The 56,092-nt window shown below is 70.7% G+C and carries 46 protein-coding genes, 2 tRNA genes and 1 riboswitch (1 of these 49 only partly in view); of the genes, 22 read left to right on the plus strand and 26 right to left on the minus strand.

Annotation, left to right across the window (positions count from 1 at the left end; translation table 11 throughout):
• Nucleotides 1-187 carry the 3' portion of a 30S ribosomal protein S4 gene (rpsD, locus tag ACFY3D_RS24285; RefSeq protein ID WP_389982886.1) on the plus strand. 428 nt of this gene lie to the left of the window's left edge, so only the last 187 of its 615 coding nucleotides appear in the window; its start codon lies off the left edge, out of view; it ends in the stop codon at nucleotides 185-187.
• 8 nt (nucleotides 188-195) lie between these two features.
• Here rpsD and ACFY3D_RS24290 read toward each other — a convergent pair whose 3' ends face one another.
• From ACFY3D_RS24290 to ACFY3D_RS24300, 3 genes are all read right to left on the minus strand, one after another.
• Complete coding sequence (locus tag ACFY3D_RS24290) at nucleotides 196-1,149, minus strand: ion transporter (RefSeq protein WP_389982889.1); 954 nt, start codon at nucleotides 1,147-1,149, stop codon at nucleotides 196-198.
• A 236-nt stretch (nucleotides 1,150-1,385) separates the two neighbouring features.
• Nucleotides 1,386-1,616 carry a hypothetical protein gene (locus ACFY3D_RS24295; protein WP_389982892.1) on the minus strand — a complete coding sequence of 77 codons (231 nt, stop codon included), beginning with the start codon at nucleotides 1,614-1,616 and terminating at the stop codon, nucleotides 1,386-1,388.
• A 4-nt stretch (nucleotides 1,617-1,620) separates the two neighbouring features.
• Entirely contained in the window at nucleotides 1,621-2,979 is a 1,359-nt protein-coding gene (locus tag ACFY3D_RS24300) for a S8 family serine peptidase (RefSeq protein WP_389983134.1), read from the minus strand.
• A 171-nt stretch (nucleotides 2,980-3,150) separates the two neighbouring features.
• Here ACFY3D_RS24300 and ACFY3D_RS24305 point away from each other — a divergent pair, with 171 nt between their 5' ends.
• Nucleotides 3,151-5,214: a spermidine synthase gene (locus tag ACFY3D_RS24305; RefSeq protein ID WP_389982895.1), complete on the plus strand. Its 2,064-nt coding sequence runs from the start codon at nucleotides 3,151-3,153 to the stop codon at nucleotides 5,212-5,214.
• Between the two features lie 103 nt (nucleotides 5,215-5,317).
• Here the strand turns inward: ACFY3D_RS24305 and ACFY3D_RS24310 are convergent, their stop codons facing one another.
• Together ACFY3D_RS24310 and ACFY3D_RS24315 are read right to left on the minus strand one after the other, a co-directional pair.
• Nucleotides 5,318-6,784, minus strand: a complete 1,467-nt coding sequence (locus tag ACFY3D_RS24310; protein WP_362903044.1) for an LCP family protein — start codon at nucleotides 6,782-6,784, stop codon at nucleotides 5,318-5,320.
• 843 nt (nucleotides 6,785-7,627) lie between these two features.
• Entirely contained in the window at nucleotides 7,628-8,881 is a 1,254-nt protein-coding gene (locus ACFY3D_RS24315) for a neutral zinc metallopeptidase (protein ID WP_389982900.1), read from the minus strand.
• Between the two features lie 735 nt (nucleotides 8,882-9,616).
• Between ACFY3D_RS24315 and ACFY3D_RS24320 the strand changes: the two genes are divergently transcribed.
• Entirely contained in the window at nucleotides 9,617-10,486 is an 870-nt protein-coding gene (locus tag ACFY3D_RS24320) for a LysR family transcriptional regulator (RefSeq protein ID WP_362903048.1), read from the plus strand.
• 97 nt (nucleotides 10,487-10,583) lie between these two features.
• The gene (folP, locus tag ACFY3D_RS24325) at nucleotides 10,584-11,417 is read left to right on the plus strand and encodes a dihydropteroate synthase (RefSeq protein ID WP_350949203.1); all 834 of its coding nucleotides are present in this window, start codon (nucleotides 10,584-10,586) and stop codon (nucleotides 11,415-11,417) included.
• 10 nt (nucleotides 11,418-11,427) lie between these two features.
• Here the strand turns inward: folP and ACFY3D_RS24330 are convergent, their stop codons facing one another.
• The 3 genes from ACFY3D_RS24330 to ACFY3D_RS24340 all read right to left on the minus strand — a co-directional run bounded on the left by ACFY3D_RS24330 (nucleotide 11,428) and on the right by ACFY3D_RS24340 (nucleotide 15,291).
• Nucleotides 11,428-12,888, minus strand: coding sequence for a pyridoxal phosphate-dependent decarboxylase family protein (locus tag ACFY3D_RS24330; RefSeq protein ID WP_389982903.1), 1,461 nt, complete (start codon nucleotides 12,886-12,888; stop codon nucleotides 11,428-11,430).
• A 149-nt stretch (nucleotides 12,889-13,037) separates the two neighbouring features.
• Complete coding sequence (locus ACFY3D_RS24335; protein WP_389982906.1) at nucleotides 13,038-14,627, minus strand: sensor histidine kinase; 1,590 nt, start codon at nucleotides 14,625-14,627, stop codon at nucleotides 13,038-13,040.
• The gene (locus ACFY3D_RS24340; protein WP_350949200.1) at nucleotides 14,617-15,291 is read right to left on the minus strand and encodes a response regulator transcription factor; all 675 of its coding nucleotides are present in this window, start codon (nucleotides 15,289-15,291) and stop codon (nucleotides 14,617-14,619) included. The genes ACFY3D_RS24335 and ACFY3D_RS24340 overlap by 11 nt, the downstream gene beginning before the upstream one ends.
• Before the next feature lie 161 nt (nucleotides 15,292-15,452).
• On the opposite strand from ACFY3D_RS24340, the gene ACFY3D_RS24345 reads away from it, so the two are divergent.
• The 3 genes from ACFY3D_RS24345 (at nucleotide 15,453) to ACFY3D_RS24355 (ending at nucleotide 18,817) form a co-directional block, all read left to right on the plus strand.
• Nucleotides 15,453-16,649, plus strand: a complete 1,197-nt coding sequence (locus ACFY3D_RS24345) for an outer membrane lipoprotein carrier protein LolA (protein WP_389982909.1) — start codon at nucleotides 15,453-15,455, stop codon at nucleotides 16,647-16,649.
• A gap of 214 nt (nucleotides 16,650-16,863) precedes the next feature.
• Complete coding sequence (locus tag ACFY3D_RS24350) at nucleotides 16,864-17,949, plus strand: ATP-binding cassette domain-containing protein (protein ID WP_389982912.1); 1,086 nt, start codon at nucleotides 16,864-16,866, stop codon at nucleotides 17,947-17,949.
• On the plus strand, nucleotides 17,936-18,817 hold the full coding sequence (locus ACFY3D_RS24355) for an ABC transporter permease (RefSeq protein ID WP_389982915.1): 882 nt from the start codon (nucleotides 17,936-17,938) through the stop codon (nucleotides 18,815-18,817). The genes ACFY3D_RS24350 and ACFY3D_RS24355 overlap by 14 nt, the downstream gene beginning before the upstream one ends.
• A 226-nt stretch (nucleotides 18,818-19,043) precedes the next feature.
• Here the strand turns inward: ACFY3D_RS24355 and ACFY3D_RS24360 are convergent, their stop codons facing one another.
• Both ACFY3D_RS24360 and ACFY3D_RS24365 read right to left on the minus strand, forming a co-directional pair.
• Nucleotides 19,044-19,784: a YcnI family protein gene (locus tag ACFY3D_RS24360; protein ID WP_389982918.1), complete on the minus strand. Its 741-nt coding sequence runs from the start codon at nucleotides 19,782-19,784 to the stop codon at nucleotides 19,044-19,046.
• 51 nt (nucleotides 19,785-19,835) lie between these two features.
• Nucleotides 19,836-20,360, minus strand: a complete 525-nt coding sequence (locus ACFY3D_RS24365; RefSeq protein ID WP_389982921.1) for an MFS transporter — start codon at nucleotides 20,358-20,360, stop codon at nucleotides 19,836-19,838.
• Between the two features lie 130 nt (nucleotides 20,361-20,490).
• On the opposite strand from ACFY3D_RS24365, the gene ACFY3D_RS24370 reads away from it, so the two are divergent.
• The gene (locus tag ACFY3D_RS24370) at nucleotides 20,491-20,964 is read left to right on the plus strand and encodes a hypothetical protein (protein ID WP_350949110.1); all 474 of its coding nucleotides are present in this window, start codon (nucleotides 20,491-20,493) and stop codon (nucleotides 20,962-20,964) included.
• 12 nt (nucleotides 20,965-20,976) lie between these two features.
• Here the strand turns inward: ACFY3D_RS24370 and ACFY3D_RS24375 are convergent, their stop codons facing one another.
• On the minus strand, nucleotides 20,977-22,425 hold the full coding sequence (locus tag ACFY3D_RS24375; RefSeq protein WP_389982924.1) for an ATP-binding protein: 1,449 nt from the start codon (nucleotides 22,423-22,425) through the stop codon (nucleotides 20,977-20,979).
• 59 nt (nucleotides 22,426-22,484) lie between these two features.
• Nucleotides 22,485-23,315: a helix-turn-helix transcriptional regulator gene (locus ACFY3D_RS24380; protein ID WP_389982927.1), complete on the minus strand. Its 831-nt coding sequence runs from the start codon at nucleotides 23,313-23,315 to the stop codon at nucleotides 22,485-22,487.
• A 729-nt stretch (nucleotides 23,316-24,044) separates the two neighbouring features.
• Here ACFY3D_RS24380 and ACFY3D_RS24385 point away from each other — a divergent pair.
• From ACFY3D_RS24385 to ACFY3D_RS24405, 5 genes are all read left to right on the plus strand, one after another.
• On the plus strand, nucleotides 24,045-25,193 hold the full coding sequence (locus ACFY3D_RS24385; RefSeq protein WP_389982930.1) for an alpha/beta hydrolase: 1,149 nt from the start codon (nucleotides 24,045-24,047) through the stop codon (nucleotides 25,191-25,193).
• Between the two features lie 243 nt (nucleotides 25,194-25,436).
• Nucleotides 25,437-27,092, plus strand: a complete 1,656-nt coding sequence (locus ACFY3D_RS24390; RefSeq protein WP_389982933.1) for a protein kinase — start codon at nucleotides 25,437-25,439, stop codon at nucleotides 27,090-27,092.
• An 84-nt stretch (nucleotides 27,093-27,176) separates the two neighbouring features.
• Nucleotides 27,177-28,007 (plus strand): ABC transporter ATP-binding protein, encoded by an 831-nt coding sequence (locus ACFY3D_RS24395; RefSeq protein WP_389982936.1) that lies wholly within the window; start codon nucleotides 27,177-27,179, stop codon nucleotides 28,005-28,007.
• Between the two features lie 51 nt (nucleotides 28,008-28,058).
• The gene (locus ACFY3D_RS24400) at nucleotides 28,059-28,793 is read left to right on the plus strand and encodes a hypothetical protein (RefSeq protein WP_350949102.1); all 735 of its coding nucleotides are present in this window, start codon (nucleotides 28,059-28,061) and stop codon (nucleotides 28,791-28,793) included.
• A 124-nt stretch (nucleotides 28,794-28,917) separates the two neighbouring features.
• A tRNA-OTHER gene (locus ACFY3D_RS24405) sits at nucleotides 28,918-29,050 on the plus strand.
• Nucleotides 29,051-29,279: 229 nt separating this feature from the next.
• Here ACFY3D_RS24405 and ACFY3D_RS24410 read toward each other — a convergent pair.
• The gene (locus ACFY3D_RS24410; RefSeq protein WP_030909250.1) at nucleotides 29,280-29,567 is read right to left on the minus strand and encodes an HU family DNA-binding protein; all 288 of its coding nucleotides are present in this window, start codon (nucleotides 29,565-29,567) and stop codon (nucleotides 29,280-29,282) included.
• A 395-nt stretch (nucleotides 29,568-29,962) separates the two neighbouring features.
• A complete protein-coding gene (locus ACFY3D_RS24415; protein WP_350949100.1) occupies nucleotides 29,963-30,136 on the minus strand; it encodes a hypothetical protein in 174 nt (57 codons plus the stop codon).
• A 163-nt stretch (nucleotides 30,137-30,299) separates the two neighbouring features.
• Between ACFY3D_RS24415 and mihF the strand changes: the two genes are divergently transcribed.
• Nucleotides 30,300-30,608: an integration host factor, actinobacterial type gene (mihF, locus tag ACFY3D_RS24420; RefSeq protein ID WP_329083125.1), complete on the plus strand. Its 309-nt coding sequence runs from the start codon at nucleotides 30,300-30,302 to the stop codon at nucleotides 30,606-30,608.
• A gap of 244 nt (nucleotides 30,609-30,852) precedes the next feature.
• Here mihF and aceA read toward each other — a convergent pair whose 3' ends face one another.
• Nucleotides 30,853-32,145 carry an isocitrate lyase gene (aceA, locus tag ACFY3D_RS24425; RefSeq protein ID WP_389982939.1) on the minus strand — a complete coding sequence of 431 codons (1,293 nt, stop codon included), beginning with the start codon at nucleotides 32,143-32,145 and terminating at the stop codon, nucleotides 30,853-30,855.
• A gap of 408 nt (nucleotides 32,146-32,553) precedes the next feature.
• On the opposite strand from aceA, the gene ACFY3D_RS24430 reads away from it, so the two are divergent.
• Nucleotides 32,554-34,023: a helix-turn-helix domain-containing protein gene (locus ACFY3D_RS24430; protein WP_389778032.1), complete on the plus strand. Its 1,470-nt coding sequence runs from the start codon at nucleotides 32,554-32,556 to the stop codon at nucleotides 34,021-34,023.
• Between the two features lie 71 nt (nucleotides 34,024-34,094).
• On the opposite strand, the gene ACFY3D_RS24435 is transcribed toward ACFY3D_RS24430, so the two are convergent.
• Entirely contained in the window at nucleotides 34,095-36,101 is a 2,007-nt protein-coding gene (locus ACFY3D_RS24435) for a hypothetical protein (RefSeq protein ID WP_389982943.1), read from the minus strand.
• Between the two features lie 131 nt (nucleotides 36,102-36,232).
• On the opposite strand from ACFY3D_RS24435, the gene ACFY3D_RS24440 reads away from it, so the two are divergent.
• A complete protein-coding gene (locus tag ACFY3D_RS24440) occupies nucleotides 36,233-37,183 on the plus strand; it encodes a glucosyl-3-phosphoglycerate synthase (protein ID WP_389982946.1) in 951 nt (316 codons plus the stop codon).
• A 151-nt stretch (nucleotides 37,184-37,334) separates the two neighbouring features.
• Here ACFY3D_RS24440 and ACFY3D_RS24445 read toward each other — a convergent pair whose 3' ends face one another.
• The gene (locus tag ACFY3D_RS24445) at nucleotides 37,335-38,300 is read right to left on the minus strand and encodes a threo-3-hydroxy-L-aspartate ammonia-lyase (RefSeq protein ID WP_389982949.1); all 966 of its coding nucleotides are present in this window, start codon (nucleotides 38,298-38,300) and stop codon (nucleotides 37,335-37,337) included.
• Between the two features lie 346 nt (nucleotides 38,301-38,646).
• Here ACFY3D_RS24445 and ACFY3D_RS24450 point away from each other — a divergent pair, with 346 nt between their 5' ends.
• The 4 genes from ACFY3D_RS24450 to ACFY3D_RS24465 all read left to right on the plus strand — a co-directional run bounded on the left by ACFY3D_RS24450 (nucleotide 38,647) and on the right by ACFY3D_RS24465 (nucleotide 42,167).
• Complete coding sequence (locus ACFY3D_RS24450) at nucleotides 38,647-39,078, plus strand: cold shock domain-containing protein (RefSeq protein ID WP_350949095.1); 432 nt, start codon at nucleotides 38,647-38,649, stop codon at nucleotides 39,076-39,078.
• Between the two features lie 420 nt (nucleotides 39,079-39,498).
• Entirely contained in the window at nucleotides 39,499-40,338 is an 840-nt protein-coding gene (locus ACFY3D_RS24455) for a copper resistance protein CopC (protein ID WP_389982952.1), read from the plus strand.
• Nucleotides 40,339-40,472: 134 nt separating this feature from the next.
• Nucleotides 40,473-40,841: a hypothetical protein gene (locus ACFY3D_RS24460; protein ID WP_389982955.1), complete on the plus strand. Its 369-nt coding sequence runs from the start codon at nucleotides 40,473-40,475 to the stop codon at nucleotides 40,839-40,841.
• 9 nt (nucleotides 40,842-40,850) lie between these two features.
• The gene (locus ACFY3D_RS24465) at nucleotides 40,851-42,167 is read left to right on the plus strand and encodes a hypothetical protein (protein ID WP_389982958.1); all 1,317 of its coding nucleotides are present in this window, start codon (nucleotides 40,851-40,853) and stop codon (nucleotides 42,165-42,167) included.
• A 129-nt stretch (nucleotides 42,168-42,296) separates the two neighbouring features.
• Here ACFY3D_RS24465 and ACFY3D_RS24470 read toward each other — a convergent pair whose 3' ends face one another.
• From ACFY3D_RS24470 to ACFY3D_RS24510, 9 genes are all read right to left on the minus strand, one after another.
• Entirely contained in the window at nucleotides 42,297-43,064 is a 768-nt protein-coding gene (locus ACFY3D_RS24470) for a S1 family peptidase (RefSeq protein WP_389982961.1), read from the minus strand.
• Nucleotides 43,065-43,238: 174 nt separating this feature from the next.
• A complete protein-coding gene (locus ACFY3D_RS24475) occupies nucleotides 43,239-44,513 on the minus strand; it encodes a cytochrome P450 (RefSeq protein ID WP_389982964.1) in 1,275 nt (424 codons plus the stop codon).
• Nucleotides 44,500-44,715: a ferredoxin gene (locus ACFY3D_RS24480; RefSeq protein WP_389982967.1), complete on the minus strand. Its 216-nt coding sequence runs from the start codon at nucleotides 44,713-44,715 to the stop codon at nucleotides 44,500-44,502. The genes ACFY3D_RS24475 and ACFY3D_RS24480 overlap by 14 nt, the downstream gene beginning before the upstream one ends.
• The gene (locus tag ACFY3D_RS24485) at nucleotides 44,712-45,362 is read right to left on the minus strand and encodes a TetR/AcrR family transcriptional regulator (RefSeq protein ID WP_389982970.1); all 651 of its coding nucleotides are present in this window, start codon (nucleotides 45,360-45,362) and stop codon (nucleotides 44,712-44,714) included. The genes ACFY3D_RS24480 and ACFY3D_RS24485 overlap by 4 nt, the downstream gene beginning before the upstream one ends.
• 230 nt (nucleotides 45,363-45,592) lie before the next feature.
• Nucleotides 45,593-45,792: riboswitch (cobalamin riboswitch) on the plus strand.
• A 164-nt stretch (nucleotides 45,793-45,956) separates the two neighbouring features.
• A complete protein-coding gene (locus ACFY3D_RS24490; RefSeq protein ID WP_389982973.1) occupies nucleotides 45,957-46,379 on the minus strand; it encodes a rhodanese-like domain-containing protein in 423 nt (140 codons plus the stop codon).
• A 29-nt stretch (nucleotides 46,380-46,408) separates the two neighbouring features.
• Nucleotides 46,409-46,501 (minus strand) — tRNA-OTHER (locus ACFY3D_RS24495).
• A gap of 90 nt (nucleotides 46,502-46,591) precedes the next feature.
• The gene (locus tag ACFY3D_RS24500; RefSeq protein ID WP_389982976.1) at nucleotides 46,592-47,548 is read right to left on the minus strand and encodes an acyltransferase domain-containing protein; all 957 of its coding nucleotides are present in this window, start codon (nucleotides 47,546-47,548) and stop codon (nucleotides 46,592-46,594) included.
• A 225-nt stretch (nucleotides 47,549-47,773) separates the two neighbouring features.
• Nucleotides 47,774-49,849: a cellulose binding domain-containing protein gene (locus ACFY3D_RS24505; RefSeq protein ID WP_389982980.1), complete on the minus strand. Its 2,076-nt coding sequence runs from the start codon at nucleotides 49,847-49,849 to the stop codon at nucleotides 47,774-47,776.
• Nucleotides 49,850-50,015: 166 nt separating this feature from the next.
• Nucleotides 50,016-51,278, minus strand: coding sequence for a hypothetical protein (locus ACFY3D_RS24510; protein WP_389982983.1), 1,263 nt, complete (start codon nucleotides 51,276-51,278; stop codon nucleotides 50,016-50,018).
• 304 nt (nucleotides 51,279-51,582) lie between these two features.
• On the opposite strand from ACFY3D_RS24510, the gene ACFY3D_RS24515 reads away from it, so the two are divergent.
• Both ACFY3D_RS24515 and ACFY3D_RS24520 read left to right on the plus strand, forming a co-directional pair.
• On the plus strand, nucleotides 51,583-52,914 hold the full coding sequence (locus ACFY3D_RS24515) for an aminotransferase class V-fold PLP-dependent enzyme (protein ID WP_389982986.1): 1,332 nt from the start codon (nucleotides 51,583-51,585) through the stop codon (nucleotides 52,912-52,914).
• Nucleotides 52,915-53,506: 592 nt separating this feature from the next.
• Nucleotides 53,507-56,092, plus strand: a 2,586-nt coding sequence (locus tag ACFY3D_RS24520) for an NB-ARC domain-containing protein (protein WP_389982989.1), incomplete at its 3' end; no start/stop codon positions are given.

Below are 56,092 nucleotides of genomic sequence, written 5' to 3' on the forward strand. Positions count from 1 at the left end.
CGAGAGATCACGCCGGATGCAGCCCTTCGTCGCGGCGTCCGAGGGCGTGTACGCGGACGACCGGACGGCCGCCTACCTCGACGTCGACCACGCCGAGCTCCGGTTCACCCTTTTCAGCCGCCCGCTGCGCGAGCAGATCGTGGTCCCGGTGGACGAGCAGCTCGTGGTGGAGTTCTACTCGCGCTGACCCGGCGCCTATCCGCGCCGCCGGCCCGCCGCCCCCCGGGTGGCGGGCTTTCTCGCGCCGCCGTTCGTCGCGCCCTTCGAACCCGAGCCGTTCCTTCCCCCGGAGTTCGTGCCGTTCTTCCCCGCGGAGCCCGAGCCGCCGTTCGCCGTGCCCTTCGCCCTCGCCGTGCCGTTCATCGGCGCCGGAACCCGGTCTCGCAACTCCCGCACTTCGGCCCGGAGCGAGGCCAGTTCGGCGAGTACGGTCCTGCCCAGTTCCTCGGTCGCCTGTACGGATTCCTCGGCGTGCTCCTCCTCCATCGCGCTGACCACCACCGCGATGAACAGGTTCAGCACCACGAAGGTGCACACCAGCATGAACACCACGAAGAACAACCACGCGGACGGGTGCTCGTCCATCACCTCTCGGGTGATGTCGGACCAGGCGTCCCCGGTCATCATCTGGAACAGGGTGAACAGCGAGGTGGGCAGGTCGCCGAAGTACTCGGGGGCGGTGGCGTGGTAGAGCTTCGTGCTCATCACCGCCGCGACATAGAGCACCAGCGCCAGCAGCAGCACGATCGAGCTCATCCCCGGTAGCGCCGTGAGCAGCGCGGTCACCACCCGGCGCAGGCTGGGCAGCACGGAGATGAGTCGTAGCGCCCGCAGGATGCGCAAAGCGCGCAGCACCGAGAGCCCGCCCACCGTGGGGAGCAGCGAGACCACCACGATCGCGGTGTCGAAGAGGTTCCACGGGTTACGGAAGAACCGCCAGCCGTAGGCGTAGAGCTTCGCGGCGAGTTCGGCGACGAAGATGTAGAGGGCGAGGTGGTCGACGACGACGAGCACCGCGCCGTACGGCGCGGTGCTCGTCGTCGAGGTCTCCAATCCGAGCGTGACCGCGTTGATCACGATGACGGCGATGATGAACTGCTGGAAACGCTGTGTTTCGAGCAGGCGGCGGAGACGCTCGCGCGGTGGCACGGGGACTCCCGGGAGTCAAAAAGGTCAAGGACAAGCAAAGATCATAACGGATCGATGAAGACCGAAATCCGCCTTTTGTGGGGGCGAGATGTCCCAAATATTTGATCTTTGTGGTACGGGAACGTTCCGTGCAAAGGAGAGTGTGCCGAACCGTTTTCCGGTTCTGTTCCTGTGCCTCGCCCGGCGGGCGGAGACGCAGGGGCGGGGCCCACCTGGGCCCCGCGCGAGCGAGGTGTTCAGTCAGGGGGGCCGTACGGCTCGATCTTCGGGTCGGAGTAGGGGCCGCCCTCCTTCGGGGCGACCCGGCGGGCGGCGACCTCGCTCACCCGCAGGCCGTACAGGCCCTGGTCGGGGTCGATGAGCACCAGGCCGTAGTCGGTGTCGACGTCCTCCTCGGGCAGCTCCAGGCGCCGCATGGCCTGCGCGAGCGTGGCGTCGGGCGGGAGCCGTACGGTGATCAGGAGCATGCACTCACGCTACGCGCCTGGCGCGGCGTCGCAACGAGGCGAGCATCCCGGGGGTGTCGACGACTCCGTAGCCGTAGTCGTGGTCGAACCCGATGTCGCCGCGGTCGTCGGCGGTGCGCCGGAGCAGGGTGCGCAGCTGGGAGGGTGACAGCCGGGAGGAGGGCCACAGGGTGCGGATGGCCGCGACGACCCCGGCGACGACGGGGCACGCGGCCGAGGTGCCCGAGTCGGCCTCGTCGTCGCCGAAGGCCCGCGAGCCGGAGAAGTGGGTGAAGGCGCAGAGATCGGGCTTTCTCACGGTGAGGCGGCCGGGCCCCTGCGAGGAGTAGCCGACCCGCTCGCCACGGATGTCGACCCCGCCGACCGACAGGACGCGCGGGTGGGAGTTCGCGCCCGTGATCGGCCGGTTGGCGTACGCGCACCGGCCGTCGGGGCAGTCGCGCCCGCAGTTTCCCGCGGCGAACAGCACGTCGGCGCCCGCCTGCTCCAAACTGGAGACGATCAGGTTGAACGGGTGGGCCGGGTTGTCGGAGTAGTTGCCGGGATGGCCCGCGGGGAAGTCCCAGCTGGGGGAGAAGGAGCCCCAGCTGTTGGTGACGACGAGGGAGCGTGAGGCCGCGGGCTGGTCTTCGAGGACGGTGCGCAGGTGGGCGAAGGCGGCGACCGCGTCCGACAGCAGGCCGTCCAGCGCCGAGCCGCCCGGACGCCGGGAGAGCAGCACGGGCACGTCGATCAGCGACGCCCTCGGGGCGGCGATGAGCGCGTCGAAGGCGCACATCGTGCCGTGGTCGACGGGGAACTCGCCCGCCTCGCCCCGCACCCCCGACGGCTTCCAGCTGCGCTGGGCGTCGAGGGCCACGCCGCGGTCGAACTGCCGGGCCACGTGCGCGGCGTTGATGCCGCTGTCGAGCACCGCGAGCGCGACGCCAGAGCCGTCGAGGCCCTCGCGCGCCAGCTCGGAGACGTGGAGCAGCCGCTCCACGTCGCGCCAGTCGCCCACCGGTGGCGTTCCGCCGCAGGTGAGGCTCCGCTGGATCATCGGGTCGGCGAAGACCCCCACCACGTCGGGACGCAGCGAGGGCAGCAGGGTGACCCGGGTGGAGATCTCGTCGTCGGAGATCTCCCCGCGGACCAGGACGGAGGCCTCGTCGTCGGCGAAGGAGAACGTGAGCGGCTGGTTGAGCGAGAGGGGATCGCCCCCGGTGAGGGGGACCGGGCGGGGAGCGACGACAGGGGTGAAGGAGGGGTCCACGACGACGCCGGGCAACGCGTCGGCGACGTCGGCCGCCGCCGTGCTCACCGAGGGGTCGGCCACGGCCGCGACGACGTCGGGGGATGGACGGAGCTGGAGCAGGACCCGCATGTGCACCACCGGGGCTTGAGAGGATCGGGCTCCACCACGTTCCTGCATCCGCCTCGATCGCGTCCAGCCGTTGAAACCACCCTCTATCTGGCCTCATGGCATGTAACCCACACAAACGACAGGGATGGATTTCCTTCCCTGCGCGGGTGCCGGTGACTAGCGTTGGGCGGCATGACCGCAGAGGCGGAGACGACTCCACCCCCCACCCCAGATGTCCGGCACACCCACTGGCTGAGCACACGGCCCAGACTGATTGTCGCCAGTGGGTTCATGCTCTTCCTGGAGCTGGCCCTGATCCGATGGACCGGATCGAACATCGTTCATCTGAGTTACTTCACCAACTTCGTCCTGTTGGGGTCGTTTCTCGGTATCGGGCTCGGCTTCCTCCGGGTGGGACGCACCACCCGGCAGCCGTACTACTCGCCGATCGTGCTCGCCGTCCTGGTGCTGGTCGTGTGGCTCTTCCCGGTCACCGTGGACCGCCAGACCGAGGGGGTCCTGTACTGGACGAGCCTGAGCGAGAGCGGGCCGCCCGCCTGGCTGATCCTGCCGGTCATCTTCGCCGCGGCGGCGATCGTGCTGATGGGCCCGGCCGAGCTGGTCGGGCGGTGCTTCCCCGAGCTGGAACGGCTGGAGGCCTACCGCTACGACCTGATCGGCAGCCTCGGCGGCATCGCGCTGTTCACCGCGCTGTCGTTCCTCAGCGCGCCCCCAGTGGTGTGGGGGGTGATCGCCGCGGTCGCCTACGCGGTGCTGCTCTGGCCCCGCAAGGTCTGGGCCCGCGCGGCGCTGCTCGTGCCCTCCCTCATCGTCGTCGGGGTCCTCGCGACGGAGTCGCTGACGGCCGGGGCGCTGTGGTCGCCCTACTACAAGGTGACCTACGTGCGCGGCTACTGGAACGACGTGCCGCTGATGGACATCAAGGTCAACGGCATCCCGCACCAGCAGGCCAGCCCGGCCAAAAGCCGCCTGGAGTGGGAACGCCAGTACGCCCTGCCGTACGAGCGCGCGACCTCGGGCAAGCTGGACGACGTGCTGATCGTGGGCGCGGGCAGCGGGACCGACGTGTCGATCGCGCTGTCGAAGGGCGCCAAGCGTGTGGACGCCGTGGAGATCGACCCCAAACTGCTCGAACTCGGCCGCTCCTACCACCCCGACAGTCCGTACAGCGACCCCCGCGTCACCGCCCACGTCACCGACGGCCGAGCCTTCCTGGAACGGACCTCCGACAAGTACGACCTCATCCTCTTCGCGTTGCCCGACTCGCTCACCCTGGTGTCCGGGGCGAGCTCGCTGCGGCTGGAGAGCTACCTGTTCACCCAGCAGGCGATGGAGGCGGCGAGGGACCACCTCAAGCCGGGCGGCACCTTCTCGATGTACAACTACTACCGCGAGACCTGGCTGGTGGACCGTCTCGGCTCCACCATGCAGGCCGCCTTCGGCCACAAGCCCTGCGTCGACATCGTCAGCGAGACCGGGCAGCAGGCGGTGATCACCGCGGGTCTCACCGCCGAGGCGCAGCGCTGCGACTCCGAATGGGCGGGGGCGACCGCCGACACCCCGCCGCCGAGCGGTGACGACCGGCCCTTCCTCTACCTGAAGGACCGGACGATCCCGCAGATCTACGTCATCACCCTCGGCCTGATCCTCGTCGTCAGCCTGCTCGCCGTCCGCGCCGTCGCCGGTCCCTACCGGCGGATGCGCCCGTACGCCGACCTCTTCCTGCTCGGGGTGGCGTTCCTGCTGCTGGAGACGAAGAGCGTGACCGGGTTCGCGCTGCTGTTCGGCACCACCTGGGTGGTGAACGCGATCGTGTTCGGCGGGGTGCTGGTCGCCGTGCTCGCCGCGGTGGAGGTGACCCGCCGCTTCAGGGTGCCGTCGCTGCCGGTGATGTACGGGGTGCTGCTCGCGGGGCTGGTCCTCGCCTGGCTGGTGCCCAACTCGTGGCTGCTGAGCCTGCCGCTGCCGGTGCGCGCCGTGGCGGCCGTGGTCGTGGCGTTCCTGCCGATCTTCGCGGCCAACGTGGTGTTCGCCAAGCGCTTCGCCGACTCCGCGGACGCCACCGTGTCCTTCGGGGCGAACCTGCTGGGCGCGATGGTCGGAGGCTGCCTGGAGTATCTGGCGCTGGTCATCGGCTACCAGGCACTGCTGATCGTCGCGGGCCTGATCTATCTGGGGGCCTTCGTCCTGCTGCCCAGGACCGCGAGGGGCGTCGGAGCGGCCAAGGCCGGCTGAGCCCGGGGGCTCCGGGAAAAGCGCCGGTGGCCCGTCCTCCTTCGCGGAGGGCGGGCCACATGCGTGCGGGATGGTCGGCGGCGGAGCCGGTCGCGCGGGGCGGTCAGAACCCGCAGAGCTCGTCCAGGGACGCGGCCTCGCCCTTGCCGTTCGGGGTGGGCGTCTGGCTCGGCTTGGCCACCGCCGTCCTGGAGGGCTTGGGTGTGGCGGTGGGCGTCGATCCGCTCGCGCCGCTCGTCCCGGGGGAGGCCGTCGCGGCGAGGGGCCGACGGGCCGGCTGCAGTGACTGGCGCAGCGTCCTGGCGGTCGCGGCACGGATCTTCTGCCAGTCGGGCGAGCCGGTGTAGAACTCCGGCGGCACGAACTGGAGGCTCACGATCCTCGCGTCCTTGACCTTCAGCCCCAGCTCGGTGATGTGCTCGAGCAACTCGCGAGGGATGTCGGTCTTGGCCATCTTCTTGGCCACGTTCGCGATCTTGACGAAGTTGGTGAGCACGACCGACGGGGTGGCCTGCTGGGTGAAGGCGCCGATGACGCAGCGCTGGCGGGCCATCCGGGAGAAGTCGTCGCTGCCGACGCGGGAGCGACCGTACCAGAGGGCCTCCTCGCCGGTGAGCTTCCGGTATCCGGCCTTGATGGTCCCCGCGGTGCCGTAGAGGCCGCCCCAGGGCACGTCGCTCTCCACCCTGATCCTCAGGCCGCCGATGGCGTCCACCAGGTGGGCGAAACCGAACATGTTGACCAGGGCGTAGTAGTCGATCTTCAGGTTGAGCGTGTAGCCGATCGCGTCCATGAGGGCCCGAGGGCCTCGATGGCCGTCCTTGACGTCGGGCATGAGCTCGGGGTGGTCCTCGGCGTACTGCCAGACCTCGTTGAGCAGGCCCCCGTTGGGCAGCTCGCGCATGAACCCGTCGGGGAACCGCTTGCCGAGCGGGGTGTTCGGCGGGAAGCGGACGTGCTGGAGGTTGCGGGGGAGGCTGAACATGGCGGTGTTGCCGGTCGCGACGTGCACGCTGGCCATGGTCATGCTGTCGGTCCGCACGCCCTCCCGGTTTCCGGCGCCGTCGCCGCCGACGAGCAGGAAGTTCACCCGCTTGCGCCCGCCCCACGGGTCCTCGTGCTTGACGGGGGCCGCCGTGGGGTTGGCCGAGGCGCTCTCGAAGATGCTATTGGCCGCGTCCTTGACGGTCAGCACGGTGCTCGCGGTCAGCGCGAACGGCGCCATCACCGACACGCACAGCACGCCGACCGCGATTCCCGACACGATCTGTCCCCTGCCACTGAGCCGGTCGGGCCCGAGGGAGACGTAGGAGAAGAGCACCAGCAGGAACCAGGCGATCGCGCCGACGATGGCGAGGACCGCCCCGGTCATCAGCGTGCTGTCGCGGGCGACGAAGCCCGCGTTTCCGTCACCGCTGAGGACGAGCGCGCCGACCAGGGCGGCGAGCAACAGCGCGCCGAAGATCGTGAGGAGGATGTATCCGGTACGGCGGTGTCCCGCCCGCAGGTGCGCCGCGCCGGGCAGGAGCGCCGACAACGCGGTCCAGCCGATGAGCGCGCCGACCGTCATCGGCTTGGCGAACCGCGGCCGCTTCCCGGGCGGCCCGGGAGGGGCAGGGGGGCCGGGAGGCGACCCTCCGCTCTGGCCCGGTCCTCCGGGACTGCTGGGCCCTCCGGGCGGGGCCGCTCCCTGAGGCTGAGCCGGTCCCGCGGGCTGGTCGGGCCGCGGTCCCGCTCCGGTCTGCGAGGGAGAGGCCGCCTCGGTCTCGGGCGCCCCTCGGGAAGGAACGGGCTCCTGTGCGTCGTGCGTGGCCTGCCCGTCGCGTACGCCGTTCGGGGGAGGCGTCCCCTGTCCGCCGCGTACGTCGTGGGGGGAGGGTGTCCCCGGCCCGTTGTGCGCGCCCAGAGGGGAGCGCGCCTCCTGCCCGTCGGTGGCGCCCCGTACGCCGGGCCGGGTCTGCGGGGGTGTGCCCCGCCCGTCCGGCACGCTCTGGGCCTGGCCGGGAGCCGCCCGGAGTCCGCTCGCCGCGTCCCTGGAGGGAGACGCGTTCTGCCCGGAGGGAGAGCCCTGCGCCTGTGGCGTGCCGGGTGGAGCGGCGGGGGACTGTGTCTCGGCCGGCCCCTGCGCGACGCCACGACCTGCACCTTGGCCGCCGCCGCGGCCCGCGCCCTGGCCACCGCTGCGGCGCCGGGGGCGCCGTTTCCCGTTCCCACTGTCGCCGGCGAGATCCCCCGAGTCTTGCCCAAGGCGCATCGTCACACCGCTTCCTACTACGTCTTGCCCCGGTCTACCTGGCAAAACAGCCAAGGTTCCCCGATTGAACGGAATTTGCCAGGATTCTAGTCCCCATACCTGGACATGACAGACAGATAGCTAATCTGTGGTGAATGATCGTTTAAGTCGTGATGTTATCTAAGATGTCGCCGAAGACGGCGCCAACCAGGTGTTGCACTGGAACGTCTTGTTCTTCTCGTAGCCCTGCCGGAACCACCGATGGTTGTTCGCCGGGGAACCGTGGTCACGGGGGTAGCCGGGCCAGTCGCCCACGCGGGAGTAGAAGTAGTAGAGGGTGTTGCGCCGGGCGGGGGTCACCGGATAGCTGGCCGAGACCGAGCGCATGAACATCGCGCCGAAGCAGGTCGCCTGGAGCTCGAACCGGCGGCTGAGCGCGAGCCTTCCGCTCTGACTGCCGGAGCGGAGCGACTTCTGCCACCAGGTGTCGGACAACCCCGACAGATGTTGCACGTGGTGTCCGTACTCGTGCGCCATCATGCTGACGACCCCGCCGTGCCAGTCGGTGATGGAGCCGTACCCGCCGGAGTCGCCCACCCCTCGCACCATCGCCCTGGTCGAGGCGTAGATGGTGGTGTTGCGCGGGCAGTAGTAGGGCACCATGCTGCCCGGCGAGGGAAAGTCGCCACAGGCGCCGCGGCCCTTCGTCGCGGTGAGGGCGTAGCCGGGCGGACGCCAGTCCATGCCCTGCTCGCGCATGATCCGGGACCAGCCCTTGTCCATGCATCTGGAGGTCTTGAGGATCAGTGCCTTGAGCTGACTGTGGCTGTAGATGCTGGCCGATCCCGCCGGGCAGTTGACCCTGGGAAGCCCGCCGGCCCGGTAGAGCGTGTTCTTCTCCAGGCTGGTGTTGAGCGCCCGCGCCCTGGTCGGGGGCGTGACCGTGTCCTTCGAGGCGTCGGAGGAGGTCGTCGTCCGCCTCGGTTCGCTGGACGCGGTCCGCGCGGGCTTCGCGGTGGGCCTGCCGTCCGGGGAGGTGGGCGGCGGCGAGATCGCGACCGGCGAGACCGAAACCGAGCGGCGGCTGTTCTTGGCCACCGCGCCCATCACCACGAGCCCGAGGAAGACCAGCGCGAACACGCCGAGGAACCCGCCGGCGATCGCCCCGGCGCCGCTGGAACGAGAGCGCTGCGGCTGCCACTGCGGTGGCGGGTGGGCGTGCCGCTGCCGCAGGTCCGGTGGTGGCGGGGCCGGGTGGCTGTACGGCGGCGGGGTCGGACGACCGTACGGCGATGGTGGCTGGGATGGATGACCGTACGGCGGCGCCGGCGGGGCCGGATCGCCGTATGGCGACGGTGGTGGGGCCGGATGACCGTACGGCGGCGGTGGGGCCGGATGGCCGTACGGCGCCTGACCGCCGGGCAGTGTGGGCATATGCCGGTATCCCTGTTCCGGCGGCGGCTGCTGCGGGCGCGCCGGCGAAGGCGGAAACCGGGGCGGATATCCGGAGGGCGGTGGCTGGGGGTGGCTCTGGGGCGGGCTCGGCTGCCGGGAGGCGGGGGGATACCCGTAGCCGGGAGGGAATCCCTGTCCTGGCGGCGACGCCGGGTGGCTCCCGTGCCCCGGCGGCGACGCTGGATGGTTTCCCTGCCTCGGCGGTGCCGGTGCGTATCCGGCTTGTCCTGACGGCGGCGCCGGCGGATATCCGGCCTGTCCCGGAGGCGGCGCCGGAGGGTTTCCCTGTCCCGGCGAGGGGTGCCCCTGCTCCGGGTACGTGGGCAGGATGAGCGTGTGCGGATAGCCCTGCCCCGGCGGCGACGGGTGTCCCTGCCACGGCGACGCCGGACGGTCTCCCTGCCCCGGCGGTGGATACCCCGGTGGCGGCTGGGGGTGGCCGTGAGCCGCCCACCCGGGCGGCTCCTGAGGTGGTCGCCCCCCTGGTGGAGGGGGTGGTGGAGGATGTTGTCCGTTGCCTGTCACGCCGTCTCCCCGTTACCCCGAGCGTCTGATATGAGCTACAGGTCCGGACTTTTGCCGAATTTGGGGCGTAAGCATACTGATTTATCATCCGTCACGGATGTCGCTGCATTCGATTACATTCCGAAATCATCCGAGGTGATCTCCGCTATGTACCGGACCGATCCAGGGCCCGTGACCTAGCTTCAAACCATGAATCTGCAGCAGCTCCGCTATGTGGTCGCGACGGCGGAGCATCGCACCATGACCGACGCGGCCAGGTCGCTGTACATCGCACAACCTGCCCTTTCCCGTGCGATCAGGGACTTGGAACGAGAGCTCGGGATGACGTTGTTCGCACGTTCCGGACGTGGCGTGGTCGTCACGGCACAGGGACGCCGGGTGGTCAAGCTGGCCCGGGAGGCGCTCGACGCCGTCCGCGAGATCGAGTCACTGTCCACGCACGGCCACGCGTCCGAGGCGGAGCTTCGCATCGCCTCGATACCCAGCCTCGAACCGGGGCTGGCAGGACGCCTCCTCCCCGCGTACACCGCGGAACATCCCGGGGTACGCATTCACATCGTCCGCTGTGACGGGCGGGACGGCGTGGTGAGCGCCATCAGGGACCAACGGGCCGATCTCGGCCTGACGGACCTGCCCGTCCCCACCGATCTGGTCAGCCACCCGCTGGAGCGCCAGGAGATCGTGCTGATCTCCCCGCCCGGCGTGGACCTGCCCGACCCGGTGCCGATGAGGAGACTCAACGGCATGCGGCTGGTGCTGCCGGTTCCCGGCAGTTCCCGGCGCAGGGAGTTCGACGCGCTCTTCGCCAAGCACGGTGTGGCCCCCGTGGTGGCGACGCAGCTCGACGAGCGCGGCAACTGGCTGAGCACCGTCCGTTCGGGTACGGCCTCGATGCTCTGGTACCGGGGGATGGCCGAGCAGGCATCCCGCGCCGGGCTCGTGGTCCGCACCCTCGATCCCTCGGTCCGCCGGGTGATCGCCATCGTTCACGCGCGGCGGCGGCTGCCCGCCATCGCCCAGGAGTTCCTGTCCGTGGCCGAAAGTGGGTCGGCCGCGTAAGGACCCTGTGGTTCGCTGGTTTTCCCAGATTTCCCCCAGAGGCGGCGCAGGTGGGAGCGCCGTCCTCTCCGACACCGGGGCTATAGGCTCGGTCTCGATGACTATCCTGCGCCTGCGTGGCCGTGAGTTCCGGCCCGGCGAGTTCGCGATCATGGCGGTGGTCAACCGCACCCCCGACTCCTTCTTCGACAGGGGAAGGACGTACGGCTTCGCGGCGGCCCTGGAGGCGGTGGACGGTGCCGTCGCGGGAGGCGCGGACATCGTCGACATCGGCGGCGTGAAGGCGGGTCCCGGCGACGAGGTCGATCCCGCCGAGGAGATCCGCCGGGTGGCCGACCTGGTCGCCGAGGTCAGGCGCCGCCATCCCCGGCTCATCGTCAGTGTCGACACCTGGCGCGCCGAGGTCGCCGAGGTCGTCGCCGAGGCGGGCGCGGACCTTCTCAACGACACCTGGGGCGGGGTGGACCCCGAGCTGGCAGGAGTCGCCGCCAGGCACGGCATCGGCCTGGTCTGTGCGCACGCCGGGCGCGTGACCCCGCGCACCCGCCCGCACCGCATCGCCTACGCCGACGTGGTCGCCGACGTCATCGGCTACACCGTCGACCTCGCCGAGCGCGCCGTCGCCGCGGGGGTGCCCAGGGAGTCGGTCCTCATCGACCCGGCGCACGACTTCGGCAAGAACACCTGGCACTCCCTGGAGGTCAGCCGCCGCCTGGACGAGATGGTCGCCACCGGCTGGCCGGTGCTCGTCGCGGTCTCCAACAAGGACTTCGTCGGAGAGACCCTCGGCGGCCTGCCGGTGGACGAACGCCACGCCGGGACCATGGCCACGCTGGCGGTCTCCGCCTGGCAGGGCGCCCGGGTCTTCCGCGTCCACGACGCCGCCTCCGCCCGCGCCGCCCTGGCCACCGTGGAAAGACTGCGCCGGTGACGCCGGTGGATCAGGAATAGATGACGGAGAGGAAGCGGATCAGGATCGCCTCTCGCCGATCGGCGGGAAGGGCGTCGAGAACCGCGTTGACCACGGCCATCTCCGGCTGCCCCGAACCGCCCAGGTCCACCCCGACCGCGGACGCCAGCTCACCGAAGGCGGCGTCGTCGAGCGCGTCCAGGTCCAGGCCCGCCACCAGCTCCACCAGCCCTTCCGGCAGCTTGGCGGGACCCCGCTCTCGCGCGGCCTCCACGGCTTCCGCGATCACTTCCAGCATCGCCTCGACGCCCCGCAGCGTCACCCCGGTCACCGTGATGTGGATGTTGGCCGGGATGCCCGCGTAGGACAGCTGCGGCTGCAGGAACCAGCCGCGTCTCCTCGCCTCGTCCGACAGCACGAACACGTCCACCCCTTCACCGACGGAGTCACCGTGGGAGCCACTGCCGGAGCCTCCGGCGGAGCCGAAGGCGACGAGCGCCGACTCCGGGTCACCGAGTACCCGTAGCCCCGGGATCTTCGCGATGCCCGCGCGGAGCTCGCGGGCCGCCGCCAGGGTGGTGCGCCCGAGCTCCAGATAGCCCTCCCGGCCCAGGGCTTGGAGGGTGGCCCACGCGCCGCCCAGCGGGCCCGCGGACTTCGAACTCTGCACGGTGGCGTTGATCACCGTGTAGCCGGGCCACGACGCCGAGGCGAAGTACGCCCGCCGCCTCATCGCCGGATCGGCGAACAGCACGACCGAGGCGCCCTTCGGGGCGTAGCCGAACTTGTGCAGGTCGCACGAGAGCGACGTGACCCCGGGCACCGACAGGTCGAAGGGCGGGATGTCCGCCCCGGCCTCGCGCAGCCACGGCAGCAGCCACCCGCCCACGCAGGCGTCCACGTGGCACGGCACGCCACGCGCGGCGGCGATTGCGGCGATCCCGGCGACCGGGTCGATCACGCCCTGCGGGTAGGACGGAGCCGAGGCGACCACCAGGACGGTGTCCTCGGTGATCGCGGCCTCGACGTCCGCCGGGGAGGCGCGGAAGGTCACCGGGTCCACCGGCACGGCGTCCACCACGAGCCCCAGGTAGTGCGCGGCCTTGTGGAAGGCCGGGTGCGCGGTCACCGGGACCGCCATCCGGGGGCGTCCCGCGGTCTCCCGCGCGTCCCGTGCCGCCTTCACCGCCAGCATGATCGACTCGGTGCCGCCGCTGGTGAAGATGCCCGACCCGCCGCCGAGCAGCTCGGCGACCGCGCCGACGACCTGTTTCTCCATCTCCACCACGCTGGGGAAGGCCGTCGGGTCGAGGGTATTGACCTCCAGCATCTCGAAGTAGGCCCTGGCCGCGGCCTCGTGCACCTCTGGCCGCCCGGTGTCGTAGACGTACGCGGTCACCTTGCCTCCGCGTACCGGCAGGTCCTCCCGCTTGAGGCGGGTGATCTCGGCCAGCAGTTCCTCGGTGCTGCGGCCCTTGTCAGGCAGGCTCATCGCTCTCCTCGGGGGTACGGCTCGCGCGGGCCGGAAGGGAACGGCCCGCGAGGGCCGCCGGGAAAATGCCAGCATCACACGAATCGACCCGTACGGGGGATACGACGGAGGCCCGTCGCCCGGCCGAGCGGGTGATCCAACGGCCTCGATCAGGACAGCGGAAGCCGTACGACCGCGCGAAGACCCGGGGAGGCGTCCTCCAGATGGACCGCGCCGCCGTGGGCGTGGACCGTCTCGCGCACGATGGCCAGGCCCAGCCCGGCTCCGCCCTCGTCGCGGCTGCGTGAGCTGTCCAGCCGGGTGAACCGGTCGAACACCCGCTCCCGGTCGGCCTCGGGGATGCCCGGCCCGTCGTCGGTGACGGTCAGCACCGCGTCGGCCCCCTCGGTCCGCAGCTCGACCACCACGGGGGCGAAGGTGTGCCGCAGCGCGTTGTCGACCAGGTTGACGAGCACCCGGCCCAGGTCCAGCGCGTCCCCGGTGACCGTGATCGACCTGCTCTCCACCGCGCCGCCGGCGTCGCGGGCCCCGTTCTCCGGCGTGCCTGCGCCGCCGCCGGACACGCCCCCGGTCGCGTCGCCGGTCGCGTCGACGACCGCGCCGCCGGCCGGGGCGGGGCCGCTCTCGGGCGCACCGTCCGGGTCGCCGATGATCCTCACCGTGACGGCCTCGCCGTACCGTTCGACGGTCTGCGGGACGAGCTGGTCCAGCTCCACCGGCTCCCCCCGCGCGGGCGTGCCGCCGCGCTCGTCCAGGCGGGCGAGCGAGAGCAGGTCCTCGGCCAGCCGGGACAGGCGCATGGTGTCCTCGAGCACGCCCTCGGCCGTCTCCCGCCAGTCCTGCCCCTCGGGGTGGCCGAGAGCCACCTCCAACTGGAGCCGGATGCTCGCCAGCGGGCTGCGCAGCTCGTGCGCCGCGTCCGAGACCAGGGCCTGCTGCCGGATGCCCGCCTTCTCCAGCCGGGCCAGCATCGCGTTCAGCGTCGTGGCCAGACTGTGCACCTCGTCGCGCGCCTCGGGCACCGGCAGGCGACGCGAGCGGGCGGTGTCGGTGATCTCGTCCGCACCCCGGCGCAGCGCCGCGATCGGCCTCAGGGTCCCGCCGATGATCACCCAGCTCGCCGCCGCGAGCAGGACCAGCAGCAGTGGCGTGCCGACGATCAGCACGTTCCCCGCCGTGGAGATGCTGGTCTGCACCTCGCTGAAGGAACGCGCCGCGATCACCGTCTGCCCCCGGTCGGCGCTGAGCACCCGGACGCGGAGCAGGTGCGGGATGCCGTACGGCTTGCCGTCCAGGAACCGCGCCTCGCCCTCGCCGATCGCCGCCGCCCGCTGTTCCGCGTCCAGCAGCGGCACCAGCCTGTCGGTGCCGGTGGTCGTGTGGGTGATCCGCCCCGCGCCGTCGATCACCTGCAGGAGAGTGCCGTCCGGCGAGGTCATCTCGTCGGGCAGCCGTCCGGCGTCGGCGAGCGAGACCGTGTCCCTGGCCCGCTGGTAGATCGACTCGTCGATGGTGTCCCGCAGCGCGTTGCCGAGCACGGTGATCATCACGTAGGCCGAGACCACCAGCGCCACCGCCAGCACGGCCGAGGCGACCGCCGTCAGCCGGAAGCGCAGGCTCTTGCGCCGCCACCGGCCGACCGCGCGCCCTCCTCCGTGCGGGCCCGTGCCGGTGTGGGAGCCCGTGCCCGCCTTGGCGGGTGGGTCCCCGAAATCCCGGTGCGCCGGATCAGCCGCCATCGCCGGCCAGCCGGTATCCCGCTCCCCGTACCGTCTGCAGCGCGTTCCGGGAGAACGGCACGTCGATCTTGCGCCGCAGGTAGCCGACGTAGACCTCCACCACGTTGGGATCGGTGTCGAAGGTGTCCCAGACATGCTCCAGGATCTCCGTCTTGGAGACCACCTCGTCGTGGTGGCGGAGCAGGAACTCCAGCAGCGCGAACTCCCTGGGCGTCAGCTCCACCGGCGTCTCCCCCCTGGTGACGCGCCGCCGAGCCGGGTCGAGCTCCAGGTCTCCGGCCCTCAGCACGGCCGGGCGCCGGCTCGCCCCGCGCCGCAGCAGCGCCCTCAGCCTGGCCACCAGCACCACGTACGAGAACGGCTTGGTCAGGTAGTCGTCGGCGCCGAGGTCGAGCCCGTCGGCCATGTCGTACTCGCCGTCCTTGGCCGACAGCATGAGGATCGGAACCCAGTTCTCCTCGGCCCGCAGCTGCTTGCAGACGTTGTAGCCGGAGATCCTGGGCAGCATGATGTCCAGCACCACCACGTCGTAGTCGCCGTGTCTCGCCTGGTGCAGGCCGTCCTCCCCGTCGTGCGCGAGGTCGACCACGAACCCTTCGGCCTGCAGGCCACGCCGCAGGGCGGCGGCCATCCTCCGCTCGTCCTCGACGACGAGAACCCGCATGACTGCCCCTTTCACCGTCCCGACGTGCCCATCCTCGACCACCCGGCCTGAGAGGCGGCTGAGAAGCCTGTGAGCCTTCTCAGTCTGTCTCAGCTTCGGCACAGGCCCCGTCGCGCAGGCTGCTGCTGACAGGGATTGACGGCATACCGTGGAGGAATGAGATGTCTGAGCAAGCGAGACGGGGGCGCGCGGTGAGGTGGGCGGTACCGGTCGCCGCGATCGCGGTGGTCGCCGGAGCCATCGGAGCCGGACCGGTCATCGCCGCCGTCCAGGGGGACCCCGCGCTGCCCGAGCGCACCGCCGAGCAGCTGCTGGCCGACGCCGTCCAGGCGAGCCAGACCGGGCTCAAACCCATGTCGGGCACCGTCGTGCAGACCGCCTCACTCGGGTTGCCGGGGCTGCCCGACGTGGCGGGCATGGGGGGATCCTCGCCCGCGGGCCTGCTCGCGGGCTCGCACGAGCTCAAGGTCTGGTACGGCGGTGAGGACAAGGTCCGCTTCGCCCTCCCGGGGCGGATGAGCGAGACCAACCTGATCGTCAACGGCGACCAGGTGTGGATGTGGCAGAGCGACGCGAACAAGGCCACCCGTATCAAGGTGGGGGAGGCGAAGGACGCCGAGGGCCTCGGGCACGGGGGGCCGGCCGACGGCGCCGCACGCAGCGCGCTGCCCACGGCGGCCACACCGCAGCAGTTCGCCCGGCAGCTGCTGGAGAAGGCCGGGGACGACACCGCGATCAGTGTGACCAACACCGAGAAGGTCGCCGACCGTGCGGCCTACCAGCTCGTCCTCGCGCCCAAGGACGCCTCCTCCCTGGTCAAGGAGGTCAAGGTGGCGCTGGACGGGGAGACCTTCGTCCCGCTGCGGATCCAGGTGTACGCCAGGAGCGCGGCCGAGCCCGCCTTCGAGATCGGCTTCACCTCGGTCACCTTCTCCCCGCCCGCCGCGGAGAACTTCACCTTCACCCCGCCCGCGGGCGCCAAGGTCGAGGAGACGTCGCTCGGCGAGCTCGCCGAGGAGCGCGGGCGGCAGGGGGAGAAGCTCAGGGAAGGTGAGGAGATCAGGAACAAGGCCGAGATCGTCGGCGAAGGCTGGACCACGGTCGCGGTGATCCCCGCCTCCGAGATGCGGAAGCTGACCTCGGCACCACGGGACGAGACCTCACAAGGCGCGGTCGGACAGGACGCCGACGCGATCACCGACGCCCTGCTGAAGTCGGCCAAGCCGATCAGCGGCACGTGGGGCAGCGGCAAGGTCGTCCAGACCAAGCTGGTCTCCGCGCTGCTGACCGACGACGGCCGCCTGCTGGTCGGCGCCGTCACCCCGGAGAAGCTGTCCGAAGCGGCCGGTCGGAAGTGAACACGACGCCGGGAGTCAGGTGTCCGCGCCCGGCTCCCGGCGGGCGTCCTCCGATCCCGTGTGCGGGATCAGGGGGCGTGAACCGGGGACGCCCTCCGGACCACGCGGGCGTTCGGGAGATCAAGCGGATCCGGCGGCCCGTGAACGTCCGGGGCGTGAGATGAGACGGGACGGCCGCGCGGCCGTCCCACGACCGACGAGCAGTGGGGGAGAAGTGCCGATCGTCCAGAACGCGAGAAACGGCGGGGACGGTGAGAACCGGAGCGGCGAGACCTCGGAGAGCGGAGCCGGCGAGGTCAGGGACGACGGGGTGGCCGGGGGCGCCGTGCTGACGGACGAGAGACCGGTGCCGGGTCCCGCCGCCGACGGGGATCTCGCCATCGTCACCAGCGGGCTGACCAAGCGCTTCGGAAGTGGTCAGGTGGCCGTGGACGCCCTCGACCTGGCCGTACCCGGCGGGTCGGTGTTCGGCTTCCTCGGCCCCAACGGCTCGGGAAAGACCACCACGATTCGTATGCTGCTCGGTCTGGTGGCCCCGACGGCGGGGGAGTGGCGGTTGCTCGGCGCGCCGATGCCCTCGGCGGCGGGCGGCGTGCTGCCGAGGGTGGGCGCCCTCGTCGAGGGCCCGGCCTTCTACCCCTACCTGTCGGGCGAGGCCAACCTGCGCCGCTACGACGCCGCCGACCCCTTCGCGGATCCGCGCACGGTCTCGGCCAGGATCGGGTACGCGCTGGAACGGGTGGGCCTCGCCGCCGCGGCGGGCAAGCGCTACCGCGCCTACTCGCTCGGCATGCGCCAGCGGCTGGCCATCGCCGCCGCGCTGCTCGGCCCGAGGGAGTTGCTCATCCTCGACGAGCCGACCAACGGCCTGGACCCGCAGGGCACCCGCGAGGTGCGTGGCCTGGTCAAGGAGATCGCCGCCGAGGGGACGACGGTGTTCGTCTCCTCCCACCTGCTCGCCGAGGTGGAGCAGATGTGCTCCCACATCGCCGTCATGCGAACCGGGCGGCTCGTCGCCCAGGGATCCATCGCCGATCTGCGCGCGCGGGAGACGGTGAGGATCCGGGTGGAGACCCCCGACACCGTCGAGGCGGCGGCCGTGCTGGCGGGGCTCGGCCTGGCGGAGATCCGCCTCGGTGACGGTGAGGTCGGCGCCGCGCTGGGGAGCGGCGCGGCGGAGCGGGTGTGCGCCGCCCTGGTCGCCGACGGCGTCGCCGTCCGCGGCCTCGCCGTCCAGCGACCGAGCCTTGAGGACATGTTCGTGGGCCTGACCGGGGAGGGATTCGATGTCGACGGTTAGCGGTGCCCCTCCGCTCGCGCGGGCGGTGGGCGCCCCTCGGGCGTGGTTGCGGCTGCTCGGCTCGGAGATCGGCCTGATCTTCCGGCGGCCGAGGAACATCGCGATGCTCGCCGTGCTCGCCGTGATCCCGGCGCTGATCGGGGCGGCGCTGCGGATGTTCAGCGGGTCCATGGGGGGAGAGGGAGGCGCCGGCGGCGGGTCGGCGATCTTCGAACAGGTCGCGGGGAACGGGCTCTTCCTCACCTTCGCCGCGTTCTCCGTCCTGGTGCAGCTGTTGCTGCCGGTCACCGTCGCGGTCGTCGCCGGTGACTCGATCGCGGGGGAGGCGGGCATCGGCACGCTGCGCTACCTGCTCGCGGCCCCGGCCGGCCGGACCCGCCTGCTGGCCGTCAAGTACGCCGGCGCGGTCGTCTTCTGCCTGGCCGCCGTCGCCGCGGTGGCGCTGTCCGCGCTGCTCGTCGGCCTGCTGCTGTTCCCCGCGGGGCCGATCACGCTGTTGTCGGGAGGGACGATCCCCTTCCTCGACGGCGTGCTGCGAATCGGTGTCGTGGCGCTGTACGTCACCGCGGGCATGGCCGCGCTGGCCGCCGTCGCGCTGGCGCTGTCGACCTTCACCGAGGTGTCCGTCGGCGCCATCGCCTCGACCGTGGTCGTCGTCATCGTGTCCCAGCTGCTGGGGGTCATCCCGCAGCTGTCGGCGATCCAGCCCTACCTGCTCACCCACTGGTGGAGCGGCTTCGACGGTGTCCTGCGAGATCCGGTGGCCACCGGTGAGATGGGGCAGGGGCTGCTGGTCTTCGCCGCCTACGTCGTCGTCTTCGGCTCCGTCGCCTGGGCGCGCTTCACCGGCAAGGACATCACCGCCTGATCCACCTGATCTCGGACGGCGCCGTCGCCTCCTCCGTGTCGGGGCCCGCGCCGGTCTCCGGGAAAGGTGCGGACGGACGCGGAACGGCCCCGGAAAGCTCCTGGCGGTTTCAAGGGGGCGTCGCGACTCCTCAGATCGAGATGTCGCGACGACCTCGTGAACCCAAGCCTTCCCGGGGCCGTTCCGCGCGCGACCAGAAGACGATCACAAGGTGATCAAAGGATGTTCAGGAGGCGCGCCCGCGGCGCAGGCCGAGAGCACCGACCACGAGCCCGGCGATCCCGAGTACGAGCCCGGCCCCGCCGAGCAGGCGGGCGGTGCCGTCCGAGCTCTCGGCTGAGGCGGCGGGAGCCACGGAGGGTGCCGACGCGGGGGCCGCGGCCGAGGGGGTGGCGGAGGCGACGGCGCCGTGGCCGTCTCCCTCGGCGGAGGCCGGCGTGAGCTTCAGCGTCGGGGCCGGGCGCTCGGGCTCGGAGCCGTCGGCCTTGGGCTCGTCCGCCCACTTCACGACCTCGCCGCCGCTGTAGGTCTGGGTGGTGGGGAAGACGAGCTGGTCGGTGTCGGTGGGCAGGGCTCCCATGGACACCTCGAACTCCTGGAACTGGCCGGGATCGATCTTTCCGCCCGACCAGGTGACCTTCGTGACCGCCTCGGTGAGCTCGCCGTACTCGGTGGTGACCGGTTTGGGGAGCTTGCCCTCGACCACCTTGACCTCCCAGCCGGGCACCGGCTTGACCGAGACGAACGCCAGCGGGTGGTCGGTGGGGAAGGTCACCTCGAGCTTGGTCGTCGAGGCGTCGTCGCGCTCGTTCGGGACCCGGAAGGCGACCTTGGTGAAACCGCCCTGCTGGGCGCTGCCGGGATTGATGGTGACGTGCGCGAGGGCGGGAAGGGCGAGGCCGAGGGTGAGCGCGGTGACACCGGCGGTGACGGCGGCGAGTCGACGGCAGGCATGCGTGAGCGACATGGAGGTTCTCCACTTCGAAAATTCGGGGGGTTGGGGTTTTCCTTGGTCGAGTCAGGCGGCGGGAAGTGGAGGACCGCGCCGGCTGACGAAGTGACGGAGGACGGCACGCGGGAGAACGGGCGTGACCGAGGCGTACGCGGGACGTGGCGGAGCGGCGACGGCCGCCGGGGGCCGCAGCAGCGGGAACATGGCGCCGAGACGCCGCCCGGCCGAACGAAGCAGCGCCCACAGGGCACTCTCGCCGCGGGCCAGCCACCAGCCGGTGACGAGGGTCGCGGTGAGGTGCGCGACAAGCATGCCGAGGCTCTCGCCCAACCCTCTGACGTGCGGATGCGGAAGCGAGATCCCGGTGGCGTCACCGAGGGCGAACACCTCGTGCAGCGACAGCTGCAGGGTGGCGAGCCCGGCACCGATCGCCACCGCCGACCGCTCCCGTCCCGCGAGCAGCGTGGCCATCGCGGTGACCGACGCGCCCGCCGCGGCCACCGCCCACGGCCCCGGCACCGAACCGCCCGCGGCCACGTGGCCGAGGACGGCGAGTGCCAGGCAGACGGCCGAGAAAGCGGCCGCGCGCATGAGGCGTAATGGGAGGCGAGCGCGCATGGTGACCCACATATTCTCACGTTCCGGGGCGTCTGCCGTTTTAATGTTTTTGTCGCTATGGTTGCCGCGACCGTGACAGCTCCTTCGAGCCGAGGTGATGGCGATGCGGCACGTCGCTGGGGTGTTGGTCGGACTGGTCGTGTCGGCCGTTCTCCTCTTCGGTGCGGGCTGGGCCGTGCAGGAGGCGGGGGCGAGCCTGGCGGCTGTTCCCTCGGCGGAGAGCGGTTCGAGGACCTGGATCGCCCTCGGGGTGATGGCCGGGATCGGTCTCCTGGTCGGACTGGTGGTCGCCGGTCGTGTCTCCCCGATGGCGGCCTTCGTCCCGTCGATTGTCCTGCTCGCCTGGACCGTGGTCTACGCCCTGGACGTCAGGCGTGCCATGGGCCTGGTCCCGGACGATCCGACCTTCCACGAGGTGCTCCTGCAGGCCGGTCGCGGCATGGGCCTGTTGCTGACCAGCGGCGTCTACGCACTCCTCGGCATCCTGCTTTTCCTGCCGGTGCTGATGCCCTCCCGCTGGGCACCGCGGTTCCGGGACGACGAGGAGTACGAGGAGGACTACGAAGAAGTCCGATGAGCGTGACCCCTGTCACCGCCGGTGGTGCCCGGCCGGGCTGACCGGGTTCTCCGCGCAGCGGCCCTCCGCGCCGTCGTTCTTCTCGCAGGTGCCCTCTTCGCCGGAGTTCTTCTCGCCGGTGGCACTCCTGGCGGGCGGTGGTGGGGCCTTCGACGTGTCGTCGAACGTGGCCTGCGGGCCGTTCCCGCGCGGCCGCGCGTCCGACAGCGGTAGCCGCAGGACGAACCTCGCCCCTCGCGGCGAGTCCTCGATCAGCAGGGTTCCCCGATGGGCGTGGGCGATGTCGCGGGAGATGGCGAGGCCGAGCCCGCTGCCGCCGGAGTCGCGCAGACGCCCGTCGTCCAGGCGGGTGAAGCGTTCGAAGACGCGCTCGCGATCGGCGGGCGCGATGCCGGCGCCGTCGTCGACCACGGCCACGGCGGCCTCGCCGTCCTCGACGCCGACGAAGACCTCGACGCGGCTGTCGGCGTGCCGTCGCGCGTTGCTCAGAAGGTTGCCCACCACCCGGATCAGCTGGATTCGGGAGCCTCGGACCCATACTCCGTCGGCGGCCTGGACCCGTATCGGCATCCCGGTGCCCTGGGCCGCCTCCTCCTTCACGAGGGCGCCGAGATCGATCGGCTCCTGCGGCGCGGGGTCGGCGGCGCGCAGCCTGGCCAGCTGCAGCAGGTCGTTCACGATCGCCTCCAGCCGGGTGCTGGTCGTGAGCGCGCTCCGGATGGTGTCGCGAGGATCGGTGTCGTCGGGATAGAGCAGTGCCTCCTCCAGTTGCACGCGCAGCCCGGTGATCGGGGTCCTGAGCTCGTGGGAGGCGGTGGAGGCGAAACGGCGCTGTTGTTCCACGGCCTCCTCCAGCCGCGCCAGGGTCTGGTTGGCGGTGCGGGCGAGGAGCGCGAGCTCGTCCTCGCCCGGCGGGACGGGCACCCGCAGGCTCAGGTCGCTCGCCGTGATCTCGGACATTCGCCCGCGTATCGCCGCGACAGGCCGTAGCGTCCGCCCCACGACACACCAGGTCATCCAGGAGGCCAGGGCGAGGAGAACGAGGAGACCCGCGCTGATGAAGTACTCCAGGTGGTTCTTGTGCAGGATCGCCGGCTCCCTGAGGCCCGCGTAGACGACGGGTGAGTCGGTCGCGGCGGAGACCCGGATGGCCATGACCATGAGAGGGCCCTCGGTCAGCTGCTGGAACCGGTCGTCGGGCGGAGGGCGGAAGGAGCTCATCGGCGCCATGCCCATCGCTCCCGTGTTGGAGTTGACGACCACGCCGTTGGCGTTCACCACCTGGACGAGATCGACCGGAGCCGAGACGGGGATCGGATTGGGAAGGGTGCCGAGCCTCGCCATCGCGCTCCACTGGCTCGCGACCTGCTCGGCGTTGCCGAAGGCGTCGTCCTGGAGCCGGTAGCGGATCGCCATGTCGATGCTCGCCCCCACCACGGCGAGGATGACGAGGAGCACCATCGTCGTGATGATCGTGTATCGCGCCTGGATCGAGCGCAGTCGTGATCCCTCCGCGTTTTTCACGACGACGCCGGCGTGGAGAGGCTGCCCAGCAGGTCCAGGGCGTGCGCGGACGGGCTTCCGGGTTCGGCCTGGAAGACGATCAGATTCTGACCGGGGGAGCCGCCGATGGTGAACAGCTCGTACGCGAGTGTCAGGTCACCGACGTCAGGGTGGCGGAGGCGTTTGGTCGCGAGGCTCTCGCTGGACACGTCGTGGCGCGCCCACAGGCTGCGGAAGTCCGCGCTCTTGAACGAGAGTTCGTCGATCAGTTCGGTCAGATACGGATCGTCGAGGTCGGCGCCCGCGACGGCGCGCAGCTGGGCCACCTTGGAGCGGGCGGACTCCTCCCAGTCCCGGTAGAACAGGCGGGAAAAGGGGTTCAGGAAGATCAACCGGAGTAGGTTGTCCCTGTGCTCCAGCCGGTCGTAGAGGGCGTCGCCCATCTGGTTGGCGGCCAGCACGTCCATCCGGCGGCTGGTCACGATCGCCGGGGTACGGGGCCAGCTTCGTATCAGCCGCAGCAGCTCCGGTCTGACCTGGTCCGGCAGGCCCGCGTTCTCCAGCCGTCGCGGCCGGGGGTGCGCCAGCTCGTGCAGGTGCGCCGTGGCGTCGGGACCGAGGTCGAGGACCCGGGCGAGAGCGTGGAGCACTCGATCGGAGGGGTGACGCTCCCTTCCCTGCTCCAGGCGGATGTAGTAGTCGGTGCTGACCCCGGCCAGCATCGCCACCTCTTCCCGGCGCAGCCCCGGGGTCCGCCGATACCCCGACTGGGGGAGCCCTACCTGGTCGGGGACGATGAGTTCGCGCCGGGCGCGCAGGAACTCACCTAGGAGCTTGTCGCTGTCCATGGCATTTACGGTATGTCAGAAACTCTTTGACAAGGTGGCAGTATCACTCCCACGAAAGCTTCCCTCGCCTTGGGGGAATCCCTGTTCAGAGCCGCTTTTGGTAGATCGTTCACGATGGCCGTCCACCCTCGGGCCGATGATCGGCCGACCGTTTCGTCGACCTCCGCCTGAGAGGTTTGTGGCTACGCGCAAGGGATTTCGGCGGCAAAGGGAGGGTGGTGGGTGCCGCCGGAAAGCCGGGTCCACATATGGGGAGACCGTTCCGGTCAAGAGTGCTTCAAGGGCTCACCAGGAGCTGTCCCACGACCTGCGATGATCATTATCTTGTGACAAACATCACATTTAACTCGGCGGGACTTCGTAGTATGCATCTCGGTCGCCAAGCTTCGCTGTCCTGGTCGACATCGAGGTGGTCGGGAAGTCGACGTCCGGAGGGTTTCGCCGGCCGCGTCCAGGTCGTTCGCGGTCTCGTCGAACGCCGGTGTGGCGGGGGTCGCCGTCCCCGCCTTGGTGGCTCTGTGAGGCGAAGGGTGGCGGAGGTCGACCGGCGAGCCGATTCGGGTCGGGGTCGCAGGCGTGATTACGGTCGGTGTGCGGATGTGACGCCAGGGTGACGTGTACTTGCGTGATACGTAGTTGTAATCTTCTCGATATGTTCAATCGCCGATAGAAGCCCATTCTGGGGGGAATGTCCTTTTTTGGAGGTCCCCCATGCACGATGAGATCGATATGGACGTCAGTCCGGCCTATCCCTTCAGCTGGCAGGCCGCAGCCCTCAACGTGATCATGCGTGGCACCTTCAAGCCCATCTCCGACCTACTGCTGAGGAACGACGTCGGCTTCGCCGCGGCCTCCCGCATCGTCGCGCTGGCGGGCAGGGTGCCGTTCCGCCTGCCCGTCCACGTCACCGTCACCCCCGACGAGGCGGGACCGTGCCCGGGGGAGTGGGTACGCGCCGGGGAGGAACTCGACGAGGACAAGGTCCTGCTCTACTTCCACGGCGGAGGCTACTTCGCCTGCTCCCCGGTGACCCACCGGCCGATCACCTGGCGCCTGGCGGCCGCGACCCGGCGCCCCGTACTGGCGGTCGACTACCGCCAGGGGCCCGTCCACCGGCCGGCCGAGGCCCTTGAGGACGCGATCGCCGCCTACCAATGTCTCCTGGAGAACGGGTACGACCCCGCCGACGTCGTCTTCAGCGGGGATTCCGCCGGAGGCCACCTCACCCTCGCCACGCTCCTGGCGCTCCGAGACCGGGAGATGCCGCTGCCGTCCGCCGCCGTGTGCCTCTCCCCGTGGGCGGATCTCACCGGCGCGCCCCGCAAGGTCAACCGGCTGCTCGACCCGATGATCCCGGCCGGTCGCGTCGACTGGCTCGCCCGCCGCTGGACCGCGGGCCTCGACCCCCACGACCCCCTGCTCTCCCCGGTCCTCGGCGACTACACCGGCCTGCCCCCGCTGATGGTCGTCACCGGCTCCACCGAGGTCCTGCGCGACGAGGGCCGCCGCGTGGCCGAGCGGGCCCGCACCGCGGGGGTGCCGGTCACGTACGAGGAGTGGCCCCGCATGCCGCACGTCTTCCCCATCCTCGCCGACGTCGTCCCCGAGGCCCGCGAGGTGTATCCGCACATCGCCCGCTTCCTCGACGCGGCCCAGGACCTCCCGCCCGTCCTTGACGGCTCGAAGCGGAGGCGCGCGATGCCGGACCTCACCGCGTCGGATCTCTCCGTACCGGACCTTCTCCCGTCGGGGCTTTCCGTTCCCGACCTTTCCGCGCCGGATCTCACTCCCGAGGACACCGCTCCGGCGCTCCGCGAGCGAGCAGTGCCTCCGGGGCGCCCAGGACGCCCAGGACGCTCCGGATCCGCCGCCGCCTGAGACGCGGCGCCCGCGACAGGCCGCGGGCCTTCCGCGCTGGTCACACCGTTCCACCACGTCCCAAGGGCATCCCGCACACCACGGATTTCTTACCCTGAGGGATCATTCGCCTTACCTCTCATACCCCTTCTGGCCGGTCGGGGGCGAAGGACGCTCGAATCCCGCCACAGTGTGCTTGCCGGTAGCCCGCGCACGAGAGGCTCAACGAGGATGGCACGTGGGGGAGCAGGTCCTGGAAACGGCATGCCGACCGGTGTGCGGCCGCTGACCGTCGGAGACCCGATCGGCATCGGCCGCTACCTTCTGCTCGGCCGCCTCGGGGTGGGTGGGATGGGCATCGTCTATCTGGCCGAGCATCCGCAGGGTGGGGTGGTGGCGCTCAAGACGCCGCATCCGGTGCATCTCAACGATGCCACGCTCCGCGCCCGTTTCGCGGAAGAAGTGCGATTCTCCCGAAGAGTGGTGCCTTTCTGTACCGCCGCGGTGATCGAGGACGGCATCGACGGGAACCGTCCCTACCTGGTGTCGGAGTACGTTCCCGGCCCCGCGCTCTCCCAGGTGGTCTCCGCGTACGGCCCCCTCACCCCCGATCTGGCGTACGGTGTCGCCCTGGGGGTGGCCGCCGCGCTGGTGGCGGTGCACGAGGCGGGGCTGGTCCACCGCGACCTCAAGCCCGGCAACGTGCTGCTGTCGGACACCGGTCCCCGGGTGATCGACTTCGGTATCGCGAGGGACGTCGACGTGCTCGCCGCGCACACGCAGGCCGGGCAGGTCATGGGCAGCCCAGGCTGGGTCGCCCCCGAACGGCTCACCGGAGGGCTCGCGATGCCCGCCTCCGACGTCTTCGCCTGGGGCTGCCTGATCGCCTACGCCGCCGGCGGCCACCACCCCTTCGGCGCGGGGGAGGCGGACACGCTGACCCGGCGCATCCTGGTCGAGCCGCCGAGGGTGGCCTCGGTTCCCGCCCTGCTACGCCCGGCCGTCGAGGCGTCCCTGGACAAGAACCCCGCGGAACGACCCGGTGCGGCCGACCTGCTCGGAGCGCTGCTCGCCGCGGGCGGCGTGGGCGATCCCTGGGACCTGCGCGAGGCGGTCGCGGAGGTGCTGGCGGAGATCTGGACACCGGTGCCCCGCACCCCGGGAGCCGGGAGGGTGCGGCTTGAGGCCCCGCCATCACCGCAGTCGCCGTCGTCGCGTCTGTCGCACGCGTTCGCCCGGTCCTCCCCGCCCTTCCGTACGCATGACGAGCCCTCGGTCCCGGTGGAGATCTCCGGCAAGAGGGCCCGCAGGGCCGCGCGCAAGGGTGCGCACCTGGCGCAGGCCGGCTTCGCGGCGCTCGCCACGGTCTCCATGGCGGCGGTCACCGTGGCCGCGGCGACCGGTGGTGGCGGTTCCGGTTCGGACGGCGGCTTCGATGTCCCCGAGTCGGTGCCGCTGGTTCTCCCCGCCGAGGGCACTCCCACGGCTTCCATCTTCCACGCCGCCACCCGCCCACCCCCCGGCACGCCGCGGGACCGGACGCCGACCACCCCCTCCACTGTGGAGATCACCACCACCAGGACCGTCTCACCGCCCACCACGAGCTACGACGGCAGCGACGGACGGCGGGAACCGGCGCCCGAACGCCCGCGCGGCCCCGGTGGCTCCGGCGACTCGCCCGACGACGGCGACGACCCGCGCGACTGCGCGGACACGACCGCCAGGGGCAAGGGCAGGGCGAGGGACTGCCCGACGGCCTCGGACGATCCCAGGCCCTCGGGCGGCACCAAGCCCTCCTTCACCCAGATCCCGCAGACGGGCGACGGTGAGAGCCCGATCCCGACCCCCACCGTCCCCGCCCCCTCGGGGACGACCATCACTCCGCACCCCACCCCGGGCCCGTCCATACAGATGGGCTGAGACCCGCTTTGCGGGCGATGGACGGGAAGGTATCGGTGCATCGGTTAAAGTGAGCGCCGCGAATCGACGCGGAGGGGGATACCGATGGGCGAGCCTGTGTCCGGTGCGGTGGAGTTGAGCGGCGTCGGGGTCCGGGTGGTCGGCCGTACCCTGCTGGAAGGCATCGACTGGCGGGTCGGATACGGAGAGCACTGGGTGGTGCTCGGCCCCAACGGGGCGGGAAAGACCACGCTGCTCTCGTTGGCCGCCGCCGTGCGCCACCCCACCGAGGGGGCCGTCACCGTGCTCGGCCAGCGGCTGGGCCGGGTCGACCTTCGCGAGCTGCGCCGCCACATCGGTCTCGTCGCGGCCAGCCAGCGGCTCGTCGACGAGGAACTGCTGGAGGAGGAGGGGGCCACCGCCCACACCGTCGTGCTGACCGGCCACACCGGGACCAGTGCCCCGCTCTGGGACCGCTACGGCCCCGCCGAGCACGAGCGCGCCTACCACCTGCTCGCCGACCTGGGCTGCAAGGACCTCGCGGACCGGCCTTTCCGTGTCTGCTCCCAGGGGGAGCGCGCCCGCGTCCGCGTCGCCAGGGCGCTGATGTCCGAGCCGGTGATCCTGCTGCTCGACGAGCCGTTCGCCGGGCTGGACCTGCCCGCCCGCGAGGATCTGATCACCGCGGTGGAGGACCTGGCGGAGGTCCGCCCGGCGCTGACCACGGTCACCGTCACCCACCACCTGGAGGAGGTCCCGGCCACCACGACCCACGCCCTGCTGATGCGCGACGCCCGCGTCCAGGTGGGCGGTCCGGTGGCGGAGATCCTGACCGCGGAGAACCTTTCCGAGTGCTTCGGGCGTCCGCTGCGCGTCGACCACTTCGACGGCCGCTGGGCCGCCCGCGCGGTCCGCGGCGGGTACCGCGCGGGGTGATCTGCGGAAAAGCGGTGTTATGCGGGTGATCTTCCCGCTACGGTGTCACCCATGGCGACCAAGTTGAACCAGATCCTCGCCGTGGAGAAGGGCGTCAAGTCCGACACCCAGCGCAAGGTGACCGACGCTTACCACACGATCCAGAAGAACGCCCTGCTGTCGGGTCTCTCACGGACCTACCAGCCCATCGACGACGAGGGCGAGCAACTGCCCCCGGAGTCGACCCGGGTGCAGGTGCAGGGTGAGGATCTGCTCAAGCAGGTGGGCGCCGCGCTCACCCGGCTGTTCGACGTCACCGCCACCAAGGACTGGGCCAACTGCTCGGCGAGGGCCGACATCAAGGTCGACGGCTCCACCCTCCTGGAGGACGTGCCCGTCACCTACCTGCTGTTCCTGGAGAAGCAGCTGGTCGACCTGCACACCTTCATCGCCAAGCTGCCCGTCCTGGACGCCGCCGAGGCGTGGACGCTGGACCAGTCGACCGACTGCTGGCGGACCGAGCCGGTCAAGACGACCCGTACCAAGAAGGTGCCCCGCAACCACGTCAAGGCGGAGGCGACCGACAAGCATCCGGCCCAGGTCGAGGTCTACCACGAGGACATCGTCGTCGGCTTCTGGACCAAGGTCACCTTCTCGGGAGCCGTGCCCCAGAAGCGGGTGAACGAGCTCCTGGAGCGGGTCGGCAGGCTGCAGAACGCGGTGAAGTTCGCCCGTGAGGAGGCGAACGGCACCGAGATCACCTACCAGCGCGTCGGTGAGAAGGTGCTGGGCTACGTTCTCGGGTAAGATCACAGGACTCCCCGTTGGAGCACGGGGATGCGCGAAAGCGCGAAAGCTGAAACTGAACCGTCAGACTGACACGCGGTCACAGTGGGGGTTCGAGTCCCTCTCCCGGCACCGTCGAGCCGGGATGGCCCAACTGGCAGAGGCAGCCGCTCACGCTCAGACTCTCGCTCCAGATTCAGCATTCGCCGCCGGGCGCCGGATCGAACGGATGCGGGCGACGAGGTCGAGTGCGGGTTCGAATCCCGCTGGGTGCTCCACATGCGCCCATAACTTAACGGCAGAGTGCGACCTCATCATGAGTGACCCGGGTCCTTAAACGTGCCGGTGCCCCGACATGGCGGCACTCCAGGCCCTCGGGGAATGGATACTTCCCCGGGGGCCGCCGTCCTCCCGATGTCGCCCTTGGCTCCGCCCACGTCTCGGGTGAGGCCCCGGACGGTCTGCGCGGGCACGAGGAGGCCGGTCGGTGCGTAGGGTCCGGGAAGGTCAGTCCTTCTTGCGCTGGCGGATCAGGCCCATGAACCCCGGGCTGGGCTTGAACTTCGCCGTCCAGGTCTCCGCGATCTCCAGCGGTTCCCCGGTCTGCGGGTTGCGTCCGGTCCGTGCGGGCTTGTGGACGATCTCGAAGGACCCGAACCCGGGAATCGCCACCTTGTCCTCGGCCGCCACGGCCGTCTGGATCGTCCCCAGGATCGCGTCGAGAGCCGCGGCCGTCTGCCTCCGGGTGAGCCCGGCCTCGGCGGCGGCCTTCTCGATCAGCTCGCGCTTGTTCATAGGGAACAGTTAACGCCATCACCACCGGGTGAATCGAGCCCCGTTCTCCACTCGCACCGGTCGGGGGAGCGGGATGCCTCCCCGGTGAACCGGGCCGCGAAGGTACCGCCCCTGCGACCTGTTGACCCGCTCGCCGCGCGGGTGCCCGCCGTTTCAGGCGGCGGGCACCCGTCCTCGTTCAGCGTTCGGGCTGGGCGGCCAGCCGTTCCGCCTCCGTGTGCAGTGCCTCGACGAGGATGAGCTCCAGGAGGAGATCTTCGTCAACGAGGCCGATCAGAACATCCATCGAGCCTCCCTGACTACTTGACGTCCCAGTGGTCTCGGAAGTTGACAGGCGTACCGAACAAGACTCGAACCTGATCCGACTTCGATCGCCGGCATGCGCGGGGATCCGTCTACGCCGGAACCAGCTCCGCCAGGTCGACGTGCTCTCCGACCTCGCGGATGCTCATGCAGTACGCCACGAGGACCCGCCGTCCGTCGATCCGGCGGCTGACCAACAGGCAGGGGCCGTCGTGGACCACGATCGCCTCAACCTCGATGCCCTGAGGGCTTCGCCAGATACCCATGAGCCCGAGGCTACGGAGAACCAGGTAAGAGCGGGGTAACCAAACAGGCATATCGTGATGCGCAGTACGTATATCGGGGATCTATCTGTATGTCCTCCGATGATTAACCGGGTGGCTTTGGGTAGCAGGACCCTGGAATTACCGTCATCAGGGAGAAAACACCATGGCTTTGCCCAAGCTCACCCCCGAACAGCGTCAGGCCGCCCTGGTCAAGGCCGCCGAGACCCGCACAGCTCGCGCCAAGCTTCTCGCCGAGGTCAAGAACGGCGCGCTCAGCCTGGAGCAACTGCTTGGCCGTGAGGACGACATCGCCAAGCGCATCAAGGTGTCCCAGGCCCTTCGCGCCCTGCCCGGTGTCGGAACGGTCAAGGCCGCGCAGCTGATGGAGCAGGCCGACGTGGACGAGGCGCGTCGGCTGGGAGGTCTCGGTACCCAGCAGCGCCGCAAGCTCATCGAGGCCGTCGGCCGCTGAGATGTCCCCGACCGGCCGCCGCCCGCCGTTCCCGTGAGGAGGACTCCCGGGAACGGCGGGCGGCCGAACGGGATACCCCAGGTCGCGGACGTGGGACGGGCGGTAAGACGGGAGGGCCCCGCCGCACGGACTCGGGGGAAGTCCGTGCGGCGGGGCCCTTCGATCGATCGACGACCTGGTCGTCGAGCCCGTCTCGGGGGACCTCCCATGCCCTGGAGGTCGCCGGCGAGCTCGGTCCGGAGAGTCAGTGAGCCTCTGCGAACTGCTGCTCCTCCGTCGATCCCTTCAGGGCCGTGGTGGAGGAGTCCGGCGCGATGGCCGTGCTGACCAGGTCGAAGTATCCGGTGCCGACCTCGCGCTGATGGCGGGTGGCGGTGTAGCCGCGTGCCTCGGAGGCGAACTCGGCCTCCTGGAGCTCGACGTAGGAGGTCATGCCCTCCTCGGCGTACCCCCGGGCGAGGTCGAACATCGAGTGGTTCAGTGAGTGGAAGCCCGCCAGCGTGATGAACTGGAACTTGTAGCCCATGTGACCGAGTTCCCGCTGGAACTTGGCGATGGTGGAGTCGTCCAGGTGCTTCTTCCAGTTGAACGAGGGCGAGCAGTTGTAGGACAGCATCTGGTCGGGGTACTCGGCCTTGATCGCCTCGGCGAACTCGCGGGCCACGTCCAGGTCGGGGGTGGAGGTCTCCATCCAGAGCAGGTCGGAGTGGGGCGCGTAGGCCAGGCCGCGGGCGATGCAGGCGCCCACGCCGTTACGGACCCGGTAGAAGCCCTCCGCGGTGCGGTCGCCGGTGGTGAACGCCTGGTCGCGGGGGTCGACGTCGGTGGTGAGCAGGGTCGCGGCCTGAGCGTCGGTCCGCGCGATGATCAGGGTCGGCACGCCCAGCACGTCCGCCGCGAGGCGGGCGGCGCTGAGGGTCTTGATGTGCTGGCCGGTGGGGACGAGCACCTTGCCGCCGAGGTGGCCGCACTTCTTCTCCGAGGCGAGCTGGTCCTCCCAGTGCACCCCGGCGGCACCCGCGGTGATCATGCCCTTCATCAGCTCGAAGGCGTTCAGCACGCCTCCGAAGCCGGCCTCGGCGTCGGCCACGATCGGCGCGAGCCAGTGCGGCGCGTCCCGGTCGCCCTCCGACCAGGTGATCTGGTCGGCGCGCAGCAGCGCGTTGTTGATACGCCGCACGACGGCGGGGACCGAGTTGGCCGGGTAGAGGCTCTGGTCGGGGTAGGTCTGGCCGCCGAGGTTGGCGTCGGCGGCGACCTGCCAGCCGGACAGGTAGATGGCCTTGAGCCCGGCCTTGACCTGCTGCACGGCCTGGTTGCCGGTGAGCGCGCCCAGGGCGTGCACGTACTCTTCGCTGTTCAGCAGGTCCCACAGCCGCTCGGCGCCGAGCCGGGCGAGGGTGTGCTCCTCCTGGACGGAACCTCGGAGTCGAACCACGTCCTCGGCCGTGTAGGTCCGCTCGGTCCCCTTCCAGCGAGGGCTGGTCTCCCACTCGTGCCGCAGCTCGTCTGCGGCTCCCTTGAGGCGATCGTTCATCGGTGACTCCTTTTCGTCCCCTGGGTGGCCTACTTCGAGTGTGTGCTCCGACGAAACGGTCAAACAAGGTCGAGTCGGACGAAAAACTAGAAATTATTCTCCTTAGATCAATACTCGCTGGTATTCGGGGGAGAAGAAGTTAATAGTTTTCTCTATGGACTAGACCAATTCTTGTGCCGGGATCGGGTGTGCGCATGCCCTCCACCGGGGACGCGCGCGAGCTCCGGCGCCGGAACCCGGTGATCGCGGTCGCCGGTTCCGGGCCGTGGCGAGGGCTCGACGGTCGCGGCTCCGGGTGGCGTCGACGCGAGGGGGGACTCCGGCGGCTCCGGGCGCGGGTGCGGCGATGCCCGCTCCGCGACCTGCCGGGGGCGAAATTTCCTCGGAAATTTCGTTTAGCATCGAGTCATGGCATCTTTGGTCGGTGAAGAACCGCTTTCCTTGACGCAGGAGCTCGATCTCATCGCGTTCGGCCAGCGGCTGAGACACCTGCGGAAGCAGCGTGGCCTCACCCTTTCCGACCTGGGCGAACGCGTGAGCCGCGCGCCCAGCCAGCTCTCCCTGCTGGAGAACGGCAAGCGCGAGCCGAAGCTGTCGCTGCTGAAGTCGCTGGCCGCCGCGCTCAACGTGCCGGTCGAGGAACTGCTCCGCAGGCAGGCACCCAACCGGCGGGCCCAGCTGGAGATGGCGCTGGAGGAGGCGCAGCGCGACCCCCTGTACGCCGGGCTCGGCCTGGCCAGGCTGAAGATCTCCGCCCGCGTCCCCAACGACGTGCTCGAACACATCCTCGGCCTCTACGAGGAGTTGCGCTCACGCCAGGCAAGGGGGACCGCCACCCCCGAGGAGGCCCGCGCGGCCAACGCCGAACTCCGCCGCAAGCAGCGTGAGCAGGGCAACTACTTCGCGGAGATCGAGCAGGCCGCCGCCGAGGCGCTCGCCGCGGTCGGCTACCGCTCGGGCGCGCTGTCGCAGAGCACCGTCCAGGCGTTGGTCAGCCACTTCGGCTACACCGTCCAGACGGTCCAGGACCTGCCGCGCACCGTGCGCTCCATCTCCGACCTGCGCAACCGGCGCATCTACGTCAAGCACGAACAGGTCGGCATGCACACCCCGCGCACGATCCTGCTGCAGACCCTCGGTCATCTCTCCCTCGGCCACCACAGGCCCCGCGACTTCGCCGACTTCCTGCGCCAGCGAACCGAGGCCAACTACTTCGCCGCCGCCGTCCTGGTGCCCGAGGCCGCCGCCGTGCCGTACCTGCGGGAGGCGAAGAAGGACCGCGCGCTGAGCGTGGAGGACCTGCGCGACGTGTTCGCCGTCTCCTACGAGATGGCCGCGCACCGCTTCACCAACCTGGCCACCAATTTCCTCGACCTGGTCTGCCACTTCGTCCGCAACAACGCCGACGGGATCATCTACAAGGCGTACGAGAACGACGGCATCGTCTTTCCCGCCGACGAGCAGGGCGCGATCGAAGGCCAGCGCATGTGCCTGCAGTGGTCGGGGCGCCAGGTCTTCCTGTCACCCGACCGCTTCTCCGTCCACTACCAGTACTCCGACTCGCCCACCGGCACCTACTTCTGTCTCGCGCACGTCGACATCTCACGCGAGCGTGACTTCGCCATCACCCTCGGCGTTCCCTATCGGGAGTCGCGCTGGTTCCGTGGCAGGGAGACCACCACCCGCACCAGATCGGGCTGCCCCACCGGCGAGTGCTGCCGCCGCCCGCCCGCCGAGCTGACCCAGCGCTGGGAGGGGTACGCCTGGCCCTCGGCCCGTGGCAACTCCCACGTCCTGGCCGCGCTGCCCCCCGGATCCTTCCCGGGGGTGGACGAGGCCGACGTCTACACGTTCCTGGAGCGCCACGCCGCGGGGTGAGACGCGCGGGGCGCCCTCCGAGCCCGATGAGGATCCCCGCCACAGGGACCCATGTCGCGAGCCGGCGGCGGTCACCCCGTGGGCGGGGCCGTCCGGCGCAGCGTCAGGGACGGGTGGCCGTGGAACCGGTAGGCACCCGCGCTGTCGGGAGCCTGCCCGCGCATGGAGCGCAGCACCTCGGCCGGGGGCTCACCGGCGAAGCAGCGCCGATAGAACTCCGGCGCCAGGCCGCCGCCCGCGGGCCAGAGCGGGGCGACGACCCCGCTCGCGCCCGCGAGCAGGAACGCCTGGGCGTCCCCCGGCTCCTCCAGGAAGACGAACGGGGCACCCGCCAGCTCGTAGTCCAGCGCCTCGGAGGCGGACCCGCCGTCCGTGAAGTGGACGATGTCGGGCCCCTGCCTGAGCACGCCCAGGACGTCGCCGAGCGCGGGGGAGACCTGCGTGGCGCCGTACTCCGTCACCAGCGGATGTGCCTGCGCCTCGCCGTACACCACCGCGACGCGGTCGGCCCGCGCGTGCACGGGAGGGGGCAGCTCGGGACGCCGCCCGCCGAGGGGCCAGCGGCCGGTCGCCAGCTGGCAGCCCAGGTAAGGGGGCAGGGAGGGATCGTACGGCTGCTCGAGCACGGCCAGCTCCCAGGGAACGTGCGGCTCCTGGGAGAGGATGAGCACGTTCGGGCGGCGCGGCGCGACCCGGCCGGCCACCGCGTACAGCAGCTCCCAGAAACCCCAGGGCACGCGCGAGCCGACCTCCCGCCCCAGTTCCTCGGAGAGACGGCCCCGATCGGTCAGCTGCCGGCCGAACTCCGAGGCCCGGGTGCCGAGGTCGCAGGGCTCGGCCTGGTCCGGGGTGACGAAGTGCGGTGACTGGTAGGTCCACCACAGCAGTCCCGGCCTGTCACCGTGGACGATGATCGCCGTGACGTCGGCGGGTTCTCCCACGAGGGCGGGACGGATGCGGGTGCCCGAGACCGGCTCCAGCGCCTCGTGTCCGCCGAGGGCGCCGGGCGAACCGTGGACCGTGACCGCACGCAGGCCGAACCCGACCACCTGGCCGCGTACGGAGTAGGTCACCTGGATCTGCCGGGCGGCTTCGGGCTCCTCCTGAGCCAGGGCGACGAGGTCGACCACGGCCCGTGGGTACGGTGACGTCTTGTCGGCACGCAGCCGCACCCGCCGGCCGCCGGGTGCGTCGAAGCCCTCGGCGACGATCTGGATGTCCAGGTCGATCGGCTCGCGCGGTGTCGCGGTGCCGTCCTGCCCCTGGCCTGGGGCGACGCCGACCGTCACCTCCGAGCTCCAGCCCGCGACCACCTCCGCGGGAGCCTCGATGAGCGGGATCACCTCCCAGCCGGGCCCCGGTGCCGGAGGTTGTGTCTCCTTGCGCCGCCTGCGGAAGGCCCCGGTCAGCCGGTCGAGAACCGAGGGGCCCCGGCTCTCCGCGGGACCCGGTGCCGCGGCCGCGGGCGCGGCCGTCGACGCCGCCGCCGGGGGCTGCGGCGCGGGGACCTGCGGTGACGGTGCCTGAGGCGTCGGGGGCGGTGGCTCCGAGGATGTCCGCGGCGCTTCGAGGAACGGTGGCGGATCCTCTCCGGACGTCTGCCCTGACCCCGGAGCGGGACGCCTCTGCCCACCCATGTCGGGGAGCAGCCAGGCGGGAGTGTAGGCACCGGTCGCCGGAGCGTCGATCGGCTCCCAGCCGGAGGGGTCCGTGCCGTTCGGGGGCGCCGCACCCCAGGAGGACGGGGCGGGGCCCGCACCGACCGGCGGAAAGCCGAGACCGCTCCCGCCTCCGGGCGAGCCCGGCTCGGCGCCCGGCCGCCGGGAGAGCAGGGGAATCACCTGCTCGGGGGTGACGCCCCGCTCCAGGCTCAGCAGCGCGGTGAGCCGGTCCCAGGCGGGGCCGTACTCGGCGACGAGCCTGATGACCGCGTCCGCCAGCTGGTCGGAGGGCCGGCTGCCCGCCTCGGCGAGCAGCGGATCCAGCCGGTCACGAAGCTCGTCGGAGGCGCCCCCCATCAGGCTGTCGAGCTCGTCGCGGACGCCGCGCGCCGCCCGCATCACGGCTACCGGGTTCATTCCGTCCCCCCTCGTTCCGGACTGGACTGATCTTCCCACCTGCGTGGCGGAGACGGGAGCCGGTAGGTGTCTGGAATCAGCGCCACATAGGGTGATACCCCTAACCGCCGAGGTGATGGGAAGGGTGGGTCGTGCTGCCTGAGGTCGAGGCATGGCTACGCGGGCGCACCTCATCCTCGGGTGACTGGGCGCTGCCGGAGCTGCTGGAAGCCAAGGGTGAGACGACGATCAGTGTCGTGTTGCCCGCCCGCGACGAGGAGGAGACGGTCGGGGAGATCGTCGCGGCGATCCGCCGCGATCTCATGGAGGCCGTTCCGCTCGTCGACGAACTCGTGGTCATCGACTCCCGCTCCGTCGACGAGACCGCGGTACGCGCGGCGCGGGCCGGGGCGAGGGTGGTCGCCCAGGACGAGGTTCTGCCCGATCTCAAACCGCTGGACGGCAAGGGGGAGGCGCTCTGGAAGTCCCTCGCCGCGACCTCCGGCGACCTGCTGGTCTTCGTCGACGCCGATCTACGCGAGTTCCGCACGTCCTTCGTGACCGGGTTGCTCGGCCCGTTGCTCGCCGATCCGGCGGTGGTCTACGTCAAGGGCTGCTACGACCGGCCCCTGTGGAACGCGAGGAGCGGTGGCGGGCGGGTCACCGAGCTGGTCGCGCGCCCCCTGCTCAACCTGCACTGGCCACGGCTGGCCGGGTTCGTGCAACCCCTCGCGGGGGAGTACGCCGGGCGCAGGTCCGTGCTGGAGCGCGTCCCGTTCGTCACCGGCTACGGTGTGGAGCTCGCCCTGCTGATCGACCTGCTCGACCTCGCGGGTCTCGACGCGTTGGCCCAGGTCGATCTGGGACGCCGGGTGCACTCCCACCAGTCGACGGAGGCGCTCGGCGGGATGGCCGCCCAGATCCTGCAGACCTCCTGGTCACGCCTGGAGCGCCAGAACATGATGGTCTCCCTGCATCGGCCGTCTCCCCACCTGGCCCAGTTCCGCCGGGGCGCGGACGGCCACCAGGTGAGTGTCAGGGACGTCGCCGTCGCCGAACGCCCCCCGATGGCGACGATCCCGGCCTACCGTTCGCTTCGCTGACCAGGCCGTACGACCTGACGGCGAGGGTGGCGAGGGTGGCGAGGGTACTGACGGCCCGGCGGAGGCTCTCACGGCGAAGGCCGGTTCGTCCCGAGGCCCCGCGAAGACCGTCCCGGGAACCGGCCCTTCGGCCGGGCTCCGGACGTGGCGGTCAGGAGGCGAGCAGTGAGGCGTAGCGGTCGAGGTCGACGTTGCCCCCGCTGACGATCACACCGACCCGTTTCCCGCCGAGCCGGTCGGCGAGGTCGCGGACGGCGGCCAGGCCGAGGCATCCGGTGGGCTCGACGACGATTTTCATCGCCGATCCGAAGAGTTTCATCGCGTCGACGAGATCGGCGTCGGTGGCGGTGACGATGTCGTCGACCTCGCGGCGGATGATCTCGAACGTGTGGGTGCCGAGCCGCTGGGTCTGCGCGCCGTCGGCGATGGTCTTCGGCGTGTCGATCTGGACGATGGAGCCCCGCCGCAGCGACCGCCGCCCGTCGTCACCCGCCTCCGGTTCGACGCCGTACAGCGCGCAGCCGGGCGACAGCGCGCGAGCCGACAGCGCCGTGCCGGAGAGCAGCCCGCCGCCGCCCAGGGGGACGAAGAGCGCGTCGAGTTCGCCGACCTCGTCGAACAACTCCTTGGCGGCGGTGCCCTGACCGGCGATCACGTGGGGGTGGTCGTACGGCGGGATCAGGGTGAGACCGCGGTCGGCGGCGAGCGCGCCGCAGATCTCCTCCCGGTGCTCGGTGTAGCGGTCGTAGCGGATGATCTCCCCGCCGTACCCCTCGGTGGCGGCCACCTTCGAGGCCGGCGCGTCGTGCGGCATGATGATCGTGGCCGGGATGTCGAGCAGCCGGGCGGCCAGGGCGATCGCCTGGGCGTGGTTGCCCGAGGAGTAGGTGATCACGCCGGATCGTCGCTGCTCGGGGGTGAACCGTGACAGCGCGTTGAACGCGCCGCGGAACTTGAAGGCGCCCATCCGCTGGAAGTTCTCGCACTTGAACACCACGTCGGCGCCGACGCTCTCGTTGATCCGGCGTGAGCGCAGCACGGGGGTGCGGTGCACCTGCGGAGCGATGCGGTCGGCGGCGCTCAGGACGTCGTCGTAGGTCGGGGACATAAGGGACATCGGGGACGTCGATGGCTGGGACATCGGCTGGCTCTCCTCGGTCGGCGCGGCTCCTCGAAGCCTGGCATTCCCGTCGTGCGGGCGGTGTACCGGGGGGCACCGTCGTCCGACGATCCCCGGCACGCGACCCGTACGCGGTGTCGTGCGGCGGTGCGCGCGGTGTTCGGCGGGATGGTGTCGCGGAGCTGTGGCACGGAATCGCTGTCGATGAGGACGATGAGGACACGGCGCGCCGTCCGGTCTAGCATCGGGTCGTCCGGTGTGACAGGCAGGCCGGATTCACCGGCCGGACAGTGCCGGAAGGTGAGCGCGCAGTGGTGCGATTCTCGGTGTAGGTGGTGTTGTGGTGGCAGTTGGTACGATCCTTCGTTTTGACGAGGTACGCGGGTACGGGTTCATCGCCGCGGTCGGCGGGGGTGAGGATGTGTTCTTCCACGCCAACGACTTCGGTGAGAGCAGGCACGTCCTCCAGCCCGGCCTGCGAGTGGAGTACGAGGTCATGGAGGGCGAGCGGGGCCTGAAGGTCTCGACCGTCAGTCTTCTGGACCCGCCGCCGAGCCGGCGGCCGGTCGCGGCCGTGCCTCTCTCGGACGCCGTCTCCTCGCAGCAGTTCGGCGACGACGACGGGGTGTGCGACGTGTTGTCGGCGAAGTCCTTCAACGGCGCGGTGACCGAGCTGCTCATCGAGCACGCGCCCACGCTGACGGGCGCGCAGATCGGGCAGGTCAGGAATCGTCTCCTGACGTTCGCCCGGTCCCACGGCTGGGTCGACGACTGAGGCCGGACGATACGTCCCCGCCGTTCCGGATCCGTGGCGAGCCGGGATCCGGAACGGCATGGCTCGGACGTACTGTGGTGGGCTCGGCCGGGGAGGGCTCGCACCCGGTCACGTCGAGCGGAGGGAAGGGGCTCGGCCGCCGGGCTTCGGGAAGCCGTCGCGTGCCGCGGAACGGGTGCCGGACGGGCGCGGGACGTGGACGTGAGGAGGAGCGGGTCGGGGTGCGGGGCGTCGGACCGGCGTGAGCAGATGTGGAACGGTGAGGCTCACAGTCCTTGGCGTTCTTCGGTTGGATGCGTGCCAAAGTTCTGTTCATATGGGACAAAAGCGGTTATTCTCGACGAGCATTGACCGTGATCGGCCGGAATCGTCCGTGATTCCGCAGGCCAGCGGGCCTTTCGGTGGAGAGCAGGGGTGGCGATGGCGCGCTGGTTGGGCCAGCTGCTCGTGCTGGCCGTCGTCGCCGTCGTCGCGCTGACCACCCTCGCGACGCCCGCCTCCGCGCACGGACAGCTCGCGATGTCGACGCCGGCCAAGGACAGCACGGTGAAAGAGCCGCTGGAGTCGCTCGCGCTCTACTTCACCGAGAAGCCCGCTCCGAACGCGTACTTCACCGTCACCGCCCCCAGCGGCGTCCGCGTCGACGAGCCCTGGTCGCACGGGCAGCCCGAGCGCCTCGACGAGCCGGTCAGGGAATACAACCTCGTGGACGGTACCTGGCAGCCGAGCCTGTACCACACCGGCTTCCCCGCGAAAGTCCCCGTCGCCCACTGGCCTGAGAAGGGCCTGTACGTCGCCCGCTACATATCGGTCGCCTCGGACGGCGAGAAGGTGGAAGGCGAGGTCCGGTTCACCTACAAGGGCCCGACGTCGGGTCCGCCCAAGGGCTGGAAGGCCCCCACGAACGAACCCGACCCCGCGCTGCTCGCCATGTTGGAACCCGGCGCCACCACGCCGTCGGCCGCGGCGGCCGGACCCGTCGCCCCCCAGGCCACCCCGCAGACCACGCCCCAGGCCGCGGCTTCGAACGCGCCCCAGGCCACCTCGGGATTCGACCTGTCGGTGTGGCTGCTGCCCGCCCTCCTCGTCGTCGGAGCGGGGTTCATGGTGGTCCGGGCGGCACGGCGGCCGGCGCCCTCCGGCGCGCAGGTCCGTCGGCGCTCCACCGGGCCGCCCGGGAGGAAACCCGCGGGTCGGCCGACGGCCGCGTCGCGCAGGACGGGGAGCGCGAAGGCGGTCAAGTCCGCCAAACGACGCTGACCCGCCCCCCCCGCGCTCCGGCTCCGCCGACGACACCCGGTCCCGTACCGACCTCACCGTTCTCATACCGATTCACCGTCCCCGCCCCCCGCCGACTCGTCGGCCCGACCACCGACCCCCCCAGGAGAAAAGTCATGACGCCCACCCTTGCCCGCCGCCTGCTCGCCGCGCTCATGCTCGGCGTGACCCTGCTGACGGCCACGGCCTGTGGCTCGTCCGCCGCGGACCCCGGCGCCTCGACGGTCAAGGAGATCACGGTGACCATCGCCGGACGGCAGGTGACGCCCCCGCCCGGACGGATCGACGTGACCAAGGGCCAGACGGTAAAGATCACGATTACCGGCGACGCGCCCGACGAGGCGCACGTCCACGGCTACGACAAGGCCGCGACCCTGACGCCCGGCACGCCCGCGACGATCGAGTTCGTCGCCGACCAGGACGGCCTGTTCGAGGTCGAGACCCACGATTCGAAGCTGCAGCTCTTCCAGCTCGTGGTGCGCTAGGCCGGCGTGATGTTCCTGGCTCACGGGATCGGCGGGCGCCAGGACCTGCCGATCCCCTTCGAGGCCGCGCTGATCGGCGCGATCCTCGCCCTGCTGGTGTCGTTCGTGGCGCTGGGCGCCCTGTGGACCGAGCCGCGGCTGGGCGCCGACGCCCGCCGTCCCCGCCCGCTCGCCTCCCCGGTCCAGAGGATGGTCTCCGCGCGGGCGTGGCCGTGGGTCTGGCGGGTCGCCGGGCTCGTCGCCGCGGCGTACTTCTGCGTGGGCCTGCTTTTCGGCCCCGACCGGGTCGAGAATCCCACGGCAGGAGTGTTCTACGTCCTGTTCTGGGTCGGTCTGGTGCCGCTCTCGCTGCTGTTCGGACCGGTTTGGCCGGTTCTCAACCCGCTGAGGACACTGCACCTGCTGGCCTGCCGGGGACTCGGACGCGCCCCCGAGACCGGGATACGCCCGCTGCCGCCGGGGCTCGGCTACTGGCCCGCGGCGGGCGGTCTCCTCGCCTTCGTCTGGCTGGAGCTGGTCGCCCCGGAACGGGCCACCCTGCCGGTCATCGGGGCCTGGCTCGCCGTGTACGTCGTGTTCGTGCTCGGGGGAGCGGTGCTCTTCGGGTCGCGCTGGTTCGACCACGCGGACGCGTTCGAGGTCTACAGCACCCTCGTCGGCCACCTCGCCCCGGTGACCAGGCGCCCCGACGGCGTCGTGACCTGGCGTAACTCGCTCGACGGCATGGCCGGGCTCCGGCCGGTGCCCGGGCTGACGGTGCTGGTGGTGGTGCTTCTCGGCTCCACCATGTACGACAGCCTCTCCAACGCCCCCGTCTGGGTGCGCTTCGTGCAGGAGAGCTCGCTGCCGGCACCGGTCATGGGAACGGCGGGGTTGTTCATCGTCATCGGCCTGGTGCTCGCGGCGTATCGCGGGGCGACCGCGCTCGCCGGTCGCTGGGGGGCGGCGGAGCCGGGGACGACGGCGGGCGAACTCGCCCACGCGGTCGTCCCGATCGCCGTCGGATACGTGGTCGCCCACTACTACACGCTGCTCCTCCTCGAAGGGCAGCGGACCATCGCCCTGCTCTCCGACCCGCTGGGCACCGGCGCCAACTGGCTGGGCACCGCGGACTGGACCGTCCAGGCGGCCGGTACCTCGCCCGCCGGGATCGCCATGCTCCAGGTGACGGTCATCATCGTCGGTCACGTGCTCGGCACCGTGCTCGCCCACGACCGCGCGCTCGCCCTGTTCCCCCGCAGGACCGCCGTCCTCGGGCAGATTCCCCTCCTCGTGCTGATGGTGGTCTACACGGTGGTGGGCCTCTTCCTCCTCTTCGCGGGCTGACCCGCCCGGCACCGGACCACAGAGCTTGAGACGGTGCCGGGGACGGCGGTCACCGGGGTCAGGCGTGAGGCGTGGAGGATCTCGCGGATCGACTGGAGGGTGCGGGGCCCCGCACCGACGTGGTGGGCGTCACCGCTTCGGGGCATGGGGCCGAGGGTCCTCCTCGGAATGCACCACGACCACCAGGTCGCTGTCCATTCCGATGGACTTGACGACATTCAGGGTCGCCGGGGCGTTCCTGGACAGGACGACGACCTTGTTGATCCGTACGTCGACGTAGCGGATGGTCCCGCCGTCCGGGTGGGCGGGCAGGAGATCGTCGAGTCTCTGCTTGACCGCTCTCAGCGTCGCCAGTGACGCGCGGACGACCTTGGGTGTGGCGCCCGCGGAGACGATCGCCGGGATGTCGGCGGGACTGGTGGTGGCGATCATGAGGGTCTCCGCGAGGGTTCCCGTGAACCAGGAGCCGCCGAAACGGTCGCCGAGTTTCTCGCGCAGCCGCGCCTCGACCGGTGTCAGCCGGGCCTCGTTGAGCAGCCGGGTCGCGACCTGCTGCCTGGTGAGACCGAGGTCGCGCTGGAGCGCCTCGATGAGGCCCGGCGGCAGGTTCGACAGGATGGGCGGGTCCGGCGGCGGAGACGCGGTGACGCTGGGACCGGCGGTCGGTACGGGTGCGGGGCACGTCGTCCGGGGTGTGGTGACGGTGGGACGGGGCGTCGGCGCGCACGCGGCGCCCGAGGGGCGGGTCTTGTGCGGGGGCACGGTGCTCGCCGTCCGGGGTGTGGTGGCGGTGGTAGGGGGCGTCAGGGCGAGCGTGGCGACGGCCGGAAGAGACGCCAGGGCGAGTGCGGTGATCGCCAGAGTGCCCCCCGTGGTGGCGATGCGGCGACGGGACATGTTGCTCTCTCCTCTGCCTCTTCCGAAGCGTGAGGGGGGAGCGGCCGCACATCGTCGGTCGCACGACATGGATCGACATGGATCGACACGGACACCGCCACCTTAGTCCGGCCGCCGTCGAATCCGGCCGCGAAAGCCGGGCGCCACGCTGGGCGGACAAGACCCGGGTGTGGGTCAGCCGATGCGCAGCGGGAGCGTGCGTGGTCCGCGGACCTGGCCCGTGGACCAGGTCACCGCCGCCGGGTCGTCGAGCGTGAAGCGCGGATTCCGCTCCAGCCAGACCTCGAGGGCGACCTGCAGTTCCATCCGGGCCAGGTGCGACCCCGCACAGCGGTGGATGCCCAGGCCGAACGCGGCGTGCCGGTTGACCTCGCGGTCGATGACGACCTCGCCCGCCCGGTCGAACTGGGCCTCGTCGCGGTTGGCCGCCGGGAACGACAGCAGGATCCAGTCGTCGGCCTTCATGTCGACACCGTTCCAGTGCATGTCCTCCTTGACCAGCCGGGCCATCGTGACCGGCGCGTAGGCCCGGAGGAACTCCTCCATCGCGGTCGGCAGCAGAGCCGGCTCGGCGACCAGGCGCTCACGGTCGGCCGGAGTCTTGGCCAGGTGCCACAACGACGCGCCGATCGCGCTCCACGTCGTGTCGATGCCCGCGATGAGCAGCAGCGCCATCGTGCCCGCCACATGGGCCGGCTCCAGCTTCCTGCCGTACAGCTCCGCTTTGACGAGGTAGGTCGTGAGGTCGTCACGTGGGTTGGCGACGTGGTCGCGGATCTGCTCCAGCAGGTAGTCGAAGAGCTTGTCCATCCTGGCGATACGCTCTTCCGGTGGCCGGTTGACGCCCTCCAGCGCGTTCTCGACGAACTCACGGAACCGCGGACCGTCCTCGGGCGGGAAGCCCAGCATGTCGCTGATGACGCGCACCGGGATGTGCTGGGCGTAGTCACGGGCGGCGTCGACGACGTCCTGCCCCTCAAGCGCGTCGACGAGCGAGTGGCAGAACGCTCGCGTCGCCGGCTCCTGCCTGGCGACCACCGTCTTGGTGAACATCGGCAGCAGCAGCTTGCGCGCGTCGTGATGGAAGGGTGGGTCGGAGGAGATCGGCGGTGTGCCGCCCACCGGCGCCGTCTCGCGTGGTGGCCGGAAGTTGCCCACGATGATCGACCGGGAGGAGAAGCGCTCGGTGTCGTAGGCGATGGCCGCGACGTCCTCGTAGCGGGTCGGCAGCCAGGCGCCGCCGAACCGGTCGGTGTGCGCTATCGGGCAGCGCCGCCGCAGGTCGTCCTGGATCGGGTACGGGTCGGCCGCCCATTCCGGTTCGGTGTGGGAGAAGTCGGTCGCCCAGTCCGAGACAGGTCCGGTGATGATCTCGTTGCGCACGCCGTCGGGGCGGTTCTGCTGCCTCCCTCCGAGCGCCTGCTCACTGAAACGGTCATCGATGGTCATGTCGCGCCTCCTGGAGGATCTCGATCGCTCTTTCCGGGCAGTTCGCAACGGCCAGGCGCGCCGCCCGCTCCTCGCCCGGCGGTACGACGCCGTCGCCGACGACCTGCCCGTAGCCCTCGTCGTCCTCGTCGAACAGGGCGGGGGCGAGGGCGTAGCAGCGACCGTGTCCCTGGCATCCCTCGGGGTTGATCCTTACTTTCACTGTCGCTCTCCTCTCCGTGCCATGGCGTCGGCAGGGGACGAGGGGCGTGGTGTTCCCCCGTCAGGGGCGAAGGCGGCGACGAGACGGGTGAGCAACGCGGCCCACTCCTCCTCGTCGACCGTGTGCAGGTCGGGTGTGACGAGCGCGCTGCCCATCGCGAGCAGCAGGCAGAGATGCGACAACGCGTTCGGCGAGAGGGTGCCGTCCACTTCGCCGTCGTTCTGTGCGGCGCGGACGAGCCCGGCGAGCCAGTCGGTGCGCTCGCCGACGTAGTCGCGCATCGGCCGGGCGACGTCCTCGTCGCGGCGTGCCGCCACGAGCGCCTCGACGATGAGATGGTTGTGTGCGTCGGGCCGCCTGTGCGGGAGTCCTCGGCCGACGACGGCGAGCAGTTTCGTGATCGACTGGTCCGGGTCCGCGGCGAACAAGGTGGCCAGCAGTCGCGGCCCGTGCTCGCGCAGCGCGGCCACCAGCAGCTCGGCCTTCGAGCCGAAGTGCGCGTACAGGGCACCGTTGCTCACCCCGGCGGCAGCGGCGATGTCGGCCACGCGCGTGCCGTCGTAGCCACGCGTGGCGAAGGACTCGGCCGCCGCGCGCAGCAGCCGCTCACGGGTCTCGGCGGCGCTGACGCCCGCGATACGCCCCATGCGTCAATTAAAAGAACGTTCATTTGATGTTGTCAACAGCGGGGCGGCGGTGGGATGGGTTGTCTGGCGCCGTCGAACTTGAGAGTCGACTTGAGAGTGAGGAGTCGAAGATGAGAGTTGGGTTCCTCCCCCGGCGCCTGGCGTTGGTAGTTGAGCCGCAGCCCGACGAGTCGTTCTCCTCTTGGGTTGAAACGTGGGGAGGCGCACCGAGTCTGACAGGTGGTGCGCCCTTTGTCGTTGATCGGCGGTGTGCGAGCATGATCGGCGTAGGCGAGCGCGGAACGAGGAGGCCGGTGTGAATCCGGCGCGGTCCCGTCACTGTGATCGGCGAGCGAATCCCGACGAAGCCACTGCCCGGATGACGGGTGGGAAGGCCGGGACGAGCCTCGACCCGAGAGCCAGGAGACTCACGCGGTCGCCTCCTCGATGAACTGGGGCGGATTTCCCCGGAGAGGAGTGGGCTCTCGTGCCCGTCGAGCCGGTGGCCGCGCCGAGAAGCCCTGTGGCAGCGCCTCTTTCGGATCTGCCCCGTCGTGTAGATTCCGTGATCTGGGCCGCCGATCACGGCCACCTCGCCGGACAGGTCGCCCCTGCTCAGATCTCCGCTCCTTCGCCAGGCCCTCTGGGGCGGGTCGGGCGAGACCGGCGAGTGAACGGCAGTCCCGCCGCCGCCCACGCCTGAAACCCCCCGATCACATCCGTGGCGTGCGGCAAGCCGACCGCTCTGAGGGACAGAGCCGCCAGGCCCGATGAGTACCCTTCCTCGCACAGGACGATCCACCGGATGTCCGCGTGCACCGCCTCGGGTATCCGTGACGAAGAACTCGGGTCCAGCCGCCACTCCAGGTGGTTGCGCTCGATGACGATGGCTCCCGGCACCTCGCCGGCGCGGCGCTGGAAGGCGGGCCGGGTGTCCACGAGGAACGTGTCCTGCTCCTGTGCCGCCGTCCATGCCTCGGCCGGGTGCAGTCGTCGCAGCCCGGCCCGGGCCGCGGCCAGCACGTTGTCGATGCCCATGGCGCTCCTGCCCGGTCGCGGCTGCTCGGCGGAGGCGGACGGGAATCGAACCCCCCGCGCCGAGATACGCGGCGCCACCGGTTTCGAAGACTGGGAGGGCCACCAGGAACCTGAACGCCTCCATCCGGCATCCTAACGATCAATGACTCCCATATGGAGTTCTGTCGTTTTCAGGAAGGTCGGCATGTCGAGCCGCTCCGGCGAAACAGGCGTCAGGGGTGTGGCTGGATCGGGAAGCGGCCGCGGCGCCAGTACCAGTGGCGACCGGCCCTCAGGTGGTCGACGACCGCGCGCTGGAGCGCGGTGCGGCATGGCAGCCGGTCGAGCGGTGTGGACAGGTCACGGAACACGAACCGGCGCACCTCGACGTCGGCGTCCAGCCCTTCCGGCTCCTCGTACGGCTCCAGCTCGAACCTCCGCTGGAACCGGACGATGTTGGAGTCCTCCGGCAGGTATTCCAGCAGTTGCGGGTCGAGCAGCCACGAACCGCAGGCGAACTCCGTGTAGGACTCGTCGGGAAAGTGGCGTGGGAAGAACGCGCGGGCCTCGTCGAGCGACGCCGCGACCGCCTCGGGGGTCATCGGCCCCGACTCGGGGATGTGCAGGTCGAGGGTGGCGCCGCCGCGGTGATACTGCAACCGGCCCAGCTCGTAGATGCTGCCGCGCGCGTGCAGGGTGAGCCAGCTCTGCATGACGGGCCAGCCCTCGCCGCGCATCCGCCGGTCGACCGCGAGGTTGCGGCCCAGGTCGGCGAGGCTCGCCCATGACACGGCGTCGGCGATTCCGTGGTCGCGGTGGTATCCCGTGGTGACGCCGACCAGGGCGAGGTACGCGTACACGTAGAGATGCCGCCAGGCGGGGCCGCGTTCGCGTGGCAGCTCCGGACCGGGCGGCAACCAGCCGTGGCCGCCGAGATCGGCGCGGACCAGGGCGATCGAGCGGTCGAGCAGCCAGCACAGTTCCGGAGTCCACAGTGGGGAGCCGGGGTCGGGCCAGCCCGCCATGATCTCGGCGGCGTCGTCCGGCCGCACCGCGAGCCGCTCGAGGATCGCGGGCGCGTCGGTCTTGGCGGGCAGGGGAGCCGATGGCCGGTCGTCGGCGAGCCGGTGCACGCGGTCGACGTCCTCGACGGGCACCCCGAGCGGGGCGGCGATGGCGTCCAGATCCACGCGGACGATCATACCGGCGGTGGGGTCGCCGCTCCAGCCGCCGATTCTCCCTGTACCGGTCGGTACCGGGCGATGTCGGCTGCGACGGCACGACCCGCCGGTGGGACATCGCCCGCCCGACCTGCCGCGAACCCGGCACCTGACGTGCGCCGGATCCCCGGCCCACCGTGGGCCGGGGATCTGACATGTGGACCGCGTGCCGCAGCGGCGCGGACGGTTTCGCCGCTACCGGGTCGTACAGACGGTTCCGTTGAGGGTGAAGACGGCGGGCAGTGTGTTCGGGCCGCTGTAGTTGCCGACGAAGCCGATCGTGGCCGACGCGCCGGTGGGCAGCGAGCCGTTGCCGGACTCGTTGACGACCTGCACGTCCTGCCCGTCCTGCGTCCAGACGGCGCCCCAGCCGCTGCCCAGGCTCTGCCAGGTCCTGGGCCAGCTGAAGCTCAGGGTCCAACTGCTGACCGGCGCGCCGTGGTTGGTGATGTCGATGGCGCCGACGTAGCCGCTGGCCCAGTCGGTCTGCTTGGTCAGACGCACCGAACACGAACTGGAGGCGGGTGTGCCGGTCGTGAACGTCAGCGGCGCGGAGGGCGCGGAGACGCCACCGCCGCTGTCCCGTGCGATCACGTTGACCGTGTAGCGCGTCCCCGGTTTGAGGTTGTTCACGGTGAACGAGGTGCCGCCGGTCTCGCCGAACTGCTCGCCGACGGCTCCGTTCTGGCGGTGAACCTCGTACTTCACGATCGGACGCGCGCCGGCGGAGGCGGCGGGCCAGGAGATCGTGGCGGCCCTGTCGGTCACCTCCGAGACCGTCGGCTGCCCCGGCGTGCCCGGCAGGCCGGTCTGGGCGCCGGCGGGTCGCAGGACGATCGTGGTCAGCGAGAGGGGCGGCAGCGTCTGACCGGTCGCGCTGCCGGTGGTCGAGGAGGTGATGCTCGTGGCGCCGTTGGTGTGGGTCAGCATGGTGGAGGCCCCGGACGCCGGGCTGAAACCGGAGTAGTTGATCGCGACGGGATAGGACGTGTCGGACGAGGTGTTGATCAGCAGGACGGCCAGGTCGCCGTTGGGGCGGCGCGCGGCGTGCGCGGTCACCTTCGCCTGATCGGTCGCGGCCCTGATGAACCGGTCTCCGGGGCGGGCGAACCTGCTCACCATCTGGAGCGCGTAGTACGGCGCGAAGGGCGTGTTGACCGAAGGTTCGCAGACGCTGCCGTCGGAGGTGCACGTCCCGCTCGACAGCAGGCCGAAGTCACCGTAGTCGGTGTGCCCCTCGACCTGTGTGACGCTGCCGATGCCGTTGTGGACGTTCCACCAGTCGACCGTGAACACCCCGTTGGCTAGCAGCGTCGCGTAAGCGTCGGCGGCGGCCAGCGCACCGGGCTGGGTCGTCGTGCCGCGCTCGTTCGACCCGGTGTTGAACTCGGTCATCGCGATGCCGATCCGCTCGGCGCCGGCCCCGGCGTACCGCGCGATCTGCCGGCGGGTGAGATCGATCATGTCGGGGACGTGCCCGACCTTGTCGAGGGCGCCGGGGTACCAGTGCAGGATCACGAAGTCGATCTTCGATGCCGCGGCCGAGAGGACGACGTCGTTCCAGGTCCCGGCGTCGCCCTCGGCGACCAGCCCGTCGGGCCAGTTCGCCGGCGTGGTCAGCACCGCGCCGATCTTGATGGTCGGGTCGACGGCCTTCATCGCGTCGGAGTAGGCCACGACGTGGCGCGCGTACTCTGCGGGGCTCTTGTCGGCGTGGTCGTCCGCCTCCCAGGTGGCGCCGTAGTGGCCGTTGCCGTAGTTCTCGTTGCCGATCTCCCAGTACTTGACGCCGTAGCCCTTGGTGACGTTGGCGTACCGCACCCAGGCCGCCGCCTCCTCCGCCGTACCGGTGCCGTAGTTCGCGGTCACCATCGGTTGCGCCCCGGTGCGCCGCGCGCCGCGCATGAAGGTGTCGAAGTCGGTGTTGGGCGCCACGTAACCGCCGGGAGCGGTGTGGTCGGCCCAGTGGTAGATGTCGGAGTACGAGCCGCCGGGGTAGCGCAGCAGCTTCATACCCGCGTCCTTGAGCAGGTCGGCGGTCGTGTCGGTGCCCAGGTTGGTGTCCCAGATCGCATGGTTGGTGCCGATGCCGGTCTCGGGGACGGTGGCGAGCGCGGCGCGGGCGTTGACGGTCACCGCGACCGGGGTGACCTTGTCGGCGCGCGCCGTGGGGACATGCAGGACGGACAGCGTCAGCAGGAGGGCCGACGCGGCCCGTAACAGCTTCCTCGGCGTCCCGGGCGTCCCCGGCGTTCTTGATGTTCTCGGCATCGGTGCACCTCGCAACGGATAGTGGCGTTCACTCGACGCCCCCTCCCTGACCCGGAGGCAACATGATCGTCAGGGGTCGCCCCATATCCGTCAACCCACGGTGAAACTTTCAGTCGCCGCGTCGCCACGTCGCCCGTCGCCGCGTCGCCACGTGGTGCCGGGGACGTCAGGAGACGGTGAGCGTGCCGTTCGCGTTGCGGGCGCACGTGATGACCGTGCGGGACGCGGCGGTGAGGGCACCGGTGAGGCACTGTCCGAGGACGGTGTGGCCCGCGGCGTTGGGGTGCCAGCCCTCCTGGCAGGTCTGGAAGTAGGTGACGCAGGTGTTCGCGACCCGCTGGACACCGATCTTGTCCCAGCCCGACAGGCTGGTGACGAACGTGCCGGACGGTCCGTCCTGCACCCGGATCGGGGTGGCGAGCGCGCCCGTCGGGCTGCCGGGGTTCTCGCAGAGCCGGGCGCCGTCGAAGGCCTTCTGGACGTCCAGCACGCGCAGGTCGGCCGTCGGACGTTCGGCCGCCAGCGTGGTGTAGGCGTTCTTGACCAGGGAGCCGAGGTTCTGGGAGAACACGTGCCCGGGAGCGAGGCTCGCGCGGTGGATCGGGCAGCCCGCGGCGTACCGTTCGGCGCCGAGGGCGCGGAACTTGTCGCGGGTGTCGGTGCGGTCGTCCTCGTCCCGGTACTGCGGGGCGACGTCGAGCGGCAGCGGGTTGGTGTAGGTCTGCAGGATCACGCTGTGGACGCCGTCGGCGTCGATCTGGGCGAGGGTGTCGAGGATCTGGCGCAGGGCGGCGGTGGTCTCGGTGGTGGCCGCGGCGACCTCGGCGTCGGAGGCGAGGTCCGAGACGGTGCAGGGCTCCTGCGGCACGTCACCGCCCAGGTAGGCCCAGAACTCCCACCAGCCCGTCCAGGCGTCGGCGATGAAGCGGTTGGCGCACAGCGTGGCCACGTCGCCGAAGGTGAACTGGCTGTTGTTGGAGCCGAGGCCGATGAGGACGACGTCGATGTCGTGGGTCTGCGCGACGGCACGCAGCTGGTCGAGCTGCGAGGCGACGGAGCGGCCCTTGGCGCGGGCGCCGGAGGGGTTGGCGATGTCGGCGGGCTGGCCACCGGAGCACGCGAGGTTGAAGCGGTCCTGGATGCCGGGGAGTGAGGCCTTGAACAGCGAGGCGTTCGCCGACCGGTGGCAGAAGTAGGCGTTGCTGTTGGGAGCCGACCAGCCGGGGAAGGACTGCGGCGTTCCCGAGGCGTCGGCAACGGGCTGGTAGGCCCCCGCACCCTCCCCGCTGATGAAGCTGTCGCCGAGCGCGACGGCCGCGGTGGGCAGGGCCGCCTGGGAGGCCTGGGCGGCCCAGCCCTGGACGACCTGGATGCCGACCGCGCCCACCAAGAGCGCCACCATCGCGGCCGCACGTCGGAGAACCCTCACTACCGCCTCATTTCCTACTGAACAAGTATGAAATAACGTGTGTCTGGATCACAGCACGCCACCTGAATGACGTCAAGATTTTCAGGAGACCCGCCGCCTCATCTAAGAGATCGCGTATCGCCCTGATCGTCAAGCACGCGCTTGCTTGCCTGGAGCGGGGGTGTGGCATGCCGCCGCCGTCACGCCACGCCTGAGCTGTACGGATGCCCGCTCGCGGAGACGGTCCCGCGCACACTGGGAGTGATGCGTTGGAACAGGCCGGGGCCGCCGCGGGCTCTCGCCGACCGGGGTGGAGTGGTTTTCTATGAGCTTGTCCAGGCGTGAGATGGTCGCCGGGCTCGGGGCGTTGGCCCTCCCGCCTTCACCGCCCCCACCGCCGCCCGCCGGCCAGGACGTTCGGCCGTCCCCGCCGCCCGCCGGTGTCGCCGCTCCCGTCGGTACGGCCCCCGAGCGGCTCGCCGAGGACGAGGGCTTCTGGAGCCGGGTGGCGCGGCAGTATCGAGTCACCCGGGACTTCGTCAACCTGGAGAACGGCTACTACGGGATCATGCCCGAGCCGGTGCGCCGCGCCTATCATCGCAACACCGACCACCTCAACGAGGTGAACTCCTACCTGCTGCGCACCACCTACAAGGACCAGGCGGACCAGGTCAGGCGGCGTATCGCGACCATGCTCGGCGTCTCCATGAAGGAGATCGCCCTCACCCGGGGCGGCACCGAGGCCCTGCAACTGCTGATCGCCGGCTACCGGCGGCTGCGTCCCGGCGACTCGGTGATGTACGCCGACCTGGACTACCACAGCATGCAGTACGCCATGAACTGGCTGAGCGACCGGCGAGGCGTCCGGGTGCAGAAGCTGGTCATCCCCGAGCCGGCGACCCGGCAGGCGGTGCTGGACGCCTATGCCGCGGCGTTCCTGGAGCACCCGAGGCTCAGGTTGCTGCTGCTCAGCCACATGAACAACCGCACCGGGCTGGTGGTCCCCGTGCGGGAGATCGTGGCGATGGCTCGTGAGCGGGGCGTCGACGTGATCGTCGACGCCGCCCACTCCTGGGGACATCTGGACTTCACCATGGACGACCTGGGCGCGGACTTCGCCGGGTTCTCCCTGCACAAGTGGATGGGCATGCCGCTGGGTGCGGGCTTCCTCTACATCCGCGACAGCCGCCTGGCCGACATCGACGTCGCGTTCCACGACGAGACCTTCCCACGGGAGGACATCCGCTCACGGGTGCACTCCGGCACCCTGGACGTCGCGCCCTTCCTGACGGCCGGCACCGCCCTGGACTTCCACGACGCCCTCGGCGCCGCCGCCAAGCAGGCGAGGCTGCGCTTCCTGCGCGACCGCTGGGTGGGCCAGGTGCTCGACATCGGCAACCTGGAGATCCTCACCCCCGAGGAGCCCGCCATGTACGGCACGATCACCGCGTTCCGGATCACCGGCCGTACGTCGGAGGCCGAGAACGTCGCGATCGCCACGGACCTGATGAAGCGGTACCGGATCTTCACGGTGCACCGCGGCGGGCCGGCGAGGGGGGACTGCGTGCGGGTGACGCCGGCGCTCTTCACCACCCGCGACGACGTCGACCTGCTGGCGACGGCGGTACGGGACATCGCGCGGCGGATGCGCGCCTGAGCGGGGGCGGCGGATGCGTGCCTGGGCAGGGATGGCGGATGCGTGCCTGAGCGGGAGGGGTGCCCGGCGGCGTCCCGCGCCGTCTCCGGCCGGTGGACGCCGGGCGGGTTCGCCGTTCCCCCGCCTTTCCCGGTCCGCGCCTCCCGGACGGGTTCGAAAGAGGTCACCAAGGGCGATCGCGTCGTCACGGAAAAGGATCTACCTTGAATGCGGGCTGGAATGGCAGACGTGACGTCGTGGACATAGCAGCTCAAACTGTGCAACGTGGCTTTTCGTATGCGCTTTAATCGCCGGGATGTCGGTGATTCAACTCAGGGTCAATGGGGAACAGATATCGTGCCTCCAGGGTTCCCGGCGCCCGTCGGGGCAGGGGTCGGCACTGTAGAGGTGGTCGGTGGCTCGCCGCACAAAAAGAATCGCCGATGTCGCCGTGGCGATTCTGGTGGTTTTCGGAATTCTGGTCGGACTTCCGGTGCGAACGGTCGAAGAATATCTGCCGGAAACGGTCGTCGCGCGCAGGGTCGAATGGGTCGTTGTTTTCGGATTAACCGCCTTCCTTGTCGTTCTGCTGACACGGCTGACGCCGAAACTGATGGAATCACGCACGCGCGGCGGGCTCTTCCTGGTGCCGGACAGGCAGGCGGGGTGGGTCAGGAGAAGCGAGCTGGACGACGTGGTCTCCACCCTGACGATGCGGCGCTCGGGCACGGTCGGGCTCACCACGGGTCTCACCGGGGCGGGCGGGTTCGGCAAGACCTCCCTGGCCGTGGAGGTGTGTCACAGCGACGAGGTGAGGAGGCGGTTCGACGGCGGTGTCATATGGGTCACCGTGGGCCGCGACCGCGCCGGGGCCGACATCGCGGCGCTCGCCAACGACGTCACGGAGGCCGTGCTGGGTGTCCGGCCGGAGTTCTCCAGCCCCGAGCAGGCCGGCCACCGGATGGCCGAGGCCCTGGCGGAGCGGGGCCACATGCTGCTGGTGGTCGACGACGTGTGGAGCCTCGAGCAGCTGAGACCCTTTTTGTCCGCGGCCACCAGGTCCCGGGTGCTGGTGACGACCCGGCTGCCCAGGGCACTGCCCCCGAAGGCGATCGCGATGATCGTCGACGAGCTGGCGCCGAGGGTGGCCGTCCAGGTGCTGAGCCGGGGGTTGCCGCCGATGAACCCCGGCGTCCTCGGCGACCTGGTGGCCCTGACGGGGAGGTGGCCACTCCTGCTGTCCCTGCTCAATGCCCGGCTGCGCGACGAGTACGGCGCGGGGACGAACGCCGACGTCGCCGCTCGCCGGGCGGCCGGTCGGCTCGGCCGGACCGTCCCCACCCCCCTGGACGTCACGGTCGCCTCCCAGCGAGAGAGCGCGGTGCTCGCCACCGTGGAGCACAGCCTCGAAGCCCTCGGCGCGTTCGACCGCGCCCGCTTCCTGGAACTGGGCGTCTTCCCCGAGGACGTCGCGATACCGGCCGCCGTCGTCGAGCTGCTCTGGCGCGGCACCGCGGGGCTCACCGCCAAGCAGGCCGAGCGGCTCTGCGGACGGCTTCAGGACCTCGCGCTGATCGGCAGGCACCCCGCGGAGGGGGCGGCGCCGTCGATCACGATCCACGACGTCGTCCGTTCCGCCCTCCGCTCGGAGGACGGCCTGGGCAAGGAGCGCGCCGAGGCCGCCAACCGCGACTTTCTCGACGAGGCGAGAAACCTCGTCCCCGACGACGATCTCACGGCGGACGCCGAATGGTGGAGGCTGCCCCCGACCGTGCCCTACCTCTGGAACCACCTGCTGTTCCATCTTTCCGAGGCGAGGAGATACCGGGAGCTGGAAGCCCTGCTGCATGACGTGCGCTGGTTCGTCACCCGCGTACGCGCGTTCGGGGTGGCCGCGGCGGAGTCGGATCTGACGCTGTCGACCTCCCGTTCCGTCGCGGGGGTCCGCCGGCTGATCGCCCGCAGCACCCATCTGCTCACCCCCTTCGAGTCGGACGCCGTCTCCACGGCGAACCTGCTCGCCCGCCTCTACGCGTTCCCGCCGATGCGGGCGTCGGTCGAGCGCTACAGCAGGGAGAACGAGACCACCTTCCTGAGAGCCCGCTGGCCACTGCCCGAGGACGGCTCCACCCGCCTCCTGCGCACCCTGACCTCGGCGGCGAGACACCTCGAGGAGGTGTCGATCACACCGGACGGATCACGGTTCGTCGTGCACGCCCGCGACGGCGGCGCGCAGATCTGGAAGGCCGACGGCACCACCCGGACGACGCTGGCCACGCACGGCAGACCTGTTCACGAGGTCGCCGTCTCCCCTGACGGCGCGTGGCTGGTGACCCGCTCGGGGAAAAGGAGGGTGCAGATCTGGGGGATCGACGGCGCCCAGAGGGCCGTCCTGCGCAACGGGATCGGCAGGCTCGCCGCGACGGTGGCCGCGCCCGACGGTTCGTGGCTGGCGACCCGCTCCGCGAGGGGAGGAGTCCGTCTCTGGAATTTCGACGGGAGCAGGCGTGCCGTCCTCAGGAGGGGGACGGGCAAGTTCACCGGGATGGTGGCCGCGCCCGACGGTTCGTGGCTGGCGACCCGCTCCGCGACGGGAGGGGTCGCTCTCTGGAGCCCCGCCGGGAAGAGACATCTGATCCTCAAAAGCCGGGTGCGGGTGAGAACCAAACCGCGAAGGCTGCAGGACGTCCTGAGGATGCGCGGCTGGAACCAGGAGGACGAGAAGGTCCCCGGCAGGAACAGGCCGATCGGCAAGGTCTCCACGCTGGTCGTCTCCCCTGACGGTTCGTGGCTGGCGACCCTCTCCGGAGACGGGAGCGTGCGCCTGTGGGGGGTCGACGGCGTCGAGCGGGCCGTCCTGACGGGGCACACCGGGGCGGGGGCGGGGGTGCGGATCTCTCCCGACGGTTCGTGGCTCGCGACCTGGTCGTCCACCGGTCCCGTACGGCTGTGGGAGGCCGACGGCAGGCAGCGGGCCGTCCTGACGGGGCATGCGGGGGTGGTTCGTCAGGTGGTGATCTCTCCGGACGGGGGTTGGCTGGCGACGCTTTCCGGTGATCGGAGTGTGCGGTTGTGGGAGGCCGACGGTGGTGAGCGGGCCGCTCTGACGGGGCATGCGGGGGTGGTTCGTCAGGTGGTGATCTCTCCGGACGGGGGTTGGCTGGCGACGCTTTCCGGTGATCGGAGTGTGCGGTTGTGG

Source organism: Streptosporangium sp. NPDC000509, from assembly GCF_042898365.1.
Lineage (GTDB): Bacteria > Actinomycetota > Actinomycetes > Streptosporangiales > Streptosporangiaceae > Streptosporangium.

What these genes read in the sequence shown, in the direction of transcription:
- ACFY3D_RS24295 (WP_389982892.1), bottom strand. Translation starts at nt 1,616, where the DNA reads ATGCTCCTGATCACCGTACGGCTCCCGCCCGACGCCACGCTCGCGCAG.
- ACFY3D_RS24300 (WP_389983134.1), bottom strand. Translation starts at nt 2,979, where the DNA reads ATGCGGGTCCTGCTCCAGCTCCGTCCATCCCCCGACGTCGTCGCGGCC.
- ACFY3D_RS24305 (WP_389982895.1), top strand. Translation starts at nt 3,151, where the DNA reads ATGACCGCAGAGGCGGAGACGACTCCACCCCCCACCCCAGATGTCCGG.
- ACFY3D_RS24310 (WP_362903044.1), bottom strand. Translation starts at nt 6,784, where the DNA reads ATGACGGTCGGCGCGCTCATCGGCTGGACCGCGTTGTCGGCGCTCCTG.
- ACFY3D_RS24315 (WP_389982900.1), bottom strand. Translation starts at nt 8,881, where the DNA reads ATGCCCACACTGCCCGGCGGTCAGGCGCCGTACGGCCATCCGGCCCCA.
- ACFY3D_RS24320 (WP_362903048.1), top strand. Translation starts at nt 9,617, where the DNA reads ATGAATCTGCAGCAGCTCCGCTATGTGGTCGCGACGGCGGAGCATCGC.
- folP (WP_350949203.1), top strand. Translation starts at nt 10,584, where the DNA reads ATGACTATCCTGCGCCTGCGTGGCCGTGAGTTCCGGCCCGGCGAGTTC.
- ACFY3D_RS24330 (WP_389982903.1), bottom strand. Translation starts at nt 12,888, where the DNA reads ATGAGCCTGCCTGACAAGGGCCGCAGCACCGAGGAACTGCTGGCCGAG.
- ACFY3D_RS24335 (WP_389982906.1), bottom strand. Translation starts at nt 14,627, where the DNA reads ATGGCGGCTGATCCGGCGCACCGGGATTTCGGGGACCCACCCGCCAAG.
- ACFY3D_RS24340 (WP_350949200.1), bottom strand. Translation starts at nt 15,291, where the DNA reads ATGCGGGTTCTCGTCGTCGAGGACGAGCGGAGGATGGCCGCCGCCCTG.
- ACFY3D_RS24345 (WP_389982909.1), top strand. Translation starts at nt 15,453, where the DNA reads ATGTCTGAGCAAGCGAGACGGGGGCGCGCGGTGAGGTGGGCGGTACCG.
- ACFY3D_RS24355 (WP_389982915.1), top strand. Translation starts at nt 17,936, where the DNA reads ATGTCGACGGTTAGCGGTGCCCCTCCGCTCGCGCGGGCGGTGGGCGCC.
- ACFY3D_RS24360 (WP_389982918.1), bottom strand. Translation starts at nt 19,784, where the DNA reads ATGTCGCTCACGCATGCCTGCCGTCGACTCGCCGCCGTCACCGCCGGT.
- ACFY3D_RS24365 (WP_389982921.1), bottom strand. Translation starts at nt 20,360, where the DNA reads ATGCGCGCGGCCGCTTTCTCGGCCGTCTGCCTGGCACTCGCCGTCCTC.
- ACFY3D_RS24370 (WP_350949110.1), top strand. Translation starts at nt 20,491, where the DNA reads ATGCGGCACGTCGCTGGGGTGTTGGTCGGACTGGTCGTGTCGGCCGTT.
- ACFY3D_RS24375 (WP_389982924.1), bottom strand. Translation starts at nt 22,425, where the DNA reads ATGGTGCTCCTCGTCATCCTCGCCGTGGTGGGGGCGAGCATCGACATG.
- ACFY3D_RS24380 (WP_389982927.1), bottom strand. Translation starts at nt 23,315, where the DNA reads ATGGACAGCGACAAGCTCCTAGGTGAGTTCCTGCGCGCCCGGCGCGAA.
- ACFY3D_RS24385 (WP_389982930.1), top strand. Translation starts at nt 24,045, where the DNA reads ATGGACGTCAGTCCGGCCTATCCCTTCAGCTGGCAGGCCGCAGCCCTC.
- ACFY3D_RS24390 (WP_389982933.1), top strand. Translation starts at nt 25,437, where the DNA reads ATGCCGACCGGTGTGCGGCCGCTGACCGTCGGAGACCCGATCGGCATC.
- ACFY3D_RS24395 (WP_389982936.1), top strand. Translation starts at nt 27,177, where the DNA reads ATGGGCGAGCCTGTGTCCGGTGCGGTGGAGTTGAGCGGCGTCGGGGTC.
- ACFY3D_RS24400 (WP_350949102.1), top strand. Translation starts at nt 28,059, where the DNA reads ATGGCGACCAAGTTGAACCAGATCCTCGCCGTGGAGAAGGGCGTCAAG.
- ACFY3D_RS24410 (WP_030909250.1), bottom strand. Translation starts at nt 29,567, where the DNA reads ATGAACAAGCGCGAGCTGATCGAGAAGGCCGCCGCCGAGGCCGGGCTC.
- ACFY3D_RS24415 (WP_350949100.1), bottom strand. Translation starts at nt 30,136, where the DNA reads ATGGGTATCTGGCGAAGCCCTCAGGGCATCGAGGTTGAGGCGATCGTG.
- mihF (WP_329083125.1), top strand. Translation starts at nt 30,300, where the DNA reads ATGGCTTTGCCCAAGCTCACCCCCGAACAGCGTCAGGCCGCCCTGGTC.
- aceA (WP_389982939.1), bottom strand. Translation starts at nt 32,145, where the DNA reads ATGAACGATCGCCTCAAGGGAGCCGCAGACGAGCTGCGGCACGAGTGG.
- ACFY3D_RS24430 (WP_389778032.1), top strand. Translation starts at nt 32,554, where the DNA reads ATGGCATCTTTGGTCGGTGAAGAACCGCTTTCCTTGACGCAGGAGCTC.
- ACFY3D_RS24435 (WP_389982943.1), bottom strand. Translation starts at nt 36,101, where the DNA reads ATGAACCCGGTAGCCGTGATGCGGGCGGCGCGCGGCGTCCGCGACGAG.
- ACFY3D_RS24445 (WP_389982949.1), bottom strand. Translation starts at nt 38,300, where the DNA reads ATGTCCCTTATGTCCCCGACCTACGACGACGTCCTGAGCGCCGCCGAC.
- ACFY3D_RS24455 (WP_389982952.1), top strand. Translation starts at nt 39,499, where the DNA reads ATGGCGCGCTGGTTGGGCCAGCTGCTCGTGCTGGCCGTCGTCGCCGTC.
- ACFY3D_RS24460 (WP_389982955.1), top strand. Translation starts at nt 40,473, where the DNA reads ATGACGCCCACCCTTGCCCGCCGCCTGCTCGCCGCGCTCATGCTCGGC.
- ACFY3D_RS24465 (WP_389982958.1), top strand. Translation starts at nt 40,851, where the DNA reads ATGTTCCTGGCTCACGGGATCGGCGGGCGCCAGGACCTGCCGATCCCC.
- ACFY3D_RS24470 (WP_389982961.1), bottom strand. Translation starts at nt 43,064, where the DNA reads ATGTCCCGTCGCCGCATCGCCACCACGGGGGGCACTCTGGCGATCACC.
- ACFY3D_RS24475 (WP_389982964.1), bottom strand. Translation starts at nt 44,513, where the DNA reads ATGACCATCGATGACCGTTTCAGTGAGCAGGCGCTCGGAGGGAGGCAG.
- ACFY3D_RS24485 (WP_389982970.1), bottom strand. Translation starts at nt 45,362, where the DNA reads ATGGGGCGTATCGCGGGCGTCAGCGCCGCCGAGACCCGTGAGCGGCTG.
- ACFY3D_RS24490 (WP_389982973.1), bottom strand. Translation starts at nt 46,379, where the DNA reads ATGGGCATCGACAACGTGCTGGCCGCGGCCCGGGCCGGGCTGCGACGA.
- ACFY3D_RS24505 (WP_389982980.1), bottom strand. Translation starts at nt 49,849, where the DNA reads ATGCCGAGAACATCAAGAACGCCGGGGACGCCCGGGACGCCGAGGAAG.
- ACFY3D_RS24515 (WP_389982986.1), top strand. Translation starts at nt 51,583, where the DNA reads ATGAGCTTGTCCAGGCGTGAGATGGTCGCCGGGCTCGGGGCGTTGGCC.